General features: G+C 70.4%; 52 protein-coding genes (1 of these 52 only partly in view). 22 read left to right on the top strand and 30 right to left on the bottom strand.

Annotation, left to right across the window (positions count from 1 at the left end):
* The 6 genes from OG226_RS05015 to OG226_RS05040 all read left to right on the top strand — a co-directional run.
* Positions 1–849, top strand: partial view of a glycoside hydrolase family 2 TIM barrel-domain containing protein gene (locus OG226_RS05015; RefSeq protein ID WP_329348055.1) — the end only. Its footprint begins 2,133 nt before the window's first position; 849 of the gene's 2,982 nt are visible here — the last part of the coding sequence; its start codon lies off the left edge, out of view; the stop codon is at positions 847–849.
* Between the two features lie 129 nt (positions 850–978).
* Complete coding sequence (locus OG226_RS05020; protein ID WP_329348056.1) at positions 979–2,706, top strand: MOSC and FAD-binding oxidoreductase domain-containing protein; 1,728 nt, start codon at positions 979–981, stop codon at positions 2,704–2,706.
* A 150-nt stretch (positions 2,707–2,856) separates the two neighbouring features.
* Complete coding sequence (locus OG226_RS05025) at positions 2,857–3,213, top strand: hypothetical protein (protein WP_329348057.1); 357 nt, start codon at positions 2,857–2,859, stop codon at positions 3,211–3,213.
* A 154-nt stretch (positions 3,214–3,367) separates the two neighbouring features.
* On the top strand, positions 3,368–3,577 hold the full coding sequence (locus OG226_RS05030) for a hypothetical protein (protein ID WP_329348058.1): 210 nt from the start codon (positions 3,368–3,370) through the stop codon (positions 3,575–3,577).
* 41 nt (positions 3,578–3,618) lie between these two features.
* Complete coding sequence (locus tag OG226_RS05035) at positions 3,619–4,038, top strand: sigma-70 family RNA polymerase sigma factor (RefSeq protein ID WP_443066863.1); 420 nt, start codon at positions 3,619–3,621, stop codon at positions 4,036–4,038.
* A gap of 28 nt (positions 4,039–4,066) precedes the next feature.
* On the top strand, positions 4,067–4,426 hold the full coding sequence (locus OG226_RS05040; protein WP_329348059.1) for a hypothetical protein: 360 nt from the start codon (positions 4,067–4,069) through the stop codon (positions 4,424–4,426).
* Between the two features lie 19 nt (positions 4,427–4,445).
* On the opposite strand, the gene OG226_RS05045 is transcribed toward OG226_RS05040, so the two are convergent.
* From OG226_RS05045 to OG226_RS05095, 11 genes are all read right to left on the bottom strand, one after another.
* Positions 4,446–5,441, bottom strand: coding sequence for a sugar kinase (locus OG226_RS05045; RefSeq protein WP_329348061.1), 996 nt, complete (start codon positions 5,439–5,441; stop codon positions 4,446–4,448).
* Positions 5,438–6,085 (bottom strand): bifunctional 4-hydroxy-2-oxoglutarate aldolase/2-dehydro-3-deoxy-phosphogluconate aldolase, encoded by a 648-nt coding sequence (locus OG226_RS05050; protein ID WP_329348063.1) that lies wholly within the window; start codon positions 6,083–6,085, stop codon positions 5,438–5,440. The genes OG226_RS05045 and OG226_RS05050 overlap by 4 nt, the downstream gene beginning before the upstream one ends.
* 60 nt (positions 6,086–6,145) lie before the next feature.
* The gene (locus tag OG226_RS05055) at positions 6,146–6,964 is read right to left on the bottom strand and encodes a hypothetical protein (protein ID WP_329348064.1); all 819 of its coding nucleotides are present in this window, start codon (positions 6,962–6,964) and stop codon (positions 6,146–6,148) included.
* On the bottom strand, positions 6,961–8,106 hold the full coding sequence (gene dgoD, locus OG226_RS05060) for a galactonate dehydratase (RefSeq protein WP_329348066.1): 1,146 nt from the start codon (positions 8,104–8,106) through the stop codon (positions 6,961–6,963). Before dgoD ends, OG226_RS05055 begins: the two co-directional genes overlap by 4 nt.
* On the bottom strand, positions 8,103–8,882 hold the full coding sequence (locus tag OG226_RS05065; RefSeq protein WP_328675425.1) for a FadR/GntR family transcriptional regulator: 780 nt from the start codon (positions 8,880–8,882) through the stop codon (positions 8,103–8,105). The genes dgoD and OG226_RS05065 overlap by 4 nt, the downstream gene beginning before the upstream one ends.
* A 34-nt stretch (positions 8,883–8,916) precedes the next feature.
* Positions 8,917–9,690 carry an SDR family NAD(P)-dependent oxidoreductase gene (locus OG226_RS05070; RefSeq protein WP_329348068.1) on the bottom strand — a complete coding sequence of 258 codons (774 nt, stop codon included), beginning with the start codon at positions 9,688–9,690 and terminating at the stop codon, positions 8,917–8,919.
* 67 nt (positions 9,691–9,757) lie between these two features.
* A complete protein-coding gene (locus OG226_RS05075; RefSeq protein ID WP_329348069.1) occupies positions 9,758–11,824 on the bottom strand; it encodes an alpha-galactosidase in 2,067 nt (688 codons plus the stop codon).
* A complete protein-coding gene (locus OG226_RS05080; protein WP_328675432.1) occupies positions 11,821–12,669 on the bottom strand; it encodes a carbohydrate ABC transporter permease in 849 nt (282 codons plus the stop codon). The genes OG226_RS05075 and OG226_RS05080 overlap by 4 nt, the downstream gene beginning before the upstream one ends.
* Positions 12,669–13,604: a carbohydrate ABC transporter permease gene (locus OG226_RS05085; protein WP_328675434.1), complete on the bottom strand. Its 936-nt coding sequence runs from the start codon at positions 13,602–13,604 to the stop codon at positions 12,669–12,671. Before OG226_RS05085 ends, OG226_RS05080 begins: the two co-directional genes overlap by 1 nt.
* Position 13,605: 1 nt before the next feature.
* Entirely contained in the window at positions 13,606–14,895 is a 1,290-nt protein-coding gene (locus OG226_RS05090) for an ABC transporter substrate-binding protein (RefSeq protein ID WP_329348071.1), read from the bottom strand.
* 91 nt (positions 14,896–14,986) lie between these two features.
* The gene (locus OG226_RS05095; RefSeq protein WP_329348072.1) at positions 14,987–17,143 is read right to left on the bottom strand and encodes a glycoside hydrolase family 27 protein; all 2,157 of its coding nucleotides are present in this window, start codon (positions 17,141–17,143) and stop codon (positions 14,987–14,989) included.
* A gap of 222 nt (positions 17,144–17,365) precedes the next feature.
* On the opposite strand from OG226_RS05095, the gene OG226_RS05100 reads away from it, so the two are divergent.
* On the top strand, positions 17,366–21,496 hold the full coding sequence (locus OG226_RS05100; RefSeq protein WP_329348073.1) for a discoidin domain-containing protein: 4,131 nt from the start codon (positions 17,366–17,368) through the stop codon (positions 21,494–21,496).
* A 27-nt stretch (positions 21,497–21,523) separates the two neighbouring features.
* Here OG226_RS05100 and OG226_RS05105 read toward each other — a convergent pair whose 3' ends face one another.
* The gene (locus OG226_RS05105) at positions 21,524–21,970 is read right to left on the bottom strand and encodes an SRPBCC family protein (RefSeq protein WP_329348074.1); all 447 of its coding nucleotides are present in this window, start codon (positions 21,968–21,970) and stop codon (positions 21,524–21,526) included.
* A gap of 173 nt (positions 21,971–22,143) precedes the next feature.
* Here OG226_RS05105 and OG226_RS05110 point away from each other — a divergent pair, with 173 nt between their 5' ends.
* Complete coding sequence (locus OG226_RS05110; protein ID WP_329348075.1) at positions 22,144–23,130, top strand: ATP-binding cassette domain-containing protein; 987 nt, start codon at positions 22,144–22,146, stop codon at positions 23,128–23,130.
* Positions 23,127–23,912: an ABC transporter permease gene (locus tag OG226_RS05115; RefSeq protein WP_318020960.1), complete on the top strand. Its 786-nt coding sequence runs from the start codon at positions 23,127–23,129 to the stop codon at positions 23,910–23,912. The genes OG226_RS05110 and OG226_RS05115 overlap by 4 nt, the downstream gene beginning before the upstream one ends.
* Here the strand turns inward: OG226_RS05115 and OG226_RS05120 are convergent.
* Together OG226_RS05120 and OG226_RS05125 are read right to left on the bottom strand one after the other, a co-directional pair.
* Complete coding sequence (locus OG226_RS05120) at positions 23,893–27,030, bottom strand: ATP-binding protein (RefSeq protein WP_329348076.1); 3,138 nt, start codon at positions 27,028–27,030, stop codon at positions 23,893–23,895. The two genes, OG226_RS05115 and OG226_RS05120, sit on opposite strands and share 20 nt — an antisense overlap.
* A gap of 35 nt (positions 27,031–27,065) precedes the next feature.
* Positions 27,066–28,322, bottom strand: a complete 1,257-nt coding sequence (locus OG226_RS05125; protein WP_329348078.1) for an MFS transporter — start codon at positions 28,320–28,322, stop codon at positions 27,066–27,068.
* 341 nt (positions 28,323–28,663) lie between these two features.
* On the opposite strand from OG226_RS05125, the gene OG226_RS05130 reads away from it, so the two are divergent.
* The 4 genes from OG226_RS05130 to OG226_RS05145 all read left to right on the top strand — a co-directional run bounded on the left by OG226_RS05130 (position 28,664) and on the right by OG226_RS05145 (position 32,105).
* Positions 28,664–29,107, top strand: a complete 444-nt coding sequence (locus tag OG226_RS05130; RefSeq protein ID WP_329348080.1) for a MarR family winged helix-turn-helix transcriptional regulator — start codon at positions 28,664–28,666, stop codon at positions 29,105–29,107.
* A gap of 29 nt (positions 29,108–29,136) precedes the next feature.
* Complete coding sequence (locus OG226_RS05135; protein WP_329348081.1) at positions 29,137–30,897, top strand: MFS transporter; 1,761 nt, start codon at positions 29,137–29,139, stop codon at positions 30,895–30,897.
* A 69-nt stretch (positions 30,898–30,966) separates the two neighbouring features.
* A complete protein-coding gene (locus OG226_RS05140) occupies positions 30,967–31,533 on the top strand; it encodes a cysteine hydrolase family protein (protein WP_329348083.1) in 567 nt (188 codons plus the stop codon).
* The gene (locus OG226_RS05145) at positions 31,530–32,105 is read left to right on the top strand and encodes a YbhB/YbcL family Raf kinase inhibitor-like protein (protein WP_329348084.1); all 576 of its coding nucleotides are present in this window, start codon (positions 31,530–31,532) and stop codon (positions 32,103–32,105) included. The genes OG226_RS05140 and OG226_RS05145 overlap by 4 nt, the downstream gene beginning before the upstream one ends.
* Positions 32,106–32,124: 19 nt before the next feature.
* Here OG226_RS05145 and OG226_RS05150 read toward each other — a convergent pair whose 3' ends face one another.
* Together OG226_RS05150 and OG226_RS05155 are read right to left on the bottom strand one after the other, a co-directional pair.
* Positions 32,125–32,973 carry a sugar phosphate isomerase/epimerase family protein gene (locus OG226_RS05150; RefSeq protein ID WP_329348086.1) on the bottom strand — a complete coding sequence of 283 codons (849 nt, stop codon included), beginning with the start codon at positions 32,971–32,973 and terminating at the stop codon, positions 32,125–32,127.
* 71 nt (positions 32,974–33,044) lie between these two features.
* Entirely contained in the window at positions 33,045–33,935 is an 891-nt protein-coding gene (locus tag OG226_RS05155; protein WP_328675459.1) for a sugar phosphate isomerase/epimerase family protein, read from the bottom strand.
* Between the two features lie 356 nt (positions 33,936–34,291).
* On the opposite strand from OG226_RS05155, the gene OG226_RS05160 reads away from it, so the two are divergent.
* On the top strand, positions 34,292–34,858 hold the full coding sequence (locus tag OG226_RS05160) for an O-methyltransferase (RefSeq protein WP_328675461.1): 567 nt from the start codon (positions 34,292–34,294) through the stop codon (positions 34,856–34,858).
* A 4-nt stretch (positions 34,859–34,862) separates the two neighbouring features.
* On the opposite strand, the gene OG226_RS05165 is transcribed toward OG226_RS05160, so the two are convergent.
* From OG226_RS05165 to OG226_RS05175, 3 genes are all read right to left on the bottom strand, one after another.
* Positions 34,863–36,089 carry a cysteine desulfurase-like protein gene (locus tag OG226_RS05165; protein WP_329348088.1) on the bottom strand — a complete coding sequence of 409 codons (1,227 nt, stop codon included), beginning with the start codon at positions 36,087–36,089 and terminating at the stop codon, positions 34,863–34,865.
* Between the two features lie 468 nt (positions 36,090–36,557).
* Positions 36,558–37,373: a helix-turn-helix transcriptional regulator gene (locus tag OG226_RS05170; protein ID WP_329348089.1), complete on the bottom strand. Its 816-nt coding sequence runs from the start codon at positions 37,371–37,373 to the stop codon at positions 36,558–36,560.
* 194 nt (positions 37,374–37,567) lie between these two features.
* Complete coding sequence (locus OG226_RS05175; protein WP_329348090.1) at positions 37,568–38,062, bottom strand: PaaI family thioesterase; 495 nt, start codon at positions 38,060–38,062, stop codon at positions 37,568–37,570.
* A gap of 93 nt (positions 38,063–38,155) precedes the next feature.
* Here OG226_RS05175 and OG226_RS05180 point away from each other — a divergent pair, with 93 nt between their 5' ends.
* Positions 38,156–38,638: a winged helix-turn-helix transcriptional regulator gene (locus tag OG226_RS05180; protein WP_328675470.1), complete on the top strand. Its 483-nt coding sequence runs from the start codon at positions 38,156–38,158 to the stop codon at positions 38,636–38,638.
* Here OG226_RS05180 and OG226_RS05185 read toward each other — a convergent pair.
* Positions 38,627–40,687, bottom strand: a complete 2,061-nt coding sequence (locus tag OG226_RS05185) for a GH92 family glycosyl hydrolase (protein WP_329348092.1) — start codon at positions 40,685–40,687, stop codon at positions 38,627–38,629. The genes OG226_RS05180 and OG226_RS05185 overlap by 12 nt on opposite strands.
* 198 nt (positions 40,688–40,885) lie before the next feature.
* Between OG226_RS05185 and OG226_RS51515 the strand changes: the two genes are divergently transcribed.
* Both OG226_RS51515 and OG226_RS05195 read left to right on the top strand, forming a co-directional pair.
* Positions 40,886–41,662, top strand: coding sequence for a phosphotransferase family protein (locus tag OG226_RS51515; protein ID WP_443066864.1), 777 nt, complete (start codon positions 40,886–40,888; stop codon positions 41,660–41,662).
* Between the two features lie 197 nt (positions 41,663–41,859).
* Entirely contained in the window at positions 41,860–42,981 is a 1,122-nt protein-coding gene (locus OG226_RS05195; RefSeq protein WP_329348094.1) for an IS630 family transposase, read from the top strand.
* A 30-nt stretch (positions 42,982–43,011) separates the two neighbouring features.
* Here OG226_RS05195 and OG226_RS05200 read toward each other — a convergent pair whose 3' ends face one another.
* The 4 genes from OG226_RS05200 to OG226_RS05215 all read right to left on the bottom strand — a co-directional run bounded on the left by OG226_RS05200 (position 43,012) and on the right by OG226_RS05215 (position 46,205).
* Positions 43,012–43,329: an Imm51 family immunity protein gene (locus tag OG226_RS05200; protein ID WP_329348095.1), complete on the bottom strand. Its 318-nt coding sequence runs from the start codon at positions 43,327–43,329 to the stop codon at positions 43,012–43,014.
* Positions 43,330–43,424: 95 nt separating this feature from the next.
* On the bottom strand, positions 43,425–44,588 hold the full coding sequence (locus OG226_RS05205; protein WP_329348097.1) for a DNA gyrase subunit B: 1,164 nt from the start codon (positions 44,586–44,588) through the stop codon (positions 43,425–43,427).
* Between the two features lie 301 nt (positions 44,589–44,889).
* The gene (locus OG226_RS05210; RefSeq protein ID WP_329348099.1) at positions 44,890–45,444 is read right to left on the bottom strand and encodes a hypothetical protein; all 555 of its coding nucleotides are present in this window, start codon (positions 45,442–45,444) and stop codon (positions 44,890–44,892) included.
* Positions 45,445–45,557: 113 nt separating this feature from the next.
* Positions 45,558–46,205 (bottom strand): TetR/AcrR family transcriptional regulator, encoded by a 648-nt coding sequence (locus OG226_RS05215; protein WP_329348100.1) that lies wholly within the window; start codon positions 46,203–46,205, stop codon positions 45,558–45,560.
* Positions 46,206–46,356: 151 nt separating this feature from the next.
* On the opposite strand from OG226_RS05215, the gene OG226_RS05220 reads away from it, so the two are divergent.
* Positions 46,357–47,421 carry a medium chain dehydrogenase/reductase family protein gene (locus tag OG226_RS05220; RefSeq protein ID WP_329348101.1) on the top strand — a complete coding sequence of 355 codons (1,065 nt, stop codon included), beginning with the start codon at positions 46,357–46,359 and terminating at the stop codon, positions 47,419–47,421.
* 46 nt (positions 47,422–47,467) lie between these two features.
* Positions 47,468–48,055: an ester cyclase gene (locus tag OG226_RS05225; RefSeq protein ID WP_329348102.1), complete on the top strand. Its 588-nt coding sequence runs from the start codon at positions 47,468–47,470 to the stop codon at positions 48,053–48,055.
* A gap of 14 nt (positions 48,056–48,069) precedes the next feature.
* On the opposite strand, the gene OG226_RS05230 is transcribed toward OG226_RS05225, so the two are convergent.
* Positions 48,070–48,675, bottom strand: coding sequence for an NUDIX domain-containing protein (locus OG226_RS05230; RefSeq protein ID WP_329348103.1), 606 nt, complete (start codon positions 48,673–48,675; stop codon positions 48,070–48,072).
* A 160-nt stretch (positions 48,676–48,835) separates the two neighbouring features.
* Here OG226_RS05230 and OG226_RS05235 point away from each other — a divergent pair, with 160 nt between their 5' ends.
* Positions 48,836–49,690 (top strand): chitosanase, encoded by an 855-nt coding sequence (locus OG226_RS05235; protein ID WP_328675484.1) that lies wholly within the window; start codon positions 48,836–48,838, stop codon positions 49,688–49,690.
* Here the strand turns inward: OG226_RS05235 and OG226_RS05240 are convergent.
* From OG226_RS05240 to OG226_RS05250, 3 genes are all read right to left on the bottom strand, one after another.
* On the bottom strand, positions 49,683–50,438 hold the full coding sequence (locus tag OG226_RS05240; RefSeq protein ID WP_329348104.1) for an RNA polymerase sigma factor: 756 nt from the start codon (positions 50,436–50,438) through the stop codon (positions 49,683–49,685). The two genes, OG226_RS05235 and OG226_RS05240, sit on opposite strands and share 8 nt — an antisense overlap.
* 125 nt (positions 50,439–50,563) lie before the next feature.
* Entirely contained in the window at positions 50,564–51,931 is a 1,368-nt protein-coding gene (locus tag OG226_RS05245) for a carotenoid oxygenase family protein (protein ID WP_329348105.1), read from the bottom strand.
* A 23-nt stretch (positions 51,932–51,954) separates the two neighbouring features.
* Positions 51,955–52,521 (bottom strand): hypothetical protein, encoded by a 567-nt coding sequence (locus OG226_RS05250; RefSeq protein WP_328686228.1) that lies wholly within the window; start codon positions 52,519–52,521, stop codon positions 51,955–51,957.
* 264 nt (positions 52,522–52,785) lie between these two features.
* Between OG226_RS05250 and OG226_RS05255 the strand changes: the two genes are divergently transcribed.
* On the top strand, positions 52,786–53,409 hold the full coding sequence (locus OG226_RS05255; RefSeq protein WP_328675488.1) for a PadR family transcriptional regulator: 624 nt from the start codon (positions 52,786–52,788) through the stop codon (positions 53,407–53,409).
* A 60-nt stretch (positions 53,410–53,469) separates the two neighbouring features.
* Here OG226_RS05255 and OG226_RS05260 read toward each other — a convergent pair whose 3' ends face one another.
* A complete protein-coding gene (locus OG226_RS05260; protein WP_328675491.1) occupies positions 53,470–54,120 on the bottom strand; it encodes a TetR/AcrR family transcriptional regulator in 651 nt (216 codons plus the stop codon).
* Positions 54,121–54,189: 69 nt separating this feature from the next.
* On the opposite strand from OG226_RS05260, the gene OG226_RS05265 reads away from it, so the two are divergent.
* Positions 54,190–55,680, top strand: a complete 1,491-nt coding sequence (locus OG226_RS05265; protein ID WP_328675493.1) for an MDR family MFS transporter — start codon at positions 54,190–54,192, stop codon at positions 55,678–55,680.
* Between the two features lie 58 nt (positions 55,681–55,738).
* On the opposite strand, the gene OG226_RS05270 is transcribed toward OG226_RS05265, so the two are convergent.
* Positions 55,739–56,980 carry a hypothetical protein gene (locus OG226_RS05270; RefSeq protein ID WP_328675495.1) on the bottom strand — a complete coding sequence of 414 codons (1,242 nt, stop codon included), beginning with the start codon at positions 56,978–56,980 and terminating at the stop codon, positions 55,739–55,741.
* Positions 56,981–57,536: the final 556 nt, after the last annotated feature.

The following is a 57,536-nucleotide window of genomic DNA, read 5'->3' on the forward strand; positions in this document are numbered from 1 at the left end:
GGCGTCGCCGAGTTCGTCGGCGGGTCCCTCGTCAGGCTGGGCGAACGCGCCGTAGCGGGGCCGCGGTTGGAGCTGTTCCGCGCGCCGACCGACAACGACAAGGGCGCGTGGGGCGAGGTCGACGAGAGTGACGCGAGCGTCTCCGGGGTGTCCAACGCCGAGCTGTGGTACCGCGACGGGCTCGACCGGCTGACCTCGCGCCGGGTGTCGGTGGAGCAGAGCGCGGACGCGCTGCGCACGGTCGACAAGGTCTCGGCCGCCGACTCCGCCCTGTCGGTGCTGGTGGAATCCGTCTGGTCGCGGGCGGCCGACGGCGAAGTGGAACTGCGGGTGGAGATCCAGCCCTCGCACGGCTGGGAGACGGTGTGGCCGCGGATCGGGGTGCGCTTCGACCTGCCGGACGGCACGGCTCCGGTCGACGGCGCCGAGTGGTTCGGCCTCGGCCCGCTGGAGTCCTACCCGGACAGCGTGCGCGCGGCCCGCACCGGCCGTTTCTCCGCGACCATCGGCGACCTTTCCGTCGACTACGCGCGCCCCCAGGAGACCGGTCACCGCTCCGAACTGCGCCGACTGGACCTGACCAGCGGAAACGCCGAAGTGTTGCGCATCGAGGCGCTCCCGGACACGCACGGTCGCCGTCCCGGCTTCACGCTCAGCCGGCACACCCCGCAGGAGATCGCCAGGGCCGGACACCCGTACGAGCTGCCGGAATCGACGACGAGCCGGCTGTTCGTCGACGCCGCCCAGCACGGGCTCGGCTCCCGGGCCTGCGGTCCGGACGTGTGGCCCGAGTTCGCGCTGCGTCCTGAGGCCCGCACGATCAGGCTACGGATCACGGCACCGGAGTAGGCCGATACGGAGAGGGTGCGGTCTCGCACGGCGAGGACCGCACCCTCAGTATGGGAGGAGACGACTGCCGTCTCGGGGCCTCGACCGGCGCGATCGAACCCGGTCGTCCCCGTGGGAAGGAGCGCTCCGATGCCCACCCTGCTGTCGGTGAATGTCGGTATGCCGAAGGACGTTCCCTGGCAGGGCAAAACCGTCTATACGGGCGTATGGAAATACCCGGTGGTCGGCCCGGCCATGGTCCGCCGGCTCAACATCGACGGCGACGGCCAGGGCGACACCGCGGGCCACGGCGGCGAGCAGCGGGCGGTCCTCGTCTACCAGATCCAGTCGTACCGGCACTGGCAGCGGCACTTCGGCCGCGACGACCTCGACTACGGCCGGTTCGGCGAGAACCTCACCGTGGACGGCCTGCTCGACGACGAGGTCTGCATCGGCGACCGGTACCGCATCGGCGAGGCCGAGTTCGAGGTCACCCAGCCGCGCGTCACCTGCTACCGCGTCGGCATGCGCTTCGGTGAACCCGAGCTGGCCGCGCTGCTGGTGAGCCATCACCGTCCCGGGTTCTACATGCGGGTCGTACGGGAGGGGCGGGTGCAGGCCGGCGACCGGATCGTACGGACCAGGACCGGTCCCGGCGCGCTGAGTGTCGCCGACACCGACGCGCTGCTGTATCTCCCCGGCCGCGACCCCGCCAAGCTGCGCCTCGCCCTGGACGTGCCCGCGCTGAGCCCCGGCTGGCAGGGATCGTTCCGTGAACTGCTCGCCGCAGCCGACGGTACGACGACCACCACCGGCCCGGCCTGGGAGGGTTTCCGCCCGCTGCGGGTGACGGACGTGGTCCCGGAGAGCACGACGGTCACCTCGATCCGGCTGACCGCCCCGGACGACTCCCCGCTCCCGGTCGCCCGCGCTGGCCAGTACCTGACCCTGCGCGTCCCCGCCACGACGGGCCCCGCCCCGGTACGCAGCTACTCACTCTCCGCCGCGCCCGACGCCGGCAGCTACCGGATCAGCGTCAAACACGAGCCCCACGGCACCGCGAGCGGCTACCTCACCACGCGGCTACGACCGGGCGCCGTCCTCGAAGTCGCCGCGCCCCGTGGGGAGTTCGTGTACGCCGAGGACAGCGGACCGGTGCTCCTCGTCTCCGCCGGCATCGGTCTCACACCGGTGCTGTCGATGCTGCACGCGCTCGCCGGGGAGGGCAGCAAGCGTGAGGTCTGGTGGATCCACGGCGCCCGCGGCCCCCGGGAGCACCCCCTCGCCGCCGAGGCCCACGACCTGCTCACCTCACTGCCGGGCGCGCACGAGCACGTCTTCTACAGCGCGGCCACACCCGAGGAACTCCGGCACGCCCATGCCACCCCGGGACGCCTCACGAAGGACAAGCTGATCGCGCTGTCGGTCCCCGCCGACGCGACCGCGTACATCTGCGGCCCCGCCCCCTTCATGACCGACATGCGGGAGGCCCTCACCGAGGCCGGGATCAACCCCACGCACATCCACACCGAGCTGTTCGGAACCCTGGGCGCGATCAACCCCGGCCTCACCGACCACCCCGCCCGAGCACCCCACCTGCCCCCGGGCCCGCCCGGAACCGGCCCGCTGGTGACCTTCGCCCGCAGCGGCATCGCCGTCCCCTTCGACGCCGACACCCACGGCAGTGTGCTCGAACTCGCCGACGCCTGCGACGTACCCACGCGCTGGAGCTGTCGCACCGGCGTCTGCCACACCTGCGTCACGCCCCTGCTGTCCGGCACGATCACCTACTCCCCCGACCCGCTGGAGCCTCCGGCCGACAGCGAGATCCTGATCTGCTGCGCCCGACCCGGCACGGACATCGTCCTGGACATGTAAGGGCCGTCGCGCACGCCCCGTAGAAAGGCCAGGGCCTTCGCCACGGGAAGCGAGCCGTGGCGGCGACCCGCCAGTCCCGTCAGCACCGACGATTCGAGGAATCACCTGTCTGCGGGTCAGACCGTCCGTCGCGGCCTCCGCGCGGACCGGGTGCGGATCGCCCTGGGTGTCACCGGCGCCGCCGCCGCGCTCGCCATCGGCGGCTCGTTCACCGCCCACGCCGACAACTCCGCGTCCGGGCCCACGCCGGTGCCCAGCCAGGTGACGTACACCGAGCTGTGCCCGGAGCCGGTCGAGGCGGTGCCGAACGGGGTCGACAACGCCGTCGAGGACAACCAGGTCTCGTACACGACCCTCAGCGGGGACCTGGTCGACGCGGTGCCCGGCGGCGAGTGCGTGGACCCGGGCCCGAACATCGGCGACCCGGTCGACGCGGTACCCGACGGGAACGACACCGCCCCGCGCCATGCCGCCAGGGACGCCAAGCCCGCACCCGCCGAGCGGTGACGGAGCAGGCGGACGCGGCCGAGCGGCGCTGATCGGTTACGGGCCATTCGGCGGCCCGCGCCGAGGTGGAGCCGCCGGGTGCCTGCCCGGTGGCTCCACCGCCCGTCCGGTGATTCCGGGCGGTAGCACGAGGACCTTGCTGTCCTGGAGATCCATGAACGCGGCGACGACCCCGGCCCACGGTGTACCGACGGGCGGCTACAGACCCCTACATTTCCCGGCTCGTACCTGGTCGGACGCGCTGCGACGGGCGCTACGGCACTTGGTGCGCGGGGTGTCGCAGCGGCGCGAGGACATCCCGGTGGCGCCGGACGCACCCTCCGTCCCCGCCGACGTCCGCGCGCCCGGCATCGACGAGCTGTAGCCCACCGCCGTCTGCCCCTCGTCCGCCTGGCCCTGCTCCCGGTGGACGACCTCCCCACGGCGGAGGACGTCGTGCAGGACGTCTTCGCCGCGCTCTACCGCCGCCACGGCGAGCGCCTGGCCGGCCTGGACAACCCCGACGCGTATCTGCGCACCAGCGTGGTCAACACGTCACGCTCGGTCCTGCGCCGCCGCCTGACGGTACGGGCCCACATCCCCGAGCGCGAAGGGCACGCCCCGTCCGCCGAGGAACCCGTGCTGCTGCGCGAGGAGCACGGTGAAGTGATCGCCGCCCTGCGCCGGTCGATCCGGCGGCAGCGTGAAGTGCTGGTCCTGCGGTACTGGTCCCATCTCGGCGAGGCCCGGATCGCCGACTCCCTGGGTCTGTCCCGCAGGGCGGTCAAGTCCACCGCGAGCCGCGCACTGGCCGCCCCGCGCCGAGAGTTGGAGGCGTCCCGATGACGACACGCGTGACCCCGGAGGCGTCCCGATGATCGAGCGGGACCTCGGTTCCGGCCTCCCGCCGGACCCGCTCGAAGAACGGCCGCGCAACGCCCTGCGCGCCCGGGCCGACTCGGTCGACCCGCACGCGCTGCGTCCCCCGGCCCCGCCGACCGGACAGGCCCGGCTGTTCCCGCTCCCCGCCCTCCACCGCGTCCGCCGCACCGCCGTAGCGTTGCTCGTCGTGGCCGCCGCGGTGATCGGTGTCCTGTTCTTGGCGCTGCACCAGGTCCGGGAGACACCGGTCGGGCCCGCGAACCGCCCGTCGGTGTCACCCGCCCCCAACGCCACCGACGCCGTACCCGATCCTCCCGGGTCGGGCGGGCTCACCGCGTCGCTCAATCCCTGACCGAGCCCGATACACCTGCTCACCCGCGGGAACTGGCCCCGGCTCCGGCCGCCCACTCACTCGTCGGAAGCTCAAGAAGCCGTTCGATCCAGGCGCTGTCCGGCAGGGGACCGTGATCTGCGGTCACCTTCAGGGCCGATGCCGCCGTGATGTGTCCCAGCCGCAGCGCGCGCTCCATGCCCCCGCCGCGCAGCAGCCCGGTCAGCACTCCGGCGGCGAACGCGTCGCCCGCGCCGACAGGCTCCACCACGTCCGTGTCCAGCGCGGGCACGGTCAGTACGCCTTCGTCGCCGAAGGAGATGGCGGAATGCCCGCCGTCCTTGACGACGAGGAGACGCGGCTGCGGCAACAACGCCCGTACGTCGGCCGGTTGGAGGTCCGCGCCCCACAACTCCCTTGCCTCGTCGAGGCCGACGAAGGTGATGTCGGCCCGGTCCGCGAGGTCGCGCAGCACGGTCGCGGCCGTACCGGGCGGCCACAGCGCGGGGCGGTGATTGACGTCGAAGCTGATGGCGTACGGCCGTTCAGCGGCCGGGACGCCGAGCGCGGTGGCCACCAGGCTCCGGCAGGACGGGGACAACGCCGGTGTCACGCCCGTGAGATGGAGGACGGAGGCCGATCCCAGTCGGTCGTCGTCGAGTACGTCCGGGCCCATCGCCGAGGCCGCCGAGTTGCCGCGGTAGTAGTGGACCCGGGTCCGCGAACCGGTCGGCTCCTTCACGAGCAGCCCCGTGGGCCGCTCCGGATCACACCGCACACCACTGACATCGACACCCGCGGCCCCGACCTCCGCGAGCACCCGCCGTCCCAACGGGTCGTCGCCCACGGCCGAGAGCCACGAGACGGGAACCCCCAGGTCGGCCAGATACATGGCCACGTTCGACTCCGCCCCGGCCACCGACACCCGCAGATCGTCGGCGCACTCCAGCGAGGAGGACGGGGCGGGGGCAAGGGCCGCCATGGTCTCCCCGATACAGACGACCGCGCCTTCCGCGGACTGCCATCCGCTCGTCATGACACCTCCCGCGCGGACGAGGCTTCCTCAACGACGGCGAGGAAGGCCCGAGTTCGGGCGCGCAGCTCGGTCAGGCTGCCGCCGTCGGCCGCGTCGCCGACCAGGGGCGAGCCGACGCCGACGGCGGTCGCTCCGGCGTTCAGATACTCCCGCGCCGCCAACTCGTCGACACCGCCCACCGGTACGAACACCTCGTGCGGGAACGGGCCCCGCAATGCCTTGAGGTAGGCGGGACCGCCGGCCTCCGCGGCCGGGAAGATCTTCAGCGCGGCGACACCGAGGGGGCGTGCGGCGAGGATCTCGGTGGGGGTCAACACCCCGGCGATCACCGGCAGTTCGAGCCGGTGCGCCTCGCGGATGCCGTCCCCCAGCGCGGGGGTGACGGCGAAGTTCGCGCCGGCCCGGTGAGCAGCACGGGCATCGTCGGCGGTCAGGACCGTACCGGCGCCGAGGGGGCGGTCGGGGCCGAGTTCCTTGCGCGCCCGCTCGATCACGGACAGGGCGTCGACACCGGTCAGAGACACCTCGATCAGTTCGACGCCCTCCTCGGCGAGGGTCAGTACGGTGCGTACGGCTGCTTCGGGATCGGTGCCGCGGATGATCGCGACCAGACGGTGGGCGACCAGGGCCGCCCGAAGATCCATGTTCCGAAGATCCGTGTCTCGGAGATCCATGTGGCGAATTCCCTTCCTGTACAGACCGGTTCAGGCACAGCGGCAGTTCGTGGTCAGCGTGAGCCGCCACCGCACTTCGCCCGAGGCGGGTACCCGGGCGGCGTCATCAGGGCCCGCCTCGGCGAGGTCGAAGACGCGGCCGAGCATGGGTTCGACGCCCGTGCTGCGATAGGGGTGTTGGGCCGGGAAGCCGCCCAAGTTGCGCCACAGGGCGATGGACACGGGCTGTCCGTCGGCTTCGAGGGAGAGGGAGAGACGGTCGGCCCGGTCGTGGACGCAGCAGTGGGAAGCGTCCACGACGGCTCCTACCGCGGTGCCGTCATCCCGACCGAACCGGTCCAGGCGCAGCCCGCACGGCGCGGGCCAGTCACCCTCCACCCATGAGGCACCGTCGGGCCACGACCGGTCCAACAGCCGCGCCGCCTCGGGGAAGAGGCGGGTGCGCGCTCCGTCACGGATACGCGGAAACGCACGGTCGGAAAGGTCGAGCAGGGCATGGGCGGCCCAGACGAAGCGGAAGCCCGGGTCGGCCGTAAGGACGTAGTCGGCCACAACTCCGTCAGCCTCGGCACTCACCGTGCGTGCCAAGGTGAAGCGGTCGCAACGAACGACGTCCGCCTCTCCCTCCCGGGTCCAGGTCCGCGACCATGCGTCCCCGTGGTCGGGAGCGCCGCGGACAGTCGGTATGCACTCCTCCAGTCCCCCCGCGTCCACGAAGGCGTCGCCGGGGGAAACGTCGTCGCGCTCCGGAGCCTCACGCCGCCACAACCACTCACGCCCCGTCTCCCGCAACGAGGTCCAACGCCCGCCGCGGGTACGGTCGACAACGACGTCCAACGGCACGGTCACCACTCCGCGAAGGAGCCGTCGGGGTGCCGCCACACCGGGTTGCGCCAGGCATGGCCGGTGCGGTCGGCGGCACGTACGGCGGCCTCGTCGATCGTGATGCCGAGGCCGGGAGCGTCACCGCGCAGGGCGTGGCCGTCGACGAACCGGAAGGGCGCGGGGTCGACGAGGTAGGAGAGCAGATCGGCGTCCTTGTTGTAGTGGATGCCCCGACTCTGTTCCTGGATGAGGAAGTTGGGGGTGGCGAAGGCGACCTGCAGACTGGCCGCCAGTGCGATCGGGCCGAGCGGGCAGTGCGGGGCGAGCTGGGCGCCGTAGGCATCGGCGAGGGAGGCGATGCGGTGGACCTCCGAGATGCCGCCGGCGTGCGACAGGTCGGGCTGGGCGACGGCGATGCCCGCGGCGAGCACGGGCAGGAACTCGGCGCGTCCGTAGAGGCGTTCGCCGGTGGCGAGCGGTACCGGGCTCGACGCGACCAGGTCGGCCAGCTGACGGCCGTGTTCGGGCAGGACGGGTTCCTCGACGAACAGCGGGTGCAGCGGGGCTAGTTCGGCGAGGACGCGGCGGGCGCCGGCGGCGGTGAAGCGGCCGTGGAAGTCGACGGCGACATCGCGGTCCGGGCCGAGTGCCTCGCGGGCGGCGGCCACGCGGGCGACGATCGCGGCGGTCTCGGCGGGGGTGGGGATCGGTGAGGTGGCTCCGGCCGCGTTCATCTTCACGGCGGTGAAACCGGCCTCGACCTGGGCGGCTATCTGCTCACTGAGCTGGGCGGGTTCGTCGCCGCCGACCCACGCGTAGACACGGACGCGGTCACGCACGGGGCCGCCGAGCAGGGCGTGCACGGGAGCGCCGTACGTCTTCCCGGCGATGTCCCACAGCGCCTGGTCGAGGCCGGCCACGGCGCTGGAGAGGATCGGGCCGCCCCGGTAGAAGCCGCCCTTGGTCAGCACCTGCCAGTGGTCCTCGATGCGCAACGGGTCCTGGCCGACGAGGTGTTCGGCCAGCACGTCGACGGCGGCGCGCACGACTTCGGCGCGCCCTTCGACGACCGGTTCGCCCCAGCCGACCACGCCCTCGTCGGTCTCGACGCGGCAGAACATCCAGCGGGGCGGGACCAGGAAGGTCTCGACACGGGTGATCTTCACTGAGACCGGGAGCCTTCCGTTTCTTCGGAGTCCTGTGCGGAGTCCACTGGGGAGCCCTCGTCCTCTTCGGAGTCGCCGAGGCGGTCGAGGTCGCGGCCGGCCTGGTCGAGCAGGGCGCGCATCGCGGCCTCTGCGGCCTGCGGGTCCTGGTCGCGCACGGCGTCCAGGACGGCGCGGTGGGCCGGGACCGGGTCCTCGCTGTGCGGGGCGCTGTGCACGATGCGGTCGCGGTGCGCGAGGCCGGACTCGATCACCATCTCCATGCGTTCGAGGAGTTCGTTGTGGGTGGCGGCGAGCAGCGCGCGGTGGAACGCGAGGTCCGCCTCGACGGCGTGGGCGGCACCGCTGCCCTCCTCCCCCATCGCGTCGAGGGCACCGTCCAGGGCGGCCAGGTCCTCCTCGGTGCGACGCAGGGCGGCCAGCCGTACGGCGGCGGGTTCGATGATGGCGCGCACCTCGGCGAGGTTGTGCAGCAGCGCCCGGTCGGACTCCGAAGTGGAGGCGCCCTCGAACTGCCAGCGCAGCACGTCGGCGTCGAGCAGGTTCCACTCGGCGCGGGGGCGCACGAAGGTGCCGCGCCGCTGCCGGGCGTCGACCATCCCCTTGGCCGCGAGCACCTTCAGCGACTCGCGCAGCGCGGTCAGGCTCACGTCCAACTCGCTCTGCAGCGCCACGAGATCCAACGTGGCCCCCTCGGGGATCTCACCGCCCAGGATGCGGCGGGCGAGGAGTTCCACGGTCTGGCCGTGCACGCCTCGACGGGCATAGGGCGTCATGTCGTACAGCCTTTCTGCTGGTTGGGGAGCGTGGTCATGCGGAGGCCTTGACGACGCTCCAGCCGCCGTCCACCACGAGACTCGTCCCGGTGATGAAGGAGGCTTCGTCGGCGCTGAGGAACGCGATGGCCGCGGCCACTTCCTCAGGCGTGCCGAAGCGGCGTACGGCCGTCTCGGCGATGCTGCGTTCCCGTTCCTCGGGCGGCACTCTGTCCCAGGCGGCGGTCAGTATCGGGCCCGGCAGGACGGCGTTGACGCGCACAACAGGCCCGTACTCGACGGCGAGTTGGCTGCACAGGGAGAGCAACGCGCCCTTGGCGGCGGCGTACGCGGGATGCCCGGGGATGCCCTTGTGCGCGTGCACGGACGAGGTCAGCACCACCGCGCCCCGCCGCTCCTCCAGATCGGGAAGCACAGCCCGGAACCCGAGGAAACTGCCGGTCAGGTTGACGTCGAGCTGCCGCTGCCAGGACGGCAGGGTCATCTCGTGGGCGGGTGCGACGTCGACGGTGAAGGCGTTGCTGACAAGGACGTCGACGGGCCCGAAGGTGTGTGCGACGCCGACGATCCGCGCCCAGTCCTCCTCGACCGCGACATCGGCGGCCACGCACCGCGCCCGCCCGCCGTCCTTCCGTATCCGCTCCGCCACCGCCTCGCCCCGCTCCTCGGCGACATCGGCGAGCACGACGGCGGCTCCCTCCTCGGCGAGGCGTACGGCCGTGGCGGCTCCGATGCCGGAGGCCGCGCCGGTGACCACGGCCGTGCGTCCGGTGAAGCGGGCGCCGTGCCGTCGTACGGACTGGTCCATCGAGGTTCGACTCCTTCGCGTCCTGCGCGCTTCTCGCGAGAAAGGGCTTGCCGGAAACATACGGGGCTCACTCACGCAGCAGCACGATCAGGTCGGCATCATGATCGCCGCTCCACGCGAACGGCAGCCCGTAGTGCAGCAGATGCGCTCCGCTGTACGTCGTCCCCGTCGCCGTGTCCCGATAGCGCGCCGCCGGTTCCAGTCCCCGCAGCCGGAGCCGGTCCGCCCGCCCCGGCACGAGCGGCGCCCCGTCGAGCCGCCCGGTGCTCAGCGCGGCGACGACGGTCCGGTCCCCGGCGTCGTACTGCACCCCGCAGCTCGGCTCCTCCGGTGTACCGAGGAACCGTGCCTCACCATGGTGGATCACGTCCCGCACCTCCTTGTACCGGCCGATCCACCGGGCGGCCTCGGCCAGCTGCTCCGGCGTCCATGTGCGCAGGTCGGCGCCGACGCCCAGCACCCCGCACATGGCGTTGACGAAACGGAAGGCGAGACTGCGCGGACGCGGATCGAAGATGCCGGGCGCGTCCGTCACCCAGGAACTCATCACGTGCGGGGCGTGCGCGTGCAGGAACCCGTACTGGATGGACAGCCGGTCCAGCGGTGCGGTGTTGTCGCTGGGCCACACCACGTCGGTGCGCGCGATCGTCGCGTGCTCGATCCGCCCGCCACCGCCCGCGCAACCCTCGACGGTGACGTCCGGGTGAGCGGAACGGAGGTGGTCCAGGACGCGCAGATACCCGGCCACATGCTCGGCGTCCAGGTCGACGCGGCCGGCACCGGGACGGCCTCGCTCGGTGGGCGGCCGGTTCATGTCCCACTTGAGGTAACTGATCTCGTAGGTGCCGAGCAGCCGGTCGAGCGTCCCGATGACGAAGTCCTGGACGTCGGTCCGACCGAGGTCGAGGAGCAGCTCGTTGCGGACGAGTCGGCCGGGGCGGCCCTCGATCCGGTAGACCCACTCGGGGTGTTCGGCGTACAGGCGGCTCCCCGGGCTGACGGCCTCGGGTTCGACCCACAGGCCGAAGTCCAGGCCCAACGCCCTTACGTCCGCGATGAACCGGTCGAAGCCCTGCGGGAAGGCGGCCGGGTCGGGCCACCAGTCACCCAGTCCCCCGGTGTCGTCGGCGCGCCCGGTGAACCAGCCGTCGTCCACGACGAACAGCTCGGCCCCGATGTCGGCGGCCGTCTTCGCCAGCTCCAGTTGCGCGGCGGCGTCGACGTCGAAGCCGGTGGCTTCCCAGGAGTTGTAGAGGACCTTGCGGGGGCGGTGCAGGCGTTCGCCGGTGAGGTGTCGCTCGTAGCGGTGCCAGACGCGGGAGAGTCCGTCGAGGCCCTCCGGGCTGAAGGCGCAGGCGAGTTGGGGAGTGGTGACGGTCTCGCCCGCGGCGAGGATCACCGCGCCCTCGTGCGGGACGCGGCCCGCCCGGACCCGCACAGAACCGCCGGGTTCGGCCTCTGCGGTGATGTGCCAGTTGCCGGGCCAGGCGAGGGCGATGCCGTACGCGGCCGGCGACTCGCCGTCCTGCACCGCGAGCCAGGGCGCGTACGCGTGTCCCGGCACACCTTGCAGGCTGCCGATGCCGAACATGCCTCTGGGCAGGTCGAGTTGGGTGCGCTGGAACTCCTGCGACCACTGGCCCGTGAGGTACGTCAGTCGGGCGACGCCGGAGACGGGGATGTTCACGGCGGCCGAGTCGAGGCGCTCCAGGCGGAGTTCCCGCGAGGTGGCGGTGAACTCCGTCCAGCGGAGGATCACGTCCGTGCCCGGCACGGTCCTGTAGTGAAGGACGGTCCGGAGGCCCAACACCTCGTCGTGGAAGGCGAGTCGGAGCGCGCCCTCGTCCGCGTCCGCCCCGGCGAACTCCCACCACACGCCCCGGTCCTCGCCGTCCGGACGTGACGCCACCAGTTCCGATCCGGTGAACGGCCTCAGCCCGTACGGCAGGTACTCGGCCGGTGCCGCGTCGGCGGGCGTGATGAAGTGTGTGCGCCTCGACCGGTCCAGGGCCGAGGGACCGTCCTCGACGCCGAGCGGGCCCCATGCGTCGAGTTCGGCCCAGGGGCCGTCCGGGGACAGGCGCACGGTGTAGCTGGTGTTCTCCGTGCGCAGGGTCCAGCGCTGCTGGGTCACTTGACCGCCCCGAGGTTGAGCCCGGCCACGAAGTGCCGCTGGAAGCGCAGGAAGACGGCGACCGTGGGTGCGGCGGCGATGACGGAACCGGCCGCGATGACGTTCCACATCGACACGAACTGGCCCTGAAGTCCGATGAGCGCTGCGGTGATCGGCATCTTGGTGTCGCTGCGCAGGACGGTGATCGCCCAGAGCAGGTCGTTGAAGATCCAGGTGAAGGAGAGGGCGCTGAGCGCGGCCAGGGCGGGCCGGGTCAGCGGGAGGATGATCCGCCAGAAGATCTGCCAGGGGCCGGCGCCGTCGACGACCGCCGCCTGCTGGATCTCCGTCGGGATCGACCGCATGAAGCCGTGCAGGACGAAGACGTAGAAGCCGACGCCGAAGCCGATCTGTACGCCGACGAGTGCGGGCAGGGTGTCGAAGATGCCCATCACTTCGCTGAGCTTGGAGACCGGGATGAGGAGGATCTGCGGTGGGAGAAGGTTGCCGCCGAGCATGATGAGCAACAGGGAGCGGCGGAAGGGGAGTTCGTAGCGGCTGAGGGCGAACGCGGCCATCGCGGCGAGGGCCAGTGTGATCAGGACGCAGGGGATCGTGACGATCAGGCTGTTGATGAGGGCGCGCTGCTGGCCGCCGTCGACCCAGGCCTGGTGGAAGTTGCCGAGGGTGAAGGAGTGCGGCCAGCTGCCCAGGCCGTGGGTGGCGATGTCGTCGAAGGAGCGGAGGCTGGTCACCAGGACCAGGGCGATGGGCAGCAGCCACAGAATCGCCAACGCGCCCGCACCCAGGTGGAATCCGGCGGTCGCGGCGCGCTTGCGGCGCAGGGCCGTGGAGTTGGCGGACATCAGTCGGCCTCCCGGAACGCGCGGACGAGGTAGGAGCAGATGACGCCGAAGGCCAGTACGAAGATGACGACGGCGAGTGCGGAGCCGTAGCCAAGTCGCAGGGACTGGAAGGCGGTTGAGTACATGTAGGTGCTCAGCAGCTCGGAGGAGTGGTAGGGCCCGCCGCGGGTCAGGGACCACACGACGTCGAAGGAGCGCAGCGAGTCGATGACGATGACCGACAGAACCACCGCGTTGACACTGCGCAGTTGGGGCAGGGTGACGTGCCGGAGGCGTTGCCATGCGCTGGCGCCGTCGACCTTGGCGGCCTCGTACAGGGCCGGGTCGATGCCCTTGAGTCCGGCCAGGTAGAGGACCATGACGTAGCCGATCTGGCGCCAGAGCGCGGGCACGATCACGGCGTAGAGGGCGGTGTCCTGGTCGGCGAGCCAGGCGTGGCGGAGGCTGCCGAGGCCGACGGACTGCAGGAGTTGGTTCAGGACGCCGTCGGGTTGGTAGATCGCCTGCCAGACGAGGGCCGTGGCCACCAGGGAGAAGACGACTGGCAGGAACAGGGCCGCGCGGTAGAAGCCGACGCCCCGCCGCTCCTGCTGGAGCAGCAGGGCCGCGGCGAGGCCGAGCAGGGCGGACAGGCCGCCGAAGACGACGAGCCAGAGGACGGTGTGGCCGGCCGCGCCGCGGAAGACGTCGTCGTGGGCCATCTCCCGGAAGTTGTCCAGGCCGACGAACCGCGGTGGGGAGACGCCGTCCCATTTGGTCAGGGCGAGGTAGAAGCCCTGCGCGGCGGGCCAGAACACCCACACCGCCTCGACGAGGAGCGGCACGAGGACGAAGGCGAGCACCAGCGGGGGTGTGCGCCGGGGGCCCCGGACCCGCTTGCCCTTGGCGGGCGTACGGGCCGGGGACTTCCGGTCGGGCGCGGTCAGGACGGCCATGTCACGCGTTCCAGATCTTCTCGGCGTCGCGCTGCCAGTCGGTGAGGATGCTCCCGATCGACTTGGGCTTGGCCAGGAACTTCGTCAACGCGTTGTCCGCGGTGGGCTGGAGGGCGTCGCTGGAGTCCCGGTTGAAGAACTGGGTGACCTCGGCCGCCGCCTCCACGTGCTGGCGTCCCTTCTTGACCAGGGCCGTACCGGCGTCCTTCGCGGCGGGGTTGCAGGGCAGGACGGTACCGGAGGAGCCCTTGATGTAGATCTCCTGCGCCTCGGCGGTGGCGAGGTACTTCATCAGGTCGATCACCTGGTCGTGCCGACCGGTGCGGGCGCTGGCGAAGTAGCCGTCGACAGGCGCCTCTTCGGCGAGCGGGACCTTGGAGTCGATGACCGGGAAGCGGAAGAAGTCGATGTCGTCGAGGGCGTCCTTGGGTGCCGCGTCGGCGAAGAAGGTGCCGATGAGCATCATGCCGCTGCGGCCGTTGAGCAGGGAGGTCGTGGCGTCCTGGAAGGCGACGGCGGCGCCGTTCGGGTCGAAGTACGGCAGCACCTCCTGCCAGCGGTCGAAGACCTTGCGCACCTCGGGGTCGTCGAACCGGTGCTTCCCCGCGAGGAGTTGGCGGTGGTACTCGGCGCCGTTGATCCGGATGTCGAGGTAGTCGAACCACGCCGAGGCGACCCAGGCCGTGCCGCCGCCGGCTCCCAGCCCGATCGGGGTGACACCCTTGCTCTTGAGCTTGTCGCACAGGTCGAGGAACTCGTCCCAGGTCTTGGGCTCGGTCACGCCCCACTTGGCGAAGTTGGACTTCCGGTAGAACATGCCCCACCAGTAATAGGTGTTGGGGACGAAGACCTTCTTGCCGGAGCTCGCGGTGCACAGGGAGTTCAAGGCCTTGGAGTAGCGCTTGAGGTCGGGCGACGAGGTCCACGCCTCGTCGAGGTCGAGCAGCAGGTTCTTCTTGGCGTAGGCGTCCGCCACCGAGCCGGGGTACCAGGTGTACACGTCCGGCGGGTTGGCCGAGGTGAGGTACGTCGGCAGCTGGGTGCGGAAGGTCTCCGCCGCGACCGTGTTGAGGCTCGCGCGGTCGGAGCCCTTCTTGGCGTAGGCGGCGACGAGGTCCTCCATCGCGGCCTTGGCCTGCGGGGCGGAGAGGTTGGACTGGAGGCTCACCGCGCCCTTCGAGGAACTCTTGCCGGAGGAGGTCGAGGTGACACAGCCGCTGAGCAGTGCCGCCGTCCCCGCGGCACCGAGTCCGGCGAGGAACCGGCGTCGGTCTGGCTGGTGGTTCGTCATGGATGGCTCCTTGTGGATCCCGCGCGGATCCTGATGCGCGCGGGATCCAGGTTCACGTGGCGTCCCCACCACGTCAAGAATAATTACTAATTTAGTTGAACTGGGTCAGGTGAACGTAGCCGTCGACTCCGCGGAACACCGCGTCGACCGTCCCGCCCGACCCGGCCACCGCCCCGAGCGCACCGTCGAACGCGGCACTGGGGAACGCCGATCGCTTGGTCCAGCCCTGCCACGCACCGTTCTCGTACCGCTGCTGCCAGAGCGTGTAGTCGGCGGCCCGCGCGTACAGCACCACGGCATCCCCTACGGCGACCAGCGTCGGGCTCCCGCTGACGGTCCCGCCGACCGAGGCCCACGGCGACCACTCCCCCGACACGTCCCGGGACCGCGTCCACACGTCGTCGGCCGCGCTGCGTACGGCGACCTGCACCCGTCCTTGAGCGTCCACGGCAGCGGACGGCCGCCCGTACACCGCCCGGCCACCGGGTGCGCCGAGCGAGGTCCAGCCGGTCGACGGGCCGCGCTGGACGACCTGCCCGTCCGTGCCGGTGGCGAACAGCGTCCAGTGCGCGGGATCGGTGAACGCCACCGACGGCGCGTCGGCCACCCGGCCGCCCAGGCTCTGCCACGCACCCCAACGGCCACTGGCGTAGACCCGCCGGTACACCCGGGAGTCGGCCCCGCGCACGAAGAGGTCGATCCGGCCGCCGGCCGAGGCGTACGCGGCGGGCTGGCCGAGAATCCCGCCCTTCGCCGGACCGCCGAGGTCCCGCGACCTGCCGTCGGTCTGCTGGACGAGCGAGCCGTGCGCTCCGCGCAGGAAGGTGGTCAGCGTGTCGCCGTCACGCACGACGGCCGGACTCGCCGTGGTCTTCCGGCCCAGATTCGTACCGGGCAGGGCGTCCGCCCCGGTCAGTTTCAGGAGCGCGGTGCCGTGCGCGGGGACCTCGACGGTGTACGACCCCGTGTGCGTGCCCCGGTCGGCGCGAGCCCGCAGGTCGCGTACCCGGACCGACCCGCCGAGCCCGGTGTCCGCGAACTGCACGGTACGCAGGGCCGGTTGGTCGGACCGGTTGAGCAGGACGACCGCGCGCCGGCCGTCACCGGTGAGGACCTTGCTGTAGACGTCGCCGACGGAGTCACTGGCCACCCGTACACCCTGGACCGCGAGCGGGTCCTGGTCGACGGCGATGATCTCCGGGTTGCGCAGGGTGGCGAGCATCGAGTCGGACAGGGTGCGCGGGTCGGAACCCAGGACGAGCGGCGAGCCCATCTCCGCCCACATCACGTACTGCGTGGTGGACTCCTCCTGGGTCAACTCCAGCGTGCCGTCGGTCATTTGGCGCATCGGGATGAGGTAGTCCGGGTCGTTGTAGTGCCCGGGTCCCTGCGCCTCGGGGTGCCAGGCGTTGGCGTCCATGTTGCGCAGGATGTTGGGCCACTGGCCGGGGCTCGGGGTGCCCCAGGCGATGTCCGTGCCGGTACGCCAGGAGTCGGCGATGGTCGGGGCGTAGACGTACGTGTTGTGCGCGTCCTGCTCGGGGGTGTGCGGCAGACCCCAGTCGTCGGTGAGCGGGTTGCACAGGTTCAGCAGCATCGTGCGGCCGGACTTGGCCACCGCGTCGCTGAACTCCTTGTACGCCGGGCCCGGATCGAGCTTGGCGCCGATCCCGCACAGGAAGTCGACCTTGACCGCGTCGATCTTCCAGCCGGCGAACTGCCGTGCGTCCGCGTCGTAGTGGCCCCTGCTGCCGAGCCCGCAGCTCTTGCCGCCGTCGTAGGTGCCGGCGTCGGTGTAGATGCCCGCCTTCAGGCCGCGCTTGTGCAGGTAGGAGACGAGGGCGGGGATGCCCGAGGGGAACCGGGTCGGGTTGGCGACCAACCGCCCTTGCCCGTCACGCGGGTTGTCGGCCTGCCAGCCGCCGTCGAGCCACACGATGTCGTAACCGGCGTCCCGCAGACCGCTGTTGACCAGCTTGTCCGCGACGGAGCGCACTTGTTGTTCGGTGGGCGCGCCCAGACCGTAGTAGGTGTTCCAACCCATGTAGGGCGTCGGCGCGAGACCGCTGTCGTAGTAGTCGGGTGCGCCCTGGTCGGCACCGGTCCGCGCCGTGGCCACAGATGCCGTGTTCTGCGCCGTTGCCACCGGAGCGGCGGTCGCCGCCAGTACGGTCGCGATGGCGACGACGGTGGCGCGGCGCGTCCGTCTCGAAGCCGCGGGTGTGCGGACCTGCGGATGTGAAGTCACTTGCCTCTCCCGAGGGTTGGGAAGCAGGAGGACGTGACCCGGGCCGCACTGCGACAGGGGCTTCCGGCGTCACGGCGACGACTGTGGCGCGCGACCGAAACCCTGTCAATATTAATTCCTAATTTATTAGAAGGCTGCATCAGGGGTTGACACAGCTTCCCTCGCGTCACAGCCTTTGGCAACGTTGTCAGTGCCGCCGGTTTTTGATGGGACATCACGCTCATGACAGATCAGCCGAGTTCACCACACGTGTCGCGCCGCTCCATCGTCACCACGGGTTCCACGCTGCTTGCGGGGTTCGGCCTGGGTTCCCTGCTGCCCATGTCGACCGCCGGCGCCGCGAGTGCCGGCCCGACGACGGTGCCCTCCTCCCCCGGCGAACTCGCGCTCCACCGCCCCGTGTCCGTCTCCTCGACGGCCTACGCGCCGACCCCGGGTTCGTTCGTGGTGGACCGGCTCGGCTCGCCGGGAGTGCGCGGCAGCGGATGGCGGGCCGCGGCGGGCGACCCGCAGTGGATCGCGATCGACCTTCAGGCCGCGTGCACCGTCACGTCGATCCGCCTCACCTTCGAGGCCGACGCGAGCGACCCGGTGTTCACGCCTCCCGCCACGGGCAACCCGGCCGACGGCACGACGGGCAAGGAAATCCAGTCCAGTTACTCGGTCGAGTACGTCGTCGAGACGTCCACCGATCACACGACCTGGACCAGCGCGTACCGCACCACGGCAGGCACGGGCGGAGTGGTGAACATCCAGCCCGCACGCCCGGTCACCGCCCGCTGGGTACGACTGACCTCACTCAGACGCTCCCACCCCAACCCCCTTGGCCTCAACGGCTTCGAGGTCTACGGCACCGTCGCGGGCCACCGGCCGTCGGCCACGGGCTGGACCGACTGGGGCACCCACTCCGGACCGGCACCCAAGCTGGCGGTGGCCGAGGACGGCACGGTCCCGGTGGAGTCCGGCTGGCGACTGACGCTGGACGACTGGGCCGACGGCGACGGCGACGGCGACGGCGACGGCGACGGCGACGGCGACGGCGACGGCGACGGCGACGGCGCGAAACTCTCGAAGGCGTCCGTGGACACCGGTAGTTGGCTGCCGGCCACCGTCCCCGGCACGGTACTCGGCTCACTCGTGGACCAGGGCAAGCTGCCCGACCCCGTGGTCGGACTGAACAACCTCCACATCCCGGAGGCCCTGTCACGTCATTCGTGGTGGTACAGGCGGGAGTTCGAGCTGCCGCGCGGTCTGCGCACCGGGACCGGGCGCCGGACCTGGCTGGAGTTCGACGGCATCAACCACACGGCCGACATCTGGCTCAACGGTCACCAGGTGGGCGGTCTGACCTACCCGTTCGCCCGCGCCGCCCATGACGTGACCGAGCTGCTCGCTACGGGCGGGGCGAACGCGCTCGCCGTGAAGATCACGCCGATGCCGGTGCCCGGCAGCCCCGGCGACAAGGGCCCTGCCGGTGAGTCCTGGGTGGACGCGGGCGCCAACCAGATGAACCTCAACTCCCCCACCTACCTGGCCTCTTCGGGCTGGGACTGGATGCCGGCGGTACGCGACCGGGCCGCCGGCATCTGGAACCACGTCCGACTGAGGACGACCGGCCATGTCGTGATCGGCGACCCGCGGGTCGACACCGTACTGCCGGACCTTCCCAAGGTGTCGACCGCCGAGCTGACGATCGTCGTACCGGTCCGCAACGCCGACACCACCGACCACAGGACGACGGTCTCGGCGGCCTTCGACAACATGCGGGTCAGCAAGGTCGTCACCGTACCGGCGGGCGAGAGCGTCGACATCACGTTCACGCCTGCCGTCTTCGGTCAACTGCGGCTGCGCAACCCGGAGTTGTGGTGGCCCAACGGCCTGGGTGACCCGGCCCTGCACAAGCTCACCCTCACCGCGGCGCTCGACGGCTCCGAGAGCGACCGCCGCACCACCCGGTTCGGCATCCGTCAGTTCGGCTACGAGTACGAGGTGCCGCTGCCGTTCGCCAACTCCGGTGACGCGTACACCCAGTCGGCGACGTTCGACCGGCGACAGGCCCGGTACGTACGCGTCAAGTGCCTTACCCGGGCCTCTGGTTGGGGCTACTCCCTGTGGTCCCTGGCCGTACGCGACAGTGCGCGGCCCGCCACCGACCTGGCCCTGCACGCGCAGGCCGACGCTTCGACCACGGACGGGGACGACCACGCCGCCGGCAACGTGACCGACGGCGATCCCGACACGCGCTGGTCCTCGGCCTACACGGACGACCAGTGGATACGTGTCGACCTGGGGTCCGTGCAGCCCTTCGACGGGGTCGACCTGACCTGGGAACAGGCATACGCGAAGACCTACGTGGTACAGGTCTCCACCGACAACGCCACCTGGACCGATGCCGCGCCGGTGGACAACAACGCGGTCCCGCTGCCCTTCAACAACGGCAACGCGAGCCTCCAGGTGGAGGACTTCACTGCCCGGACCGCCCGTTACGTCCGCATCAACTGCGGGCTGCGCAACACCAGTTGGGGCAACTCCCTGTGGTCCCTCGGCGTCGTCGACAGCACCGCTCCCGGCACCGACCTGGCCCTGCACCAGAAGACGACCGCGTCCACCGAGGACCCCGACCACCCGGCCGCGCACGCCACCGACGGTGACACGAGCACCCGTTGGTCCTCGGAGTACGAGGACCACCAGTGGATCCAGGTCGACCTCGGAGCCTCGAAGAAGTTCGACCGGGTCGCCGTCCTCTGGGAGTCGGCGTACCCGAAAACCTACGTGATCCAGGTGTCGGACGACGCGGACACGTGGACCGACGTGAAGTCCGTGTCCAACACCCCCGACCCGTTGAAGATCAGCGTGAACGGCGTGCGGGTGCTGGCCCGGGGCGGCAACTGGGGCTGGGACGAGCTGCTGCGCCGGATGCCGCCGGAGCGGATGGACGCGGCCGTGCGGATGCACCGCGACATGAACTTCACCATGATCCGCAACTGGGTGGGCACGTGTGACCGGGAGGAGTTCTTCGCCGCGTGCGACGAGCACGGGATCCTGGTGTGGAACGACTTCCCCAACGCGTGGGGCATGGACCCGCCGGACCACGACGCCTTCAACTCGACCGCCCGGGACACCGTCCTGCGTTACCGCATCCACCCCAGCGTGGTCATCTGGTGCGGCGCCAACGAGGGCAACCCGCCCGCCGCCATCGACCAGGGCATGCGCGAGGCCGTCGAGGGACAGGCCCCCGGCATCCTCTACCAGAACAACTCGGCCGGCGGCATCATCACCGGTGGCGGACCGTACGGCTGGGTGGAGCCGGAGAAGTACTTCGACCCGACTACCTACGGCAGCAAGGACTTCGGCTTCCACACCGAGATCGGCATGCCCGTCGTCTCCACCGCCGCCAGCATGCGCACCATGACGGGCGACGAGCCCGAGTGGCCGATACGCGGCGCCTGGTACTACCACGACTGGAGCGAGCGCGGGAACCAGGCACCGCAGACGTACAAGGCGGCCGTAGAGGCGCGCCTCGGCACGACCACCGGCCTGGACGACTTCGCGCGCAAGGCCCAGTTCGTCAACTACGAGAACACGCGCGCCATGTTCGAGGCCTGGAACGCCAACCTCTGGGACAACGCCAGCGGTCTCATGCTGTGGATGTCCCACCCGGCCTGGCACAGCACGGTCTGGCAGACCTACGACTACGACTTCGACGTCAACGGCACGTACTACGGCGCCCGTTCGGCCTGCGAGCCCCTGCATGTGCAGGCCGATCCCGAGGGGCGGGTCATCGCGGTCAACCACACGCGTGACGGCCTGAAGAACGCCGTGGTCTCAGCACAGTTGATCGATCTGACGGGTCGTCGGCTCGGCGGGAACAAGACCGCCCGGCTGGACGTCGCACCGGCAGCGACCGCGGAGGCGTTCACCGCGGCCTGGACCGACGACCTGCCGGACCTGCATCTCCTCCGCCTGACGCTGACCGGCGGCGACGGCCGGGTCCTGTCGCGCAACACGTACTGGCGCTATCGCACACCGGCGGCCATGCGGGCACTGGGCAAGGCGCCACAAACGAAGGTGTCCGCGTCGCTCGGGCGCGTGTCCCGTTCCGGAGCCCGGACCGAACTGACCGCCACCGTCCGCAATCACGGGTCGGCCGTCGCCGCGATGGTCCGCCTCTCGCTGAAGGACGGGGCGACCGGCCATCGCGTCCTGCCGACGCTGTACAGCCACAACTACCTGTGGCTGCTGCCCGACGAGCCCCAGACCGTCACCCTGTCCTGGCCGACCCGGGCCCTGGCCTCAGGTCGTCCGCTCCTGGAGGTGGAGGCGTACAACAGCCTCCCGTCGACGGCGAGTTAGTCCCCGGGCTTCCCAGATATCGGTCTTTCAGGAGGCCTCCACCGCCGTCTTGATCCGTTGCCCGAACCCGGGCGCGTCCTTGCGTGCCGCACTCAGCGCGAAGCCCACGAGCAGTTTTCCGATGCCGTGGCCTTCGAGGACGTTGAAGATCCTCACCCTGGTCGTGCCCGGACCGGTGGCTTCGAGGTCGTAGCCACCTTCGTCCGCCGTCACGGTGTTCTTGGAGGTCTCCGTCCAGCGGATGCGATGGGGGGCCTCGAACTCGGTGATCCGGAACGTGCGGCCCGTCTTCATACCGGCGTCCTTGACCGTGCTGGTGAAGACGGTGCCCACGGCCGTCGGGCCCTCGGGAGTCTTGGTGATCTTCTGGACCCTCGGGCTGAACTTGGGGTCGTTCGTGCCCTCGGCGAGGAAGGCGAAGACTTCCTCGACGGGGCGGTTGACCTCGGCTGTCGCCTCGAACTGTCCGGCCACGATTCCTCCTGTGCTGCGGTGGGAGTTTTGGCTGGGTGCGCGCTGATGTGCCGAGCACCATCAGCTTATCGGCGCGGCTCCGCCCGTGCTCCCTGTCGGCGCTCCCGCCGGTTCCAGGACACTGAAACCACCGTGAAACCGAGCTGAATGCGCCCTGCCGCACGCTCTGCGGCATGACGACAACCACCGAGGAACTCGCGATCTCGGCCACCGGGCTGCGCAAGGCCTACGGGGACAAGACAGTCCTCGACGGCATCGACCTGGCCGTCCCGGCCGGTACCGTCTTCTCCCTGCTCGGCCCGAACGGCGCCGGCAAGACCACCGCCGTCAAGATCCTCTCCACCCTCGTCACCGCCGACGCCGGCAACCTGCGCGTCGGCGGCCACGACCTGACCACCGACCCACAGGCCGTACGGGCCACGATCGGCGTCACCGGACAGTTCTCCGCCGTCGACGGCCTGATCACCGGCGAGGAGAACATGCTCCTCATGGCAGACCTGCACCACCTCCCCAAACAGGAAGGCCGCCGTACCGCCACCGAACTCCTGGAACGCTTCGACCTCACCGAAGCCGCCAAGAAAGCCGCCTCCACCTACTCCGGCGGCATGAAGCGCCGCCTCGACCTCGCCATGACCCTGGTCGGCAACCCACACATCATCTTCCTCGACGAACCGACCACCGGCCTCGACCCCCGCAGCCGCCACACCATGTGGCAGATCATCCGCGAACTCGTCGCTGGCGGTACGACCGTCTTCCTCACCACCCAATACCTCGACGAGGCCGACGAACTCGCCGACCACATCGCGGTGTTGAACGACGGCAAGCTCGTCGCCGACGGCAGCGCCGAGGAGTTGAAGCGGCTCGTCCCCGGCGGCCACGTGCGGCTCCGGTTCACCCACCCGGACGCCTACCAGTCCGCCGCGACGGCCCTGCGCGAGGTCACTCGGTTCGACGAGACGCTCTCGCTGCAGATCCCCAGCGGCGGCAGCCAGCGCGAACTGCGCGCCATCCTCGACTGGTTGGACGCCGCCGACATCGAGGCGGACGAGCTGACCGTGCACACCCCCGACCTCGACGACGTGTTCTTCGCCCTGACCGGCGGCGCCAAGGTCGCCGACCAGCCCAGCGTGCCCAACCAGCCCAAGGAGAACGTCCGATGAGCACCCTCTCCCTCGCCGTCCGCGACTCGTCCACGATGCTGCGCCGCAACCTGCTGCACGTACGGCGCTACCCGTCCCTCACCCTGAACCTGCTGCTCACGCCGATCATGCTGTTGCTGCTCTTCGTCTACATCTTCGGCGATGTGCTGAGCACGGGCATCGGCGGCGCGGACCGCTCCGACTACGTCGCGTACCTCGTCCCGGGGATCCTGATGATGACCATCGGCGGCACCGTGATCGGGACCGCGGTGTCCGTCGCCACCGACATGAACGAGGGCATCATCGCCCGCTTCCGGACCATGGCGATCCATCGCGGGTCCGTGCTCGTCGGGCACGTCGTGGGCAGTGTGATCCAGTGCGTCGCCAGCGTGGTCCTCGTCGGCGCGGTCGCCGTGGCCATCGGTTTCCGGTCCACGGACGCCACGGTCCTGGAGTGGCTGGCGGCCTTCGGGCTGCTCGCGCTGTTCTCCCTGGCCCTCACCTGGATCGCGGTCGGGATGGGCATGGTCAGCCCGAGCGCCGAGGCGGCCGCCAACAGCGCCCAGCCGCTGATCCTCCTCCCGCTGATCTCCAGCGCGTTCATCCCGGCCGACACCATGCCGGGCTGGTTCCAGCCGATCGCCGAGTACCAGCCGTTCACCCCGGCCATCGAGACCCTGCGCGGCCTGCTGCTCGGCACCGAGATCGGCAACAACTGGTGGATCGCGCTCGCCTGGTGCGTCGGCCTGACCGTGCTCGGCTACCGCTGGTCCACGGCCGCGTTCAATCGCGACCCGAAGTAGTCGCCATGACAGCGCGGGCCGCCTCCCGCAACTCGTCCCGCCCCAGGGCGGCGTACTCCGACACCGCGTCGGCGTACGCCGCCCGGTCGGCGTTCTCGGCCGCCCGCCGGGCGAGGTCCGCCGACATCGTCGGCTGGAACTCCCGCAGCACGCCGAGCCGTTCGGCCAACGCGATCATCCGTACGGCGCCTTCGTCTCCTTCGCCGGACGCCAGCCCCACCATGCCCAGGGCGTGCAACATCGTCCCGAGCATGGGGAGTTCGTGGGACGAGCCGACCGGTTCGGCGAGCAGTGTCCGCAGCCGCCGGCGCAGCCGGTCGACCAACTCCGCGACCAGCGCGAGCCGTTCGGCACGTGCGTGGGCCGTCACGGCCACCGCCTGGACCATGAACGCCCACGGGTCGAGCCAGGCATCGGCGTCGCGCAGCGCACCGGCCGCGAGCATGCGCTCCACGGCACCGCGCCACAGGCCGAGTCCGACCTCCGTCAGCCCGCGGGCGAGCGCGATCTCGGCGCGCCCGCCGAGGTCGGGCCGGTAGAAGTCGTCCTCCGGCGGGGTGTTGTCGCTCTCCGCCTGCCGCAGCCAGTACTCCGCCTCGTCGGCGTCGCCACGCTGCAGACAGGCGAGGACGAGGAGCGAACGGATACCGACGTAGTCGTGCCCGTCACCGAGCCGCGGCAGCACCGCGAGGGACGCCTTGAGATGCTCGTACGCCTCCTCGCCCCGCCCGGTCCGCAGACACAGCTCGCTCAACCGCGAGTGCACCATGAGCTGCACGGACGGATTGTCAACTCGCGCCAGCCCTACGACAGTTCGGCGGGCGGAGACCAGCGCGCGCTCGATGTCGTGCTCGAACTCCCAGACGTAGCACGCCACGCACTCGGCGATACCGGAGAGCAACGGCCCCTCGCCGCCCTCGCCTTCGCACAGCCTGCGCAGCACGTCGTAGTCGGGCCGCCGTATCTCGGGGATCGCGCTCAGCACGATCGCGGCGGCGCGCATCAACGAGGTCGGCGGGGCCGACGGCAGCCGGCGGAGGGTGACGAGCTGGCGTACGGCACGCGGGCCGACGCCCATGAACACGGTCACGGTGCCCAACACGGCGGCGGTGCGGGCTACTTCGACGTATGCGGGCGCGGGGTAGTAGTGCGACAGCGCCGGTCCGGTGTCCTCGGTGAGGGCGATGAGGCGGGGGTAGTCGGTGCCGGTCGACCACAGACTGGCGAGGACGGCGGTCACGGCAGCGGTCGCGGGATCGTCCGCACGCGCCAGCGCATGCCGCAACGCCGCCACCAGGTTGTCCTGCTCGCCCTTGATCCGCTCCCACGCGGCCTGCGAGTCCGAACCGAAGAGCACATCGTGATGCGCGACCCCGAACTCCCGCGCCCAGACAAGGAATTGCTCTACGGCTGCCTCGTCCTCGCCCGCCTTCGTACGCCGGGCCGCGCTGAACTCCCGTACGGTCTCCAGCATCCGGAACCGCACACCGGCCGGAGTGTCGGCGACGGTGAGCAGCGACTGGTCGGCCAACTGCTCCAGCAGCACCAACGCGTCGTCGCCCAGCACCTGTTCGGCCGCCTCGCCGGAGAAGCCGCCGGGGAAGACGGACAGGGTGCGCAGCGCGGCCCTGGCGTCCTCGGCGAGCAGGTTCCAGCTCCACTCGACGACCGCGTGCAGGGTGCGGTGGCGCTCCGGGACGTCCCGCGCCCCGCCGCGCAGCAGCGCGAACCGGTCGCCGAGGCGACGAGCGATGTCCGGCACCGACAGGACGCGCACCCGCGCAGCCGCCAACTCCACGGCGAGCGGCAGCCCGTCGAGGTGCCGGCACAGCTCGGCCACCGCGTCCGGCGGCAGCTCCACCCCGCTCCGGGCGGCCCGGGCCCGCTGCGTGAACAGCTCGACCGAGACACCGAGACCGAGTTCCGGGAGCGCGTACACCGCCTCCGAGGTGAGGCCGAGCGGGGAGCGGCTGGTGGCGAGTACCCGGAGGTCCTTGGACGACGAGACGAGTGCCTGGACGAGGTCGGCGACGCCCCGGACGATCTGCTCGCAGTTGTCGAGGACCAGCAGCGCGGGCCCGGAGCCGAGCACACCGAGGATGCCTGCCATTGGGTCACCCGAGGCGGGCCCGTTCATGGCACCGGCGCCGAGCGCGGAGGCGACCTCGGCGGCCACGTCGGCGTCCTCGGTGACACCGGCGAGCGGCACGAAGTACACGACGCGCTGCTCGGCCCGCCGGCTGACGGCGTGCGCGAGCCGCGTCTTGCCCAGCCCGCCGGGTCCGACGACGGTGACGGCACGCGAGGAACGAAGCAACCCTTCCACCGCCGCGATGTCCTCGTCCCGGCCGAGCAACGGGTTCGGCTCGTGCGGGACACCATGCCGGGCCACGGGCGCCTCGCCACGCAACAACTCCTGCTGAACGGCCTTGAGTCCGGCCCCCGGGTCGGTGCCAAGGTCGTCGCGCAACTCACGCCGGTACGCCTCGTACCGGGTCAACGCGGCGGACGGCCCCGCCGTCGCGGCCTCCCCCCGCAACAGCTCACCGAGCACCTCCTCATCCCGCGGATGCGCTACGGCGGCCACGGCCAGCGGAGCGGCGGCCTCGGCGTGCCGTCCGAGGCGGGCGAGCGCGAGTGCCTGCGCGCGGACGAGCGCGTCGCGGACGGGGACGCGCTCTGCTCGCAACGCGGCCACGGGGTCGTCGGTGTCGCCGCCCTGGTCGGGGGTGCCTTCCCACAGCGCGAGCCCGGCCTCGGTCTCGGCCAGCGATCCCGCGTGGTCCCCGGCCCTGGCCCGGTCCGCGCTCGCGGCGGCGCGCAGCAGCAGGGCGGAACTGTCGACCTGGTCCTCGGCCAGGGCGAGCCGGTATCCGGTCGGCGTGCTGACGATGAGGTCCGCGCCCAGCTGCGCCCGCGCCCTGGACACGAGTACCTGGAGCGCCTTCCCCGGCCGCTCCGGCAACTCGTCCGGCCACAGGCCTTCCACCAGCCGCTCGGTGCTGCAGCCGGTGCGCAAGTCGCCTACGAGCAACGCGAGGAGACCACGGAGACGGGGCGCGGTGACCTCCTGTCTTCGATAGGCGACACGCGGCAGCAGGGTCAGGTCGATGCTCACCCGTGCAGATTAACCAAGGTCCGGCCACCACTCCCCTACTCGGTACCGGGCTGATCACGTGCGAGGGCGTCAAGATCCCCTCCCAGGCGTGCGAGCGGGGACAGCGCCAGCGCCACCGGGGACAGCACCATGCCCGCGGCCGTCACGAGAAGGCCGGTCCGCAGCCCCCACTCCTGCGCGATGAACCCGCCGAACAGTGAGCCCAGCGGCGTCAGCCCCATACCGGCGAACGTGATCGTCGCGGCCACACGCCCCTGCAACCCATGGGGAGTCACGGCCTGCCGGACGGCCATGACGGTGACGTTCACCAGCTGCCCGGCGACCCCGAACACGAAGTTCACCGCGAGGAGTACGGCAATCGTCGTCGCGGACGACCCCCGGAGCGCGGGCACACACAGGAACGCGCCGTCACCGAGTGCCGCCGCGACCACGATCACCCGGCCGTATCCGAACCGGCCCGGCAGCCGGGCGGCCAGCAGCGCGCCGGCGAGCGCGCCCGGACCGGTCGCCGCGAGCGCCAGGCCCACGGCGGTGCCCGACAGGTGCAGTTCCCGGGGGAGGAAGAGCAGGTAGACGGTCATCGTCGCCGCGAAGAAGAACTGAAAGGCGGTCGCGGCGAGGCAGACGGCCCGCAGCAAGGACTCACCGACGACGAAACGCAGTCCTTCATGGATCCGCCGCCCTACGCGAGGGGGATGCCCCGAACGCTCCGGGACGGACTCGGTACGGCCGATCCGGCGGATCGACAGGAACGACAGCGCGAAGAACCCCGCGCTGGAGGCGACAGCGACCGGCGCCGACAGCAGGGTCACCAACGCACCACCAAGGGCAGGCCCACCGATCTGCGCCGCGGATCTGCTGCCCTCCAACGCGCTGTTGCCGCGCACCAACCGATCGGACGTCACCAGCCGTACAAGAGAGGCCTGGTAGGCCACGTCGAAGAACACGGACAGCACCCCGGCGACGAAGGCCAGCACGAACAGGGCAGGCAGACCGAGCCAGTTGAGCGCTCCGGCCACGGCGGCAACGCCCAGCACCAGGCTGCGTCCGACGTCCGCCACCACCATCACCGTGCGCGTCCGCCATCCGTCCACCCAGGCGCCGACGAGGAGCGAGAGCAGCAGGATCGGCGCCTGTTCCACCGCACGCAGGACACCCAACTGCCCGGCACCGACGTCGAGCGTCAGGACGGCGAAGAGCGGTAGGACCACCAGGCTTGACTGTTCGCCGAGTTGGGAGACCGTCTGCCCCAACCAGAGCCACCGGAAGTCATTGTTCGAAGTGGACGGCACAGGAACCCTTTGAGTTGCCGGCAACGAGACCCGCGACCGGGCGCGCGAAGGACGCGCCCACGGTTCGAGCGGGGAGGGAAAGGCTCGCTGTGCCGCAGCGACTTCAAGGGCGGCACGCGATGACGGGCCGATCTCGGCCTATGCCGTCAACGCGCGCCCGGACGACCGGGCATCTCTGGGCTCCAACGTCTCGGCGGTCACCGGCGGTTCGGACCGTAACTCTTCGAGGGGCTCTCGCGAAAGACGGCCTCCGTCATTGCCGTAGCCCAGCGTGCGCACGAACCCTGGGTGCGCACGCGAGGGGAATTCACTAAGGCTGCTTTATAAAGTAGCCTTAGTACATGAACGACGACGACCTGGACCCGAACGCGGTCGCCTCGGCCCTCCTCGCGAGCATCGCCGTGCTGGTGCGGCGGGCCCGACAGGTGCCGGTCGAGGGCGGGCTCACGATGCCCGAGCGGAGCGCCCTGTCGCGGCTGGACCGCGCGGGCCCCACGACCTCCTCGGCGCTGGCCCGGGAGGCGCAGATCACCGCGCAGGCCATGGGGGCGACACTCAACGAGCTGCGGACCCGTGGCCTGGTCGAGCGCCGCCCGGATCCGGACGACGGCCGGCGCGCGGTGCTGACGGTGACCGACGCGGGCCGGCAGGCGCTGCGGAACAAGCGCAACGCGCGGGCCGAACTCATCGCCCAAGCCCTGACCGGCGGCGCGTTCACCCCGCCGGAGCTGGAGCAACTCGCCGCGGCAGCACCGCTGTTGGAGCGACTGGCCCAGCACATCTGACGTCGACGGAGCCACGAGGAAGCAGACTGATGACGACGGATCCTCCCACGACACGGGCCCCGCGCCGCCCGGCCGCCGACGACCGGTACAAGTGGACGGCGCTGACGAACACCACCGCCGCGGTCTTCATGTCCGCGCTGGACGGCTCCATCGTGCTGATCGCCCTGCCGACGATCTTCCGGGGCATCCACCTCGACCCGCTCGCGCCGGGCAACATCGCGTATCTGCTGTGGATGATCATGGGATACCGGCTGGTCCAGGCCGTGCTGGTGGTCACGGTGGGGCGGCTCGGCGACATGTACGGCCGGGTCCGGATCTACAACTCCGGGTTCGCCGTCTTCACCTTCGCCTCGGTCCTGCTCTCCTTCGACCCCTTCGACGGCGGTCACGGAGCGATGTGGCTGATCGGCTGGCGGGTGTTGCAGGCCGTCGGCGGCTCGATGCTGACCGCGAACTCGGCAGCGATCCTGACCGATGCGTTCCCCGAGGAACAGCGCGGCTTCGCCCTCGGCATCAACCAAGTCGCCGCCCTGGGTGGGATGTTCATCGGCCTGGTAGCCGGCGGTCTGCTGTCGGCCTGGGACTGGCGGGCCGTGTTCTGGGTGAACGTGCCCATCGGCGTCTTCTTCACCGTGTGGGCCTACCGCACCCTGCGCGAGACCGCCAAACACGACGGCGGCCGCATCGACTGGTGGGGCAACATCACCTTCGCCGTGGGCCTCAGCGCCACCCTGATCGCCATCACCTTCGGCCTCCAGCCCTACGGCGGCCACACCATGGGCTGGACCAACCCGCTGGTCGACGTCCTGACAGCCGGCGGACTGCTCCTCCTGGCGGCCTTCGTCGTGATCGAGAACCGCACCTCGGCGCCGATGATCCAGCTCAGCCTCTTCCGCCAACGGGCTTTCACCTTCGGCAACTTGGCGGGCCTGGCCATCTCGATCGGCCGGGGCGGAATGCAGTTCGTGCTGATCATCTGGCTCCAGGGCATCTGGCTCCCGCTGCACGGCTACGACTACGCCGACACCCCGCTGTGGGCCGGCATCTTCATGCTGCCGCTGACCGCGGGCTTCCTCGCCGCGGGACCGGTCTCCGGATATCTGTCGGACCGGCTCGGTTCCCGGGGGCTGGCCACCGGCGGTGCGGCGCTGTTCGGCGCCACCTTCCTGGGCCTGATGTGTCTGCCGATCGACTTCAGTTACTGGATCTTCGCGGTGCTGATCGCGCTCAACGGGATCGCCAGCGGGATGTTCGCCTCCCCCAACTCCTCCTCGATCATGGGCAGTGTGCCCGCCCGGTTGCGCGGTGTCGCCTCCGGCATGCGCGCCACCTTCCAGAACTCCGGCACCGCCGTCTCCATCGGCGTGTTCTTCTCCCTGATGATCGCGGGGCTGGCCAGGAGCCTCCCGCACACCCTCACCACGGGACTGCAACAGCAGGGCGTACCGGCCCACTTGGCCGCACAGGTCGGCGGGCTGCCCCCGGTCTCGTCCCTGTTCGCGGCGCAGCTGGGCGTCAACCCGATCCAGCATCTGCTCCAGCCCAGCGGAGTCCTGACCCATCTGACGGCGGCGCAGCAACACACCCTGACCGGCAGCGAGTTCTTCCCGAGCCTGATATCCGGGCCCTTCCACTCCGGCCTGGTCATCGTGTTCGCCTTCGGCGCCACCCTCGCCTTCCTCGCCGCGATCGCCTCCCTGCTGCGCGGCGCCGGCACCGGCCCCACGGCCAGGACCCCGGGCGCGCGCGAATCCGCCACCGGCGAGGCCCTCGCACGACCGGAGAGGTAAGCCGGCGGCCAAGCCCGCCCCTCCCCATCTCCACGCACCCGGACGACACCCACAGGAGAAGCAACTCCCATGCCACTGACCACAATCGACCCCGGGGCCGCGCTCGTCGTGGTCGACCTGCAGAAGGGCATCGTCTCGGCCCTCACCGACGCCCCGGTCACGGCCGCCGTCAAGCAGGCGACCCACCTGGCCACCGAGTTCCGGCGCCACGGCCTCCCCGTGATCCTGGTCAACGTCACCGGCCGCGCGCCGGGACGTACCGACACCGGACGGGCCGCCAACGCGGCGGTGCCGCCCGCCGGTTGGGCCGACCTCATCGACGAACTCGACGTACAGCCGACCGACCACCTGGTCACCAAGCGACGGCGCAGCGCGTTCCACGACACCGGACTCGACACGCTCCTACGGGACTTGGGCGTCAGCCAGGTCGTACTCACCGGCATCGCGACCAGTGCGGGCGTCGAGTCGACGGCACGCTCCGCCTCCGACCTCGGCTACCACGTCGTCCTGGCCACCGACGCCATGGGCGATCCCGATCCCGAGTCCCACCGCCACAGCGTCGAGCGCGTCTTCCCCAAGCTGGGCGAGACCGCGACCACCGCCGAGATCGTCGACATGGTGGAGGCGACGCGATGACCCTGCTCGGCCGACTCCTGAAGAACCGCAGAGCAGGCGAGACCCACACCGCGTGGAACCTGCCCAACCTCCAAGGCACCGACCAACTGACCCTCACCAGCCAGGACTTCGGCGCCGGTGCCACCATGCCGCTGAAGAGCTGCGCGAAGCAGATCGGCGGCGCCGACCTGTCCCCTCACCTGACCTGGACCCCGCTCCCGCCCGGCACCGCCCAACTCCTCCTGGTCGTAGAGGACATCGACGTCCCCTTGCCCAAGCCCGCCGTGCACTGCCTCGCGCTGATCGACCCGTCGGCAGCCGAACACCTGGAACCCGGCGCCCTGTCCGCACGGCAGCCCGGCCCCGGGGTGCGGATCCTCCGCTCCACGATCGGACGGGGCTACCACGGCCCCGCGCCCATCAAAGGCCACGGCCCACACCGCTACGTCTTCGAGCTGTTCGCCCTCTCAACTCCCGTGGACAGCGCGGCCACCACGACACCGATCGACCGGGCCCGCCCCCGCACCTTCCTGTCCACCGTCACCACGCCCGTCCTCGGCCGGGGCCGCCTGACCGGCGTCTACGAACGCTGACCCGCGAATCCGGACAGCTCTACCTCACGAGTGCGGTGGCACTTCGGTACGCCGCGGCAGCGGCGTCCCGCACCGGCAGCGCACGATGTGCGTCGGACAGGATCTCCACACCCCAGGGGCCGCGGAAACCTGCCGTGCGCAGCGCGGCGATGATCCCCGGCAGGTCGAACGAGCCCTCTCCGCACAGGCGTCGGCGATGCACGGTGTCCTCGAAGAGCGTGCCGACGACGTCACGGTCGGCGTCGTTGAGCTCCACGCCCACGATCCGTGACCCGGGGACGTCCGCCAGGTCGGCCGGTGGGGTGTGGGCACGCTCGACGTGCCAGGCGTCGATGATGAGACCGCCCGCCGGGTGGCCGGCGGCCTCGACGAGCCGTAGTCCGTCGTGCACGGTCCTGAGGTTGGACCAGGGCAGCGGCTCGACCCCGAGCCGGGCGCCCACCCCGTCGGCCTGGGCCGCCAGCACGGCGAACTCCTCGGCCCAGACGTCGAGTTGCCAGGGTTCGTCCGCCGCGTCGGGGCCGATCTTGAAGGTACGGGCGCCGAGCGCCTCGACGGCCCGCAGCATTCCGGCGCGGAGGGTGTCCGACGCGGCCCGCCGGGGTCCGTCGGCCCACCAGTCGGTCAGCAGCTCCAGCTCGACGTGGCGGATCCCGTTGTCCTCGAAGAGGGACCGGATCCCGGCGATCCCGTACGCGCGCTCGGCCTCCACCAGGTCCGCGTACAACAGCCCGAAGGCGGTGAATCCGGCGTCCCGTGCCGCCTCCACCCGTTCCCGCAGGTCGAGCGGACTGCGCTGGTCCTTCCGGTCGGGAGCGGCGTCCCCTGCCGTGGTCCAACAAGTGGCCAGGAACGCGTCAGCGGTCACTTCTGATCCCCGGATTCCTCAAGTACCGCGCCAAACCGTCAGCCATCAGGCACCAGGCCCGTATACGACTACTACTGCGCGACGCCGCGCAGCACCGAACGCAGGTGCTCGGCGCTGGCCCACACGTCCTCGACCGGGCCCTTCGTCGTGGGCTCCTCGGTGAGGATGGTGTCCTGTTCGAGGACGTACCAGCCGTCGTAGCCGCGGGCGCTGAGGTGGGTGACGATCGCCTCGACATCCACGTCGCCCGCGCCGAGCGGGCGGTACATGCCCTTGCGTACGGCGTCGGTGTAACTGAGCTGTCCGTCCTGGACCTTGGCGGCGAGGGAGGCGTCCACGTCCTTCATGTGCGTGTGGGCGATGCGCTCGGGCGCCTGGCGGGTGAGTTCGGCCGGGTCGGTGCCGCCGATGAGCAGGTGGCCGGTGTCGAGGCAGAGCGAGATCGCCGAGTGCTCCAGGACGCGCCGGACCTCGTCGCCGTTCTCGATCATCGTGCCGACGTGCGGGTGCAGGACGGCGCGGACACCGCGTTCGGCGGCCAGCGAGGCCAGCCGGTCGAGGTTGGACAGCAGCAACTTCCAGCCGTCGGCGTCGAGTTCGGGCCGCGAGTCGTAGCCGTCCTGGCCGGTGACTGCCGACAGGACGAGCACCTCCGCCTTCGAGGCGTCGTAGCCCTGAAGGAGCTGTTCGGCCTCGGGCAGCGGGTCGTGTCCGGGCACGTGCAGCAGCAGCGGGGTGAAGCCGCCGACGGCGTGCAGGTCGTGGTCGGCGAGCGTGCGGGCCATGGCGTCCGGTGCGCTGGGCAGGAAGCCCTCGGGGCCGAACTCGGTGGCGGCCAGGCCGACTTCACGCATCTCGTTCAGTACCCGCTCGGGCGTCAACTGGTAGCCCCAGCCGGGTACTTCGCACACACCCCAGGAGATGGGAGCGCCGGCGATCCTGTTCAGGGGGGACGTGGTCATGCTGTGGCCTTTCCGAGCTTCCGGTGGGGGTGGGCGACCGCGGCCGGCGACGTGACGTCCGGGGTCCGTCTCTCCGCCGCCGACGCTTCGTGCCATCGGCGTACGGCGAGCAGTTCCACAGGCGCCATCGCCTTCTCCCTCAACCTCAAGAGACCACCAAGGCTGAAGCGGTACCGATCAGCCGACGGCCAGGCCGTTCACACGGGCGCAACGCTAGACCGGGTACGGGGCAACATTGAAGGGGTGGAATCCATCATTAACCCGTCATCGCATACATCTTTTTTCCATCATCCGTGCCGCCGACGGTACATTCGCCCGGGATTGCCGACCGTTCACGGCGAAAGGGGTGCGGGCTCATGACAGATCGCGGGGTTCCGTCTCGGGTGGTGGCCGCTGAGCGCATCGCCTCGGAGCTGGGCTTCGAGCTGAGCTGCATCCCCGAGGTGGGCAGACTGCTCAAGGTGGCCACGGCCTCGAAACCCCACGGAGTCGTCGCGGAGAGCGGCACCGGTTCGGGTGTGGGCACGGCCTGGCTGCACAGCGGACTCGGCACCGATGCCCGTCTGATCACAGTAGAACGAGACGAGGAATCGGCCCGCCGCGCGGCCGGTCTCTTCGCGGACGACGATCGCGTCGACGTCCTCACCGGGGACTGGCGGCTGCTGGAGCGGCACGCCCCCTTCGACGTCTTCTTCTGCGACGGCGGGGGCAAGCGCGACGACCCCGAGCGAGTCGTCTCGCTGCTCGCCCCCGGAGGCATCCTCGTCCTGGACGACTTCACCCCGTCGCCCCACTGGCCGCCACGGTTCGGCGACGAAGTGGACGAGCTACGCCTGTTCTACCTGACCCATCCAGCGCTCGACGCCACCGAAGTACTCACAACACCGGCCAGTTCAGCGGTCGTTGCCGCCCGCCGCCGCTGACGCCTCACCGGGGCGGCTGCTCCAGGAACAGCGCGAGTCCGGTGAGGAGCCGGTCGACGTCCTCGACGCTGGTATAGGGCGCGAGCCCGATACGCAGGCCACCGGAGTCGCCGAGACCGAGCCGCCGGGAGGCCTCGATGGCGTAGAAGGAGCCGGAGGGCGCGTACACGCCACGTTCCGCCAGGAAACGGGAGGCGTCCTGCGTGCCCTGCGCACCGAAGGCTTCGTCCAGGGTCAGGAGCACAGTCGGCGTCCGGTCGGCCGCCTTCGAGTGGACGGTGATCCCGTCCAGCGCGGCAAGCCCCTGATCGATACGCGTACGCAGAGTCTCCTCGTGCTGATGGAGCGCGGCGAGGCTCCCTGTGAGCCGCTCACGACGACTGCCGGCGGCGCCCGTGTCGAGACGGGCGAGGACGTCAACCGCGGTACTCGTCCCGGCAAGCAACTCGTAGGGCAGAGTGCCGAGTTCGAAGCGTTCCGGAACCGCGTTCGAGGACGGCAGGAGCTTGTCCGGCCGCAGGGTTTCCAGCAGTTCGGGCCGGGCGGCGAGGACGCCGTGGTGCGGGCCGAGGAACTTGTACGGCGAGCACACGAAGAAGTCGGCGCCGAGTTCGCCGATGTCGACCCGGGCGTGCGCGGTGTAGTGAACGCCGTCGACATGAACCAGGGCGCCCACCTCGTGGGCGAGCCGCGACATCTCGGCGATCGCGGGCCGGGTGCCGATCAGGTTGGAGGCGGCGGTGACGGCGACCAGCCGGGTGCGCTCGGACAGAACGGCGCGGAGGTGGTCCAGGGTGAGTTCGCCGGTCGCGGGATCGAAGTCCGCCCAGCGAACAACGGCGCCGACCCGCTCGGCGGCCTGGATCCAGGGCCGGATGTTGGCGTCGTGGTCGAGCCGGGTGACGACGACCTCGTCTCCGGGCGACCAGCTCGCGGCAAGGGTGCGGGAGAAGTCGTAGGTGAGCTGGGTGGCACTACGCCCGAAGACGATCCCCGAGGCCTCCGCCCCCAGCAGATCGGCCATGGCCTCGCGCGCCCCGGTGACGATCGCGTCGGCGTTGCGCTCCCCCGCGGTCACCTGACCTCGGTTCGAAAGCGGGTTCGCCAGCGCCTCCGCAATGGCCTCGATGACCGGCCGCGGCGTCTGCGTACCCCCGGGACCGTCGAAGTGGGCAGGTCCCCCGCTCAGGGCGGGGAACAGAGCACGCAGGGCAGTGATGTCGTAGGCCACGGAAGTGAGCTCCTGTCGATGCCGTGTACGGGCCTCGGGGCCCCGGGTATGCACGACGATCATCGGACATCGACGGAGTTAGGGGCAGTCCCCTTCCACCGCGCGAGCGCACCCCTCGCGAACCAGCGCAGCTAGGTCTTCGGAGGCCCGGGGCAGCGCCGATATGCGGCTCCGCCACGCGAACGGTCCCAGAAGACCGGCGAAGCCCAATCTTCCAAGGGCGCGGCGCCCCACCACGCGAACCGTCGCCAGAAGACCGGCGAAGCCCAATCTTCCAAGGGCGCGGCGCCCCACCACGCGAACCCTCCCCAGAAGACCGGCGAAGCCCGGTCTTCCAGGGGCGCGGGGAACTGCGCGACCAGCCCCCACCGACCCGCACCCACAAGACGACCCAAAGCCCCCGACGCCGATAACTCCCTCCCCGAAAAACCCGGTTGAGAGCACTTGTCGAAACACCGGCCCAGCCCCTCAACGCCCCACCCGCCGAGGCAGCAACCCGATCTCCTGCGCCCGCAACACCGTACTCACCCGATCCCGCGTCCCCAGCTTCCGATACAGCCCCTCGACATGCTTGTGCACCGTACGCACGGAGATCCCCAGCCGATGAGCAATCGCCGAAGCCGTGAGCGCATCGGCGAGCAGCAGCAGAACAGTGACCTGGCGGGGCGTAAGCCGAGACTCCGCCGACACCTCCTCCCGCGCCTCCCGCGGAGCCATCTCCGCGCGCCAACGCTCAAGAAGTTGGCGCTGCTGCTCCACCCCGGCCAGCAGGGGCTGCAACTGCTCGGCGGCCCGCACCTGGTCCTCGGTGAAGTCCCCGCCCGCGCGGTACACGAGGCAACCAGTGACCGGGGTGGCCGTGCCAGGCAGGGGTATCGCCAGCACGTGGTCGGCATCCATCAACCGACTGATCGTGCCCGCCGTCCGACTGCGAGCCCATCCCCTGCCGGCCATCCGGCGCGCGGTCCCTGGCCGACGGGTGGCACCGGCCACCGCGTAGTGGTCCGCGAACGGATACCCCCGCCGCAACACCGCCATCGCGTCGCCCCCGATGCCGTCGACGCCGCCGATCCCCCCAAGATGCGCCGCCGCACCCGGCGAGAGCCCCATCGCCCCGCTCCGGTCCGTCCACTCACCGAGCTTGTAGATCAGCGCCTCGCCACCGCACAGCCCCGGCAGCGCCGCGGCGACCATCGGCCACAACCGCTCGGGTTCCCGTTCGTGCAGAGCCGCCACCGCGACCGCCAGCATGCGTTCGTACGCCCCAGCCGGCCCGCCCGTCATACGCCCTCACGATCCCGCGTGTGTCACGTCCACGTACGCATGGACGCGCGTACGTACTTCTCCCCATACCACCACGACCATCGCACCCGGCAGAATTCACAGCGTTCCGGCAGCGCCTGCGACCGTATGGATCAAGGGAGTTGACGGTACGGATCCGCCTGCGCGGGGGACAGGCGGATTTCGGCCGTCCCGGGTCAAGGACCCGGCACGGGAAACAGCAGGCAGCTGCTCGTGGCGTGGGCGAGCAACCGGTCCTTCCCGTCGAACAGTTCGGCCTGGGCGAGCGCGGTACGCCGCCCACCGTTCAGCACCGTCCCTACGGCGCGGATCCGCCCGGTGTCGGCGGTGACCGGGCGCAGGAACTTCACGGTCAGATCGAGCGACGTGTACCCCATGCCCTGCGGCAACGTGGACTGCACCGCGCAGCCGGCCGCCGAGTCGAGCAACGTGGCGTAGACCCCGCCGTGCACGCTGCCGATGGGGTTGTAGTGCTCCTCCCCCGGTATCAGTGAGAACACCGCGTGCCCGTGCTCCACCTCGTCGAGTGTGAAGTTCAGGGTGGCCCCGATGGGCGGCGCGGGCAGCCGCCCGCCGATCAGTTCCCGCAGGAACTCCAGACCCGTGGACTGTCCTACGGCGGCTGCCGAGACCCCCGGGTCCTCCCACTCGTACGTGCGTGACCGTCCCATACCGCGCTACCTCCCAGGCTGGCTTCCCAAAAAGAAGCTAGATCTCCTCGTAGCTGACTGTCAATGACAGAGCCAGGTGGCTAGGCTGGCGGCATGGAATGGCTCGACGTGAGCACGGAGAACTGCCCGGTCCAGAGCACGCTCGATCTCGTCGGCGAGAAGTGGACCCTGCTGATCCTGCGGGACGCGTTCATCAGGGTCCGGCGTTTCGACGACTTCCGGCGCCATCTCGGACTCTCGGACGCGGTGCTCGCCGACCGGCTCCGCAAACTGGTGGCGGCCGGGATCCTGACGACCGTGCCCTATCAGCAGGCGGGGAGCCGGACCCGGCACGAGTACCGGCTGACGAGCAAGGGCCGCGACCTGTGGCCGATCCTCATGGCCCTGCGGCAGTGGGGCGAGACGTACGCCGCCGACCCCGAGGGGCCGGTTCTCGACGTACGGCACACCGAGTGCGGCGCGCCGGTCCGCGTGGTGGTGGAGTGCGACGGGCCGCACGGCGCGTTGCGGCCGACCGAGGTCACGGCCGCTCCCGGACCGGCGGCCCGACCCGTACGAACTCCGCTAGCGGAGTGAGTTCCTGCGCGATCCGGCGCCGACCGTGAGCGAGGTGCCGTTGCCGCGGTGGACGGTGGCGGTGGTGAACAGCGGGGCGCTGCGCAGGAGTTGGTCGGTGCCGGGGACCTCGGGGTACAGGCCGAGGCTCGCCCACACCGCCCAGGACGACATGGCGCCGAGGTCGTCGTTGCCGACGAGTCCGCCGGGGGCGTCGGTGAACAGCGTGGACAGGGCGCGGTGGGTGACGGCCCCGGCGCGGTCGGCGTGGCCGACGTAGGTGTAGGCCCAAGGGGTCCCGAACGAGGGCTCGTTGCCGAGGTAGGCGTAGGGCTGATCGGCACCCGCGTTCAGGCTGCTGAAGAAGGTGTCGAGGCGGGCCGTGACAGCGGCCTCGCCGCCCATCGCCGCGAACAGGCCGGGCAGGTCCTGGGGGACCATCCACGCGTACTGGGCCGCGTTGCCCTCCACGTACTCCGTCTTCTGGGCCGGGGTGAAGGCGGGCCAGGTGCCGTCGGCGGCGCGGGGCTGGAGGTAGCCGGTGGCGGGGTTGAAGAGGTTGCGCCAGTTCCCGGAGGCCCGCAGCAGGGTGTCGTACGCCGTCGAGTCGCCGAGCCGGTGGGCGAGTTGGGCGAGCGCGTAGTCCGCGACGGCGTATTCGAGGGTGGTGGACACCGAGCCCCAGACGCCCTTGGTGCCGGCGGGGACGTATCCGAGGGAGTCGTACTGCGCGTGTCCGGGGCGCTGACGGTTGTCCTGGCGGTCCACGAGGGCCGTACGCAGCAGGGTGGCGGCGTCGAAGTCGGTGCCGCCGAAGGCGTGGATCGCGGACGCGATGGCGGGCAGCGGGTCGCCGACCATGACGCCGCTGCCGCCGTTCGCGAGGGTCCAGCGGTCGAAGTACCCAGCCTGGAGGCCCTGGTTGAGGACGGACTGCGCGATGTCGGAGGCCTCGCGCGGGGCGAGCAGCGCCAGCAGCTGGATCTGGCAGCGGTAGACGTCCCAGCCGGAGAAGTTCGCGTACTGGACGTGTCCGGCGACGGTGCGGTGGACGACGCCGTCCATACCGGTGTACCGGCCGTCGGTGTCGCTGAAGACGCTGGGGTGCAGGAGGGCGTGGTAGAGGGCGGTGTAGAACACCCGGCGCTGGGCGTCCGTACCGCCGCCGACGGTGATCCGGTTCAGCCACCCGTTCCAGTCGTCGCGCACGGCCTGCCGGATCGTGTCGTACGACCGCGCATCCTGCTCGGTGAGCGCGTTGCGGCGGGCCCCTTCGACGTCGACGAACGAGACGCCGACCCGGGCGGTCACCGTGCGCACGCCGGGGGCGAAGGTGACCATGGCCGCGCCCGCTTTGCCGTCCGGGTGGGAGGTCTGGGCGAAGGGCTGGTCGAAGGTGGCGTGGAAGTAGAGCCGGTAGCGGTTCTTGGCCTTGCAGAAGGCGCCGCTGTCGCTGTAGCCGGAGAGCGTGTCGGTCCCGATGTCGACGGATCCGGTGGCCGCGGTGAACGCCTTGGCCGCGTCGATGCTCACGGCGGCGGGACGGGTGTCGTTCGCCGGGTAGGTGAAACGGGCGATACCCGAACGCTGGGTGGTGGTCAGGTCGGTGCCGATGCCGTTGTCGAAGGTGACGTGGTAACTGCCGGGCGCCGCCTGCTCGTTGGCGTGCGAGAACGTGGCGTACGCCGGCGGTGCGGCGTCCTGCGTCGGCATGAAGGGGACGTTGCCGTAGGCGGCGCAGCCCGCTCCGGAGATGTGCGCGAGACTGAAGCCGCGGATGCGGTTGTCGCCGTAGGAGTAGCCGCCGTGCTGGTACGTCACCGTGTCGGGGCTCCACTGCATCCCGCCGAGGGGTGCCGTGGCGCCCGGGAACGTGTTGCCCGCGCCGCCTCCGTGGCCGAAGTCGGGGCCGCCGGGGGCGGTGCCGACGAACGGGTTCACGTACCGCGCGAGATCGTCGACGGCCCGGGGCCGGGACGTCCCGTCGGCCCGGACCGGGGCGGCGGCGGCCGCTCCGGACGCCACGAGCACCGAGGCCGCCAGGGCGGCCCGAAGCAGGGGAAGTCGCACCACGTTTCTCCAGCCAGACAGGGAACCCGCCGCCCGCGCGGCGCCGGACCGCGAGTGTCCCCAACCCGGCCCCACCTGCCGTGCCGCCACACCGTCCGGCCGCGAGGACCAGCCGGTCGGGTCATCACTCCGCAGCCTGTCGCCGTCACCGAGGAGGTGCGGAAACGGCGTGGTGCGGACGGCGGAACGTCTGTGAACATGGGGCCCTGGACGACGGGGGCGGTTGCTGCGACAGGTTCGGCTGGTGCGTGGGGTGCTGGGTGCGGCGCTGTTCGGGATGACGGCGGTCGGGTGTTCGGGCTCCGGGAGTGCGCAGTCCGACGGGACGGGGCATACGACGACCGCGTCCCCGCCCGCCTCCGCGTCGGCCTCCGCCGTGACGCAGAGCTCCGGCGGCGGACAGGACTCGTGGCGTGCCTGGACCAGGGACCTCTCCGGCTCGGACGGGGTGAAGGTCTGCGGTGCCACGGCTCACCAAGTCGTGTGCGCCACCGGCTCGGACGGTTTCGTCGGGCGGTCCCGGACCGACGGCGCGGTCACCTGGACCGCGCCCACCGCCGCCGCGGGCATGAAGGGCGTTTCCTGCACCGGGACTTCCAACCCGGCAATGTGCTGTTCGACGCGACACCCTCAAGCACGGCAGGCCCCCGCATCAGGGGGGTCGTCGACTGGGCACAGACCTCCTGGGGACCGGCGGATCTCGATGTGGCGCACTGCTCCAGCAACTTGGCACTGCTCCACGGGCCGGCCTGGGGTCTTCGGTTCGCCGAGGCGTACGAAGAGGCCGGTGGAGTGCTGGCCGAGACCGCGGGCGAACGGTTGTACTGGAGGTTGCTGGACGCGCTGGCGTTCGCGGCCGGCGCGGAGTCGGTGGCGCGGCCGTGGCGCAGGGCAGGGCGGGCCGAGCTGACGACGCGGGCCGTGGAGGAACGGCTGGATGCCTACGTCGCCGCTCCGCTGGACACGCTGGGCTGAGCGGGCGCAGAGGTCGGGGTTGGCTTCGACATCCGTCACCTGAACCGTTTCCGATGGACCGTCTGTTTCAGCTCGGCCCTGACACCGCCCACCGCTGTTCGGTCTCGCTAGTGCTCTGACCGGGAAGGTTCGCCGGGTTGGTGGTCGCGGCGGTTGGATGTCCGGTGACATCCGTTCGTCCGATCGCTGGGGGTGTGGTGGCTGAGCCTGTCCGTGTGCGCAGGTTGACCGACCAGGAGGGGCAGAAGCTGCAGCAGATCGTGCGCCGGGGCAGCACCAGTTCGGTGCGCTACCGGCGCGCGATGATGCTGCTGGCCTCGGCCGGCGGGAACCGGGTCCCGGTGATTGCCCAGCTGGTGCAGGCCGATGAGGACACCGTCCGGGATGTGATCCACCGGTTCAACGAGATCGGCCTGGCCTGCCTGGACCCTCAGTGGGCGGGAGGCCGTCCCCGCCTGCTCAAGCCTGACGACGAGGACTTCGTCGTCGCGACGGCCACCACCCGCCCGACCAAGCTCGGCCAGCCCTTCACCCGCTGGTCCGTCCGCAAACTTGCCGCCCACCTGCGACGCGTGCACGGTCGGGTGATCAGGATCGGCCGCGAGGCGTTACGGTGCCTGCTCGCCCGCCGTGGCATCACTTTCCAGCGCACCAAGACCTGGAAGGAATCACCCGACCCCGAGCGGGACACCAAGCTCGACCGGATCGAGCACGTCCTGGAGCGGTTCCCGGACCGGGTGTTCGCGTTCGACGAGTTCGGCCCGCTCGGCATCCGCCCCACCGGCGGTTCCGGCTGGGCCCCTGCCGGCCACCCCGAGCGGCACCCCGCGACCTACCACCGCACCCACGGCGTCCGCTACTTCCACGGCTGTTATTCGATCGGCGACGACACCCTGTGGGGCGTCAACCGCCGAAAGAAGGGCGCCGCGAACACCCTGGCCGCGCTGAGGTCGATCCGCGCGGCCCGCCTCGACGGCGCCCCGATCTACGTCATCTTGGACAACCTGTCCGCGCACAAGGGCGAGACGATCCGGCGCTGGGCCAGGAGGAACCGGGTCGAGCTGTGCTTCACGCCCACCTACGCATCCTGGGCCAACCCGATCGAGGCCCACTTCGGACCACTGCGGCAGTTCACCGTCGCCAACTCCAACCACCGCAACCACACCACCCAGACCCGGGCTTTGCACGCCTACCTGCGCTGGCGCAACAAGAACGCCCGACACCCCGACGTGCTGGCCGCCCAGCGCAAGGAGCGTGCCCGGATCCGCAGTGAGAAGGGCATCCGCTGGGGCGGACGCCCACTCAGCACAGCATCCTGACCCAACTGGTGTTGCTATCCGGTTGGATCTCTAATCGTCGAACTCGAAGCCCGAAGTCTCCGCCCGGGCGATGATGTCGCGGACTGCCTCGGGGCTCGTGATGACTGATTCAACGGCCGTCTTGAGAAGCGCGAGGTCGCTCGGACTCCCGACCGCGCAAAACATGCCGGCCTCGCTGTCGAAGTCGAGGCGCTCGGCGATGTCTGGCCAGGCAAACCGCACGAGACCTTCCCAGAAGTATCCGTTCGGCTCGTGTTCTGCATCGACCACTGCGGCATCAGCAGCCAGGTCGCCGACATCCAACGTCAGCGAGTGTTCGCCGTCGAAGTCATGAAGCTTGATGGTCACGGCCGCGATCCTCTCACGCCTGTCCCACACGGGCCGTCCACTCCCTCCAGAGGCTCATGCGCTCCCGACCCCGGTGAACCTTTCCGGGCACAGCACTAGCTGGCCCGAACGACTCGGTCGATGACCCTCTCGCCACGCTCCGGCCGCTCCGCGAACCAGTTGCCGAGGTGCTCCTGGACGGCCTCCGCGACGCAGACCCGCACAGCGGTGTTGCCCAGCAACGTGCGGGTGGCGCCAAGGTATTCGGGTTGGTCGAGCTTCACCGAGACGACCGCCGTGAGGTCCTCGACGATCAGGTCGGCTCGGGCATCGAGGTCGGACGCGGCCGACAGCCCCCGTTCCCGTGCGAACTCGGTGACCGCCGCCACCACTCCGTCACGGAAGCCGTCCAGGTGCGTGCCGCCCTCGTGAGTGGCCAGGCTGTTGGCGAAGCCGCGTATCCGCGCGCCGTGGGAGTATCCCCACAGCAGGGCCACCTCCATCGTGCCCGCCATTCTCGCGTCCTCCTGCTCGAAGGCGAAGACGTCCGCACGGGGGCACGCGCCCGCTTCCGCGTCGAGGGCGGCCACGAAGTCCCGCACTCCGTCCGGGAATTGGAACTGCACCCTCCGAACCCCGTCCGCCGGGCGCTCGTCGGTCAGCGAGATGACCAGACCCCGGTTGAGGAACGCCAGTTGACGGAACCGCTCCGCCAGCACGGGGAACGAGCAGCATGTCGTCTCGAAGATCTCCGTGTCGGGCCAGAAGGAGATGGTCGTCCCGCTTCCGCTCGCCGAACCCAGGTCACCGGTCAACGACCCTACGGTGTCAGGCTGTTCGGCCTCGACACCGCGCACGTACTCCTTGCCCCACCGGATCCCCTCGCCCCGCACCTCGACCGTCAGCCGACTCGACAGGACGTTGGCGACGAAGAGCCGCAACCCAAACGGCACAATGACCGCGGTGCGCCTGCCGATGGGGCCGGACTCCACGTGCAGACTGGTCAACTGTGCTGCGAGGTCAGGGGCGTCGGCCCCTTCGCTCCCCGCCCCGTCGTCGGCGACCCGCACACCGCCGTCGGACGTGAGCGTGACGTCGACGGAGCCGGCGCGGCCCGCCAGGACCTCTCCCACGGCCCGGTCGACGACGTCCGAAACGAGGTTGTACAGGCCGCGTTCACCGGTCGAGCCGACGTACATCCCGGGCCGCTTCCGAACGGCTTCCCGGCCGTCCAGCACCTCGATGTGAGCAGCGTCGTACTCCATGCCTTCCGTACTCACGAAGACCCCTCCCCTGACGTTCGGTTGATCACCTCAGCGTAGGCGAAATCAACGAAAACACCAGGTCAGAGCTGTTTCTCCGAGGTCGCAGACGGGCGGGCGAAGGCGTGCCGGGATGCGGGCGGCGCAGCCGTCGCGCACCGCACCCTGAACGCGTCCGGGGGGTCGCCGAAGCCGCGCACGGCCCCGTTTCGGGCACCCCTGGGGGCCTCAATTCCGTTGTGTGGCACGCCAGTCGGGGAGGCGGGTCGGATGCGGTGAACGAGGACGTGGATACGAGTGGACACGACTCGAATGACGTTCAGTCGCTCGGTGCCGGGGCCGCCAGCTTCGCGATGTCCTTGAGGAGGGGTCGGCAGCGGGAGAACTCGTCACGGCCCACCGTGACTCGGCGTCCCCCGGCGGTGATGGCGTACATGGTGGGAATGATCGGGTTCCTGGACACTCGCCGGACCTCGGTGACGTCGCGCCAGGCGCAGACCGTTTCGCTGCCCGCGCCGTCCGTCTCGACCATGCCGCCCTCGAAGTGGACGATGCCGCCCTCGGAGTTCCGCCACACGACGCGGGCGGCGAGCAACATACCGACGAGCACCACCAGGCAGAAGACGGCCCCCGCATACGTCTTGCCGGACACGCCGTCGTCGACGGTGTCGATCACGACGACGGGCATCAGGAGGGCCACGAAACCGCAGCCCGACACCGCGAGCAGCCACGTGCCGAACCGTGAGCGGTCGTAGACGGCCTTCAGCTCACCGAGCCCGGCCTCCCCGGCGGCACGCAGGGCCGCAGCACGTGCCTCCTGGCTCATCCTCGACACCGCGCCCTCAGCCCCCGCCCCGCCAACCGGAATGGACATCAGTCCGCCTTCGACCCGCCTTCACCGTCGCACGGCGGAAATACCCCACCGGCGCCCGGCCAACCGGCGACCCGGATGTGTACGGGACCGCGACCGTCGGCCCATCGCTGTGTCTACGGCGCCGTCAGGGCGGCCAGTTCCGAGTCGAAGAACAGCTCCGGGTCGAACCCCATGCCCGTGAAGTGGCCCGCGAGTTCCAGGGACAGGACGCCGTGCAGGCGGCTCCAGAGGGTCAGGGCGCGGTGGAGGGCCGCGGGTGGGGCGGGGTGGTCGCCGGCCCAGTGGCGGTGAGCTCTCAGGTCGACCTCGAACGGTGTCTCGGGACCGTCCGCGGGCAGTTCCGTGCTCGCGTCCAGCAGGGTCGCCATGATCTCGGACGCGATGCCGGTGATGTCGTCGGGCGCGTGATAGCCGGGGACGGGTGTGCCGTAGATGAGGAAGTAGCGCTGGGGGTCGTCGAGGGCCCAGCCACGCAGGGCGTGGGCGAGGCCGGGCAGGTCGGCGCCGGAGGCGGCGGCCGCGCGGCAGGTGTCGGCGAGGCTGCGGTAGGCGTCCCGGATGAGTTCGGTGATCAGGTCGTCGCGGCTGGCGAAGTACCGGTAGAGGGCGGGTCCGCTCATGCCCATGCGCTTGGCGATGGCGTTGAGGGAGAGCGCGGAGGCGCCCGCCGTGGCGATCTGTTCCCGCGCGTGCTCCTTGACCTCCGCGCGCACCTGGTCGCGATAGCGCTCGCGTGGGGTCTTCGTGCCCGTTTCCGCCATGACCGGCCGCCTTCCACTCCCACTCGACTACATGTTCACGCTTCAGTTAGAAGCTATCACGATCGCTATTGACGACCCCTTCTCGCGTGAGTTACAACTTATAACGAACACGAAAGCACCTAGCTCTCGGCGGATCGCAGTGGAGGTCACCATGAACAGCACGGACAACACGAACCACGTGGACAACACCACCGACGCACTCGTCGAGGTCGTCCTGCCGGGCAAGGTGGAGCCGGATGGCCTGGAGGTCCGGTACGGGGCCGTTCCCGTCGCGGGCCCCGGCCAGGTCGTGATCCGGATGGAGGCGACCGGGATCTCCTTCGCCGAGCAGCAGATGCGCCGCGGCAAGTACTACGACCAGCCCCCGTTCCCGTTCGTTCCCGGCTACGACCTGGTCGGCACCGTCCAGAGCACCGGCGCGGGCGTCGAGCCGGGCCTGGCCGGCATCCGAGTGGCCGCGCTGGTCAAGGTCGGCGGCTGGGCCAGCCACGTGCTGGTCGACGCGGCCGACGTGGTGCCGGTGCCCGAGGGGATCGACGCGGCCGAGGCCGAGACCGTGGTCGTCAACGGCATCACGGCCTGGCAGATGCTGCACCGCAAGGCCCGCGTCCGCGCCGGCCAGACGATCCTGGTGCACGGCGCGAACGGCGGCGTCGGCTCCGTCCTGGTCCAACTCGCCCACGCCGCGGGGGTGAACGTGATCGGCACGGCGTCCCCGCGCCACCACGACGCGCTGCGCGAGCAGGGTGTCGAGCCCATCGACTACCGCACCCCGGACCTGGCGGCCCGCGTCCGCGAGCTCTCCCCGCGCGGTGTGGACGCCGTCTTCGACCACGTCGGCGGCCCCAGCGTCGTCCGGTCCTGGCGCCTCCTCGCCCCCGGCGGCACGCTCGTCTCCTACGGCAGCGCCTCCACCCGTGACGACGAGGGCTCGAAGCAGCTGCCCGTGCTCAAGATCCTGGGCCGGGTATGGGTGTGGAACGCGCTGCCGAACGGCCGCCACGCCTACTTCTTCAACGTCTGGGCCGGGCGCGCCCTGAGCAAGAACAAGTTCCGCGCCCAGCTGAGTGCCGACCTGACCCAGGTGTTCGCGGCCCTTGAGCGCGGTGAGGTCAACGCGCAGATCGCCGCCCGACTCCCGCTCGCCCGCGTCTCGGACGCCCTGCGGCTGGCCGAGTCCGGCACGGTCGCCGGCAAGGTCGTCCTGACCCCGTGACGTGCGCCTCCCCCTCTCTCCCCCACCCCGCTCGGAAGGACCTGCCGTGACCACCGTTCCGCCCGCCCGCACACCCCGACGTCACCGTGCCCGGCTGCTCGTCCCGGCAGCACTCGCCGTCCTGGCCTGTACGGCCACGACCGCCACCGCGTCAGACAGCTCACCGAAGACCACCGCGGCGACGATCACGACCGTCCAGAGCCACCACGAGGGGGCGCGGCGGCCGAAGGCGATGCTCGACGACTGGCTCCGGCTCTGGAACGGCGACTACGAGCGGGCGCCGGGCATCATCTCCCCCGCCTTCCGCGTCCACGCCGCGCTCCTCGACGGCGGCGACGGCAGCTCGATCCGAGGCGCCGACGGGCTGGTCGCATGGATCACGCAGACCCGCGCGGCCTTCCCGGGCCTCCGGTTCACCGAGCAGGTCGCTCCGCTGATCGACGGCCACCACGCGTCCGTACGGTGGACGGCCACCGGCACCTACGCCGGCGGCTTCCCCGGCGCCAAGGCCGAGCCCGGGACCGTGGTCACGTTCACCGGCACCGACACACTCCGGATGCGGGACGGCAGGTTCGTGGAGTACTGGGTCAACACCGACACCCTCCAACTCCTCACCCAGCTCAAGGCGTTGTGACCACCGGGCAGCTGTCAGGCATCCCACGCCTCGACATGCGCGAGAACATAGTCGGCCAGTTCGGCCGGCTGGAGGTTCAGGGCCGCCACGGCCGGACGACTGAGCGCGACCCTGACCGGTTCGAAGTCGCCCGTGTCGGGGGCGTCGAGTTCGGGACCGTGCCGGCGGTCCAGGTCCATGTCCAGCAGGTTGGCGAGGAAGTAGTGCTGGACGACGGTGCTCGTCCCGCGCGGTTCGGTCAGGGTCAGGAACTCGGTGGCCGGACCGATCGTGGCCCCGATCTCCTCCATCACCTCGCGTCGCAGCGCCGCTTCGAGGTCCGCGTCCTCGGGCTCGACGCTCCCGCCGACGGTCGTGCAGTACGGATCACCACCGGGCCAGCCGCGTTTCAGGAACACCAGATGACCGTCGTCGAGCAGCACGGCACGCGCCTTGTGGCGAACCCTCATGACCCAACGGTAGTGGGCGGATCGGGAGTTGACCCCCGAAACCGTCGACCGGACGGCCGAGGCGCCCGCGAGGAGTTCGTCCGGCACGCCGTCGACGGAGCGGACTTCGCCGTTGCGCGCACGGAGGCCGCGGAGCGTCGCTGAGGTGGCCGGCACGACAAGGGTGGGCAAACCGTCAAGGATCGCCCTCGCACAGACACGCGACTCTCGTTCATAGCTACGAACTTGGCTCCAGGTGGGTGCCTTCGATGCCGAACCTCTGATAGTTAACTTTCCTATCAGTTCGACGGTACGACCAACTCCCCACCCCCCACCACCCTTTGGAGTCCCCGTGGTCCACCCGATCCACGACGCTGCGCCCTCCGAGCCGACGAGCCCCTCGCGTCGGACGCTCCTCGCGCTCATCGGCGTGTCGCTCGCCGCGGCACCTCTGCTGCGCGCTCCGCAGGCCTCGGCAGCCCCCACGGCCGCCGCGGCGATCGGCCTCGACGACTCGGCGAAGAAGGAGATCGCCATGAAGCTGGTGTCCAGCGCCGAGAACTCCTCCCTCGACTGGAAGGCGCAGTACAAGTACATCGAGGACATAGGCGACGGCCGCGGCTACACCGCCGGCATCATCGGTTTCTGCTCCGGCACCGGCGACATGCTCGACCTCGTCCAGCTCTACGCGACCCGCAAGCCCGGCAACGTCCTCGCCAAGTACCTCCCCGCGCTCCGCAACGTCAACGGCACCGACTCGCACTCCGGACTCGACCCGAACTTCCCCAAGGACTGGCGCACCGCGGCCCAGGACACGGTGTTCCAGCAGGCGCAGAACGACGAACGCGACCGCGTGTACTTCAACCCCGCCGTCAGCCAGGGCAAGACCGACGGCCTGCGCGTGCTGGGCCAGTTCACGTACTACGACGCCATCGTCATGCACGGCGACGGCGACGACCCCACCAGCTTCCGCAACATCCGCGCCCGCGCCCTGCGTTCGGCCAAGCCGCCGGCCCAGGGCGGCAACGAGACGACGTACCTCAACGCGTTCCTCGACGCGCGCGTGTGGGCCATGAAGCAGGAGGAGGCCCACAGCGACACGACCCGCGTCGACACCGAGCAGCGGGTCTTCCTCCGCAACGGGAACTTCGACCTCAACACACCGCTGAACTGGAAGGTCTACGGAGACAGCTACACCATCAACTGACGCGTCCCGTCGGCTCGTTGAGCGGTAGCGCGAGCGGACGGAGCGGCGCCGGGGCCTGCGGGGCCAGGCCCTGGCGCCGCTCCATGATCTGTACCGGTCGATGCCGCTCGTGCCCTGTGGCGGCCAGCAGTTCGTAGACCTCGATCCGGCTGGCGCGGAGCCGTTGTGCGGCATCGCCGTGCGGAGCGTCCGCCGTCGCGGCGAGGGCCGCCGCCAGCTTGGTGCGGCCCCGGCTCAGGCGGCTGCGCACCGTGCCGACCGGGATCCCGCAGACCTCCGCGATCCGTTCGTACGAGGTGCCCCCGGTGGCGAAGTAACGCAGTACCAACGGCACGCGCAGCACCGGGGAGAGTTCCTCCAGTGCCTGCCAGACCCAGTCGCGCAGCGCGTTCCGCTCCAGCCACTGCTCGGGGCCCATGTGCGTTGACTGCTGGGGCAGTTCGTCCACCGGCCGGACCACGGCGGCCTCCCGCAGCACCAGCCGACCGGCGTTGCGCACGATCGTCCGCAGCCACGCGCCCACCGCCTCCGGATCCCGTACGTCCCCGATCCGCAGCAGCGCGGTCAGCGCCGCGTCCTGCATCACGTCGTCGGCGTCGGCGCCCGGCCCCAGGACGCTCACCGCCACGGCGCGCATTCCGGCCCGGTGCCGTTCCAACAGCGGTCCCAGCGCGGCCACTTCACCCGACTGGGCCGCACGCGTCAGCTGCGCGTCCCGCGCGCGTGCCGCCCCCTCGGTGTCCCCCATCACGAGTCCCTTTCGGCACCTGGTCACGACTGTTCGGGGCACCCTGACGAGAGCCGTCCTCCGAACCCGGGCGTTCGGGCCCGGAGGACGGCTCACCGTTCACGGCTTCGACAGGGTGCGATGTGTCAGGCGTCCGCGAGCCAACTGCCGTGGAATCCGGCGGGTACCCGGCGGGGCAGGTGGATGGTGGCCACCGGCTCCCGGGTGAGGTTGTCGGCGTCGAGGATGACCAGGTCGCTGCGGTCGGTCGCGGCGTCGTAGACGTAGGTCATGAGCCAGCCGGGGCCGCCGGGTCGATCGTCGGCCGGCGCGAAGGCCGCCTCGCCCGGGAGGCGTCCGGGAGCGAAGTAGTGGCTGGCGACGCTCGACTTGCGGAGGTCGTACCGGTGGATCGCCGCACGCGACTCGTTCGGGTCGTACTGCGGGAGTTCCGGAACGGGTGCCGCGGTGGCGTGGCCGAAGCCGGCGGGCAGGCCCGCGAGTCGGTCGTCGATGCGGGGGAACTCCCCCGGATGGTCGTCCAGTTGCTCCTCGCTGATCGCGCCGGTGGTGAGATCGATGGTCCACCGCCACAGGTGCGCCGCCGTGGCCACGGTGACGCCGTCCCGCAGGGACGGATACCGCATGCCGAGCAGGACGAGACTCCGAGCCTCGTTCTCCTCATAGGAGTTGAGGGTGTGGAAGACGTAGCAGGGGTCGATGTCGAACCAGCGGATGTCGCCGTACGGGTCGTCCCTGCGCAGGACGCCGAGCCTGGCTCCGTAGGTGTCGGACCAGACGTACGGCATGCCGCTGTTCGGATCCATGGCCCGCTCGATGCTGAACACGGCGGGCAGGTCCATGAAGACGACGTGGTTCCTGGTGAGGTGGAAGTCGTGCATCATCGTGTGCGCCGGCACGTCGATCGGACGGCTGACGGTCAACTCGCCGCTGGCGTCGGCACGGTGATAGGTGAGGTAGGGCGCCGACAGCCCGCCGTACCCGTAGAAGTGCAGCTCGCCGGTGACCGGGCAGGTCTTGGGGTGGGCGGTCATCGGGGTGCGCAGGCGGCCGTCGAAGTCGTAGGGGCCGACGGTGTCGAGTTCGCGGCCGGGCTCGCAGCTCAACTCCTGCGGGAAGGACGTCTCGACGAGGGCGAGGGTGCGGCCCGCGTGCCGGATGACGTGGGTGTTGGCGACGCCCGCGGCGAGGTTCATCCCGCCGTCGCGGCCGTAGACCTGGGCGCCCGTTTCGAGGGTGGGGGTGCGGACCCAGCGGTTGCGGTACGAGGTGGCCTTGCCGGCGTCGAGGCGGACGCCGTGCACCATCCCGTCGCCGGTGAACCAGTGGGCCGAGGTGGCCTCGTGCGGGTTGGGGCCGTTGCGCAGGTACCAGCCGGTGAGTTCCGGCGGTATGGCTCCGGTGACCGCGAGTTCGGTGACGGTGATCTCGTCGGGGACCGGGGCGAAGTTGCCGGCCAGGTGCGGAGGCGGTGGGGTCTTGTCCGTACTCATGGGGAAGTCCTTGGGTTAGCTGGTCAGGCCGACGCTGCCTGCATGGCTTCGAGGCGGGCCTGGACACGCTTGGGATAGATCGAGGTGAAGACCGCGGGGGCGACCAGGCCGACGACGTGGGCGACGATGCCGACCCAGACGGGGGCGTCGGTCGCGCCGCTGATGGCCAGGACGACGGCGATGAACGTGAACCCGGATCCCCAGGCGGCCGTGATGGCGTTGTTGACGGCGAGGAAGCCCGGGGTGTTCCAGTACTCCTCGGGCGTCTGCCGACGGGCGATCCCGAGCGTGAAGGGACTGCGGAGCGCCATGCTGCCCCAGGCCGTACCGGCGAGCCAGACGAACGAGATGACGTCGCTGTGGTCCTGGACCGACGAGTCGGGCGAGCTGAAGGCGATCGCCCCGATGATGACGAAGTAGATGATGGTGCTGATCTCCAGCACCATCGCGTCCATCGCCACCCCCCTGCGCCGGTCCTGCAGAAGCAGCAGGGCGCCGACGACGACGCCGGCCACCGCGCCCCAGCGCCAGTCCACGGCGGAGACGAAGCCCGCCGCGATCCACGGGCAGAACCCGCGCATATAGGCCATGATGCCCACGTTTTACTTCCTCACAACTCGATGTTCCAACTTTGACAGGTGGAAGCTAGATGCTCCGCAATCAACATGTCAAGAGTGGAATATTGAACGAAAGTCCGCCGCGCCGGCGCCCGTACCGGCCGACACGAGCCCCACCTGCGCCAACCCCTTCGGCTGCACCCGGCCTCCACGCGATCCCCCTCCCGGAGGCACAGAATCCGCATGGGTAGTTTTCGACCTGTCAATATTGGAGTGACAGGCGTTAGGCTGGTCCGCATGAGCCTCCGCAACGCCCTCCTGGGCCTCCTCGTCTTCCGCCCCGGCAGCGGCTACGACCTCCTGAAGATGTTCGACACCTCGCTCGGTTACGTGTGGCCCGCGAAGCAGAGCCAGATCTACGGCGAGCTGACCAAGCTGGACGCGACCGGCCTGATCAAGGTCACGGAGGAGGGCCCCCGGGGACGCAAGCAGTACTCGCTCACGCCCGAGGGGCACGCGGAGACGGAGCGCTGGCTGACCGAGAACCGGGAGAGCAGGCCGCTGCGCAACCCGATGCTCCTGCAGACCTTCTTCCTCGGACTCCTGCCGCGCGAGGAAGCGGTCCAGCGGCTCCTCGACCACGCGGAGGCCTCGGCCAAGGAGCACGACACCCTGGTCGCCCTGCGCGACACGGAGGAGTGGGACAAGGACATGCTCACCGTATGCGGCCGGCTCGTCCTCGAACACGGCATCCGGCAGCGGGTGTTGGAGCAGGAGTGGGCCCATTGGGCGGCGGAGCAGCTGCGCACGGCGCACACCAAGGGTCCCGACATCCCGGGCCCCACCGAGGGGACGGCCGCGTCGGACGCGGACACATGGAGCGCCGGCGACGCCAACGACCAGGCGCGCCCGGGGCGTTGAGGCATCGCAGGGCTTTCCCGGTGACTCAGGAACGCCCGCAGTTCACGCCCTCGCGCATCCTTACCGCACGGCGTACGCCCGGATGAACGCGTGGACCCCGTCGACCATGGTCTGACGGACCCCTTCCGGGTCGGGGTTGGCCGGCACCGGTTGACGGTCGTAGGCCAACAGGACGGTCAGGGCGAAGAAGTGGTCGGCGGCCAGCCGTGAGTTGTCCGTGTCCAGGAGCCCGGCGTCGGCGAAGTGGGCCAGCCGCTCCGCGAACACCTCCTCCACCGCCCCCGTCGCGATGTCGTCCCGGGTCGTCGGAGTCCGCAGACGCTCCTGGGCGACAAGGGCGAACCCGGCGGCGTAGTCGGCCGAGCCCACGATCGACGTGCCGAGGTCGATCGCCAACTCCGTGAGCGAATGCTCCAGTTGGGGCACGGTCGTGATCCGCGCATCCTCCGGAAGGTGCTCGTCGAGCGCGCGCCGCACCGTGTCCGTCATGGACTGCGACACGTCGGCGAGGATCGCCAGGAAGAGGCGCCGCTTGTCGCCGAAGTAGTCGTACACCGTGCGCTTGGAGACCGCCGCCCGGGCCGCGATGGCGTCCATGCTGACGCGGTCCACGCCCTGGTGCACGAACAGTTCGCGCGCGGCGGCGAGGATCGCCGTCCGCTTCTCCAGGGACCCCTCGCGCACCGTCTTCTCCGTGCCCACCGCGCTCATCCGCACCTCCGGGGCAAACCCTACACCGACCGGTGCACTTACTACACTGCACGGTGTAGTGTCCGCGCCATGACCCCGACAGTGACGGCCTCGCAGGCCACGACACCGGTGCCTGATCGCCGACTGAACCTCATCAGCCTCGTCCTCGCCCTCGGTGTGTTCACGACCCTTCTGGACACGACGATCGTCAACATCGCCCTCGACCATCTGCAGGCGGTGTTCCACAGCTCGGTCGCCCGGACGCAATGGGTGGCGACCGGCTATCTGCTGGCCTTCGTGTCGGTGATCCCGGTGAGCGGGTGGCTGTCCGAACGGTTCGGCGCGCGCAACGCCTGGTTGTTCGCCGTGGGCGCCTTTCTCGGCGGCTCGCTCCTGTGCGGGCTGGCGGGTTCGCTGCCCGCGCTCATCGCCTTTCGGGTGCTGCAGGGAATCGGCGGCGGCATGGTCATGCCGATCACGCTCTCCATCGTCACGCGGGCGGCCGGACCGGAACGCCTCCACCGGGCCACGGCCGCCGTCGCGCTGCCCGGCCTGCTCGGACCGGTCCTCGGATCGGTGCTCGGCGGCGCCATCATCCAGTCACTGAGCTGGCACTGGCTGTTCCTCGTGAACGTGCCGGTCTGCCTCGCCGCGCTCGTTCTCGGCCGGATCCTGCTGCCCGCGACCGCCGGTGAACGCGGCCACCGCCTCGACGTCCCCGGCTTCCTGCTGCTCACGCCCGCCGTCGTCGCCGTCGCCTACGGCATCAGCGGGATATCCGGCGAGGACGGCTTCACCGCCGTCACCGCGTGGCTGCCACTCGTCATCGGCACCGCGCTGCTCGCCGCCTTCACGGCCCACTCGCTGCGCGCCCGCCGCCCCGCCCTCGTCGACGTGCGCATGTTCGCACGGCGCGGCTTCGGTCTGGGAAGCGTCATCACGTTCGCGGGCGGATTCTCGACGTACGCCCTCTCGTTCCTGCTCCCCCTCTTCTACCAGCAGGTGCGCGGCGAGACGGTCCTGCACACGGGCGTACTGCTCATCACGCAGGGACTCGGCACGATGTTCTTCGTCGTGGCCGTGCGCCCGGTCGCGGCACGGTTCGACAGCCGGTTCGTCATCGCCGGCGGCGCGGCGCTGACCATGATCGGGACCGTGCCGTTCGCCCTCGCGGACGCGCACGGCGGTACGGCGGTGCTGCTGGCCGCGCAGTTCGCTCAGGGGCTCGGCTTCGCCGCCACCACGTTTCCGGTCATGACGCTCGCCCTCGCGGGCCTGAGCCACGCCGAGACTCCCCGAGGGAGCGCGGCGTTCAGCGTCGTCCAACGCGTGGGCGCGCCCTTCGGGGTCGCGGTCGTCGCCATGATCCTGCAGAGCCTGCTCGACGGCGCGACCACGGCGGCCGACCAACTCGCCGCGTTCTCGGGGACGTTCTGGTGGATCTTCGGCCTGGGTGTGGTGCCGTTGGTCCTCGCGTTCTTCGTTCCGTCGGAACCGGAGGATCGGTCGGAACCGGAGGAACCGTCGGGGAAGAACGCCCTGCCCGAGCCTGCGGCTGAGGCCACGGACCCGGCACAGTAGCCGGGCCACTCCCAGCCCGGGCCGGCACCGCACGCCGAGCGGCTTCGTCCCCGTGGCATCAGAGCCGCTGGAACAGCACCGGAATCAGGGCAGGCACCGCGGGGACCAGCAGGTAGGCGACGATTCCGGTCATGGCCTTGCGGGTCGTGACCGGAAGCACTGGACCGGTCCAGACCTCCGCTATCGCCGCGCCGCACTCCTCACCGGAGAGGGTCTGGTACAGCAGTTTGACGTGGGCCTGCTTGACGGCCAGCGCGGAGTGGTAGCCGATCGAGGACGGGTAGACGATCACCAGCATGTCCACCACCATCACCCCCAGCACGATGAACACCATCCATGACGCCGCCGGCAACCAGACCATGAAGAGGACCAGCAGGCCGATCAAGTGGGCCAGGGCGGAGCCGTAGGTCCAGAGCATGAACTGCCGCAGGGGGCGCAGTCCTTGGAACCCGTCGCTGTCGAATTTCATGTTCGGGGTCACCCCGAAGCCGATCGCTTCGGACCGGTACAGGTACACGGTGAAGACGACGCCCATGACGAGTTGCTTGGCCAGGAAGTAGAAGGCGTACGTGCCCGCCGCGCACAAGGCCAGTGCCAGCTCGGGGTGGGTGTGCCGGTTGGCCCACCAGCCGGTGTAGACCTCCGAGCGCCAGACCGAGTCGGAGAGCCTGGTCGGGTTCCACGTCTGCATGAGGCCGTGCGTGTTGACGAAGGCGTACAGCGAGGTCGTGCCGATCGCCATGGCCGCCATGATGGCCGCGGACACAGCCCGGCGGCCGAGCGTGTCGAACCACTTGTTGGTCCGGTCGACCAGCCGATTGAGCCGGCCGATCTGTTCGGCGGACAGTCTCTCCGCACCTCCGTTGCGCTCGTTCATCTGCACGAAGTCGGCGATGGCCTGCACCTGTTGGCAGCAGAAGATCGGGGTTACGAAGACGACCGCCAGCACGATCAGGCCCGCCGGGTCCTGAAGCAGGAACAGGGTCACGCCGCTCGGCTCGGCGTTGTCGGAGAACAGGTAGCCCAGGGCCCACCGTTCATCCGCGCCGGCCGACGACACCAGCACGCCGCCTGCCTCGGCCAGTCCCAGCAGCGTGATGGAGGAGGCCAGGCTGATCAGCAGAATCTTGGTCTTGGCCGTCAGCGGCGAGTACAGCAGGCGGATCAGCAGGCGAGCCGCCCCTCTGCGCGACCGCGGCACCCGACGCAGCAGGCGCATCGCCCACCGGATGCCGACAGGTGCGGACGGCCGGAAGACAGCCGCGATCCGCTGTGGCTCCAGTGCTTTGAGCTGTTCCATCCCTTACCCCCGCACAAAGGTGACACCACGTCACAATCCTTCATACCCAGGGTGATTGGGGTGCCCACCCAGCCAGGCGAGGCAGCCCATGGCACGACTCAAGATTCTGATCTCCGGCGTGGACGTCACGGTCGTGGGGCGGTGGCCAACCGGTCGATCTCCGCGGGGTGTCCAGAGAGGCACTGCGCCGGACAGCTCCCCAGTAGGGCCTCGCCCTCGTTCCGGGGACTCCCCACCCCCGTTTCGGAGAATATATCTCCACTTTCTTCGGCCCGGAAAGAGCCCTCGACTCACCCCTCCCGGATGATCACCGGCCGCCCGTCCGGCCACTCCGGGCGGGATTCCAGGCACCCATCCTGACCAGCGACGTTGCCTGAGATCCGTGTACCGGGGGCGCACCCCTGAAGCCGCCCTCGCGCCGCGCTCGGCCTGCCGACAGTCGCCGCCGGGACGCCAACGGGGCCGTTCTCCACTTCGGTTCGATCCCTTGACAGCCCCAACCGGCCGTTCCCAAACTACCGACCATTCGGTAGACGGCCCGGGTCGAGCGCCCTCG

It is taken from the genome of Streptomyces sp. NBC_01261 (assembly GCF_036226385.1).
Lineage (GTDB): Bacteria > Actinomycetota > Actinomycetes > Streptomycetales > Streptomycetaceae > Streptomyces.

Bases quoted from the DNA above. Each gene is read 5' to 3' on its own strand.
- OG226_RS05050 (WP_329348063.1), bottom strand. From the start codon at position 6,085: ATGGATCTTCGGGCGGCCCTGGTCGCCCACCGTCTGGTCGCGATCATC.
- OG226_RS05260 (WP_328675491.1), bottom strand. From the start codon at position 54,120: ATGAGCGCGGTGGGCACGGAGAAGACGGTGCGCGAGGGGTCCCTGGAG.
- OG226_RS05250 (WP_328686228.1), bottom strand. From the start codon at position 52,521: ATGGCCTATATGCGCGGGTTCTGCCCGTGGATCGCGGCGGGCTTCGTC.
- OG226_RS51515 (WP_443066864.1), top strand. From the start codon at position 40,886: ATGGGGCCCTGGACGACGGGGGCGGTTGCTGCGACAGGTTCGGCTGGT.
- OG226_RS05155 (WP_328675459.1), bottom strand. From the start codon at position 33,935: ATGACCACGTCCCCCCTGAACAGGATCGCCGGCGCTCCCATCTCCTGG.
- OG226_RS05170 (WP_329348089.1), bottom strand. From the start codon at position 37,373: ATGACGGGCGGGCCGGCTGGGGCGTACGAACGCATGCTGGCGGTCGCG.
- OG226_RS05110 (WP_329348075.1), top strand. From the start codon at position 22,144: ATGACGACAACCACCGAGGAACTCGCGATCTCGGCCACCGGGCTGCGC.
- OG226_RS05090 (WP_329348071.1), bottom strand. From the start codon at position 14,895: ATGACGAACCACCAGCCAGACCGACGCCGGTTCCTCGCCGGACTCGGT.
- OG226_RS05220 (WP_329348101.1), top strand. From the start codon at position 46,357: ATGAACAGCACGGACAACACGAACCACGTGGACAACACCACCGACGCA.
- OG226_RS05245 (WP_329348105.1), bottom strand. From the start codon at position 51,931: ATGAGTACGGACAAGACCCCACCGCCTCCGCACCTGGCCGGCAACTTC.
- OG226_RS05240 (WP_329348104.1), bottom strand. From the start codon at position 50,438: ATGGGGGACACCGAGGGGGCGGCACGCGCGCGGGACGCGCAGCTGACG.
- OG226_RS05045 (WP_329348061.1), bottom strand. From the start codon at position 5,441: ATGACGAGCGGATGGCAGTCCGCGGAAGGCGCGGTCGTCTGTATCGGG.
- OG226_RS05115 (WP_318020960.1), top strand. From the start codon at position 23,127: ATGAGCACCCTCTCCCTCGCCGTCCGCGACTCGTCCACGATGCTGCGC.
- OG226_RS05145 (WP_329348084.1), top strand. From the start codon at position 31,530: ATGACCCTGCTCGGCCGACTCCTGAAGAACCGCAGAGCAGGCGAGACC.
- OG226_RS05175 (WP_329348090.1), bottom strand. From the start codon at position 38,062: ATGGGACGGTCACGCACGTACGAGTGGGAGGACCCGGGGGTCTCGGCA.
- OG226_RS05255 (WP_328675488.1), top strand. From the start codon at position 52,786: ATGAGCCTCCGCAACGCCCTCCTGGGCCTCCTCGTCTTCCGCCCCGGC.
- OG226_RS05080 (WP_328675432.1), bottom strand. From the start codon at position 12,669: ATGTCCGCCAACTCCACGGCCCTGCGCCGCAAGCGCGCCGCGACCGCC.
- OG226_RS05065 (WP_328675425.1), bottom strand. From the start codon at position 8,882: ATGACGCCCTATGCCCGTCGAGGCGTGCACGGCCAGACCGTGGAACTC.
- OG226_RS05040 (WP_329348059.1), top strand. From the start codon at position 4,067: ATGATCGAGCGGGACCTCGGTTCCGGCCTCCCGCCGGACCCGCTCGAA.
- OG226_RS05210 (WP_329348099.1), bottom strand. From the start codon at position 45,444: ATGTCCATTCCGGTTGGCGGGGCGGGGGCTGAGGGCGCGGTGTCGAGG.
- OG226_RS05070 (WP_329348068.1), bottom strand. From the start codon at position 9,690: ATGGACCAGTCCGTACGACGGCACGGCGCCCGCTTCACCGGACGCACG.
- OG226_RS05020 (WP_329348056.1), top strand. From the start codon at position 979: ATGCCCACCCTGCTGTCGGTGAATGTCGGTATGCCGAAGGACGTTCCC.
- OG226_RS05265 (WP_328675493.1), top strand. From the start codon at position 54,190: ATGACCCCGACAGTGACGGCCTCGCAGGCCACGACACCGGTGCCTGAT.
- OG226_RS05215 (WP_329348100.1), bottom strand. From the start codon at position 46,205: ATGGCGGAAACGGGCACGAAGACCCCACGCGAGCGCTATCGCGACCAG.
- OG226_RS05130 (WP_329348080.1), top strand. From the start codon at position 28,664: ATGAACGACGACGACCTGGACCCGAACGCGGTCGCCTCGGCCCTCCTC.
- OG226_RS05100 (WP_329348073.1), top strand. From the start codon at position 17,366: ATGACAGATCAGCCGAGTTCACCACACGTGTCGCGCCGCTCCATCGTC.
- OG226_RS05085 (WP_328675434.1), bottom strand. From the start codon at position 13,604: ATGGCCGTCCTGACCGCGCCCGACCGGAAGTCCCCGGCCCGTACGCCC.
- OG226_RS05140 (WP_329348083.1), top strand. From the start codon at position 30,967: ATGCCACTGACCACAATCGACCCCGGGGCCGCGCTCGTCGTGGTCGAC.
- OG226_RS05030 (WP_329348058.1), top strand. From the start codon at position 3,368: ATGAACGCGGCGACGACCCCGGCCCACGGTGTACCGACGGGCGGCTAC.
- OG226_RS05270 (WP_328675495.1), bottom strand. From the start codon at position 56,980: ATGGAACAGCTCAAAGCACTGGAGCCACAGCGGATCGCGGCTGTCTTC.
- OG226_RS05160 (WP_328675461.1), top strand. From the start codon at position 34,292: ATGACAGATCGCGGGGTTCCGTCTCGGGTGGTGGCCGCTGAGCGCATC.
- OG226_RS05135 (WP_329348081.1), top strand. From the start codon at position 29,137: ATGACGACGGATCCTCCCACGACACGGGCCCCGCGCCGCCCGGCCGCC.
- OG226_RS05180 (WP_328675470.1), top strand. From the start codon at position 38,156: ATGGAATGGCTCGACGTGAGCACGGAGAACTGCCCGGTCCAGAGCACG.